This is a genomic window from Streptomyces sp. NPDC093064 (assembly GCF_044754605.1).
Lineage (GTDB): Bacteria > Actinomycetota > Actinomycetes > Streptomycetales > Streptomycetaceae > Streptomyces.
In genome coordinates, this window is record NZ_JBIVPK010000038.1 from 1 (window position 1) to 55,302 (window position 55,302).

54 protein-coding genes, 1 tRNA gene and 3 pseudogenes (1 of these 58 only partly in view) are annotated in these 55,302 nt (G+C 72.1%); 32 read left to right on the forward strand and 26 right to left on the reverse strand.

What is annotated here, in order from left to right; genetic code table 11:
• Positions 1-146 precede the first annotated feature (146 nt).
• Positions 147-1,721 (reverse strand): ABC transporter substrate-binding protein, encoded by a 1,575-nt coding sequence (locus tag ACIQFZ_RS31835; RefSeq protein ID WP_376651816.1) that lies wholly within the window; start codon positions 1,719-1,721, stop codon positions 147-149.
• Positions 1,722-1,873: 152 nt separating this feature from the next.
• Between ACIQFZ_RS31835 and ACIQFZ_RS31840 the strand changes: the two genes are divergently transcribed.
• The 5 genes from ACIQFZ_RS31840 to ACIQFZ_RS31860 all read left to right on the forward strand — a co-directional run bounded on the left by ACIQFZ_RS31840 (position 1,874) and on the right by ACIQFZ_RS31860 (position 6,975).
• A complete protein-coding gene (locus ACIQFZ_RS31840) occupies positions 1,874-2,647 on the forward strand; it encodes an FCD domain-containing protein (RefSeq protein WP_365434848.1) in 774 nt (257 codons plus the stop codon).
• A 220-nt stretch (positions 2,648-2,867) separates the two neighbouring features.
• Positions 2,868-3,827 (forward strand): dihydrodipicolinate synthase family protein, encoded by a 960-nt coding sequence (locus tag ACIQFZ_RS31845; protein WP_376651815.1) that lies wholly within the window; start codon positions 2,868-2,870, stop codon positions 3,825-3,827.
• Positions 3,824-4,768, forward strand: coding sequence for an ROK family protein (locus ACIQFZ_RS31850; RefSeq protein ID WP_402692829.1), 945 nt, complete (start codon positions 3,824-3,826; stop codon positions 4,766-4,768). Before ACIQFZ_RS31845 ends, ACIQFZ_RS31850 begins: the two co-directional genes overlap by 4 nt.
• Entirely contained in the window at positions 4,765-5,448 is a 684-nt protein-coding gene (locus tag ACIQFZ_RS31855; protein ID WP_402692830.1) for an N-acetylmannosamine-6-phosphate 2-epimerase, read from the forward strand. Before ACIQFZ_RS31850 ends, ACIQFZ_RS31855 begins: the two co-directional genes overlap by 4 nt.
• A gap of 60 nt (positions 5,449-5,508) precedes the next feature.
• Positions 5,509-6,975, forward strand: coding sequence for a sialate:H+ symport family MFS transporter (locus ACIQFZ_RS31860; RefSeq protein WP_402692860.1), 1,467 nt, complete (start codon positions 5,509-5,511; stop codon positions 6,973-6,975).
• Between the two features lie 58 nt (positions 6,976-7,033).
• Here the strand turns inward: ACIQFZ_RS31860 and ACIQFZ_RS31865 are convergent, their stop codons facing one another.
• From ACIQFZ_RS31865 to ACIQFZ_RS31880, 4 genes are read right to left on the reverse strand one after another with little or no spacing between them, the layout of a single operon-like run.
• Positions 7,034-7,561, reverse strand: a complete 528-nt coding sequence (locus ACIQFZ_RS31865) for an NUDIX hydrolase family protein (protein WP_365430470.1) — start codon at positions 7,559-7,561, stop codon at positions 7,034-7,036.
• Between the two features lie 34 nt (positions 7,562-7,595).
• Positions 7,596-8,810 (reverse strand): amidohydrolase family protein, encoded by a 1,215-nt coding sequence (locus ACIQFZ_RS31870; RefSeq protein WP_402692831.1) that lies wholly within the window; start codon positions 8,808-8,810, stop codon positions 7,596-7,598.
• Complete coding sequence (locus ACIQFZ_RS31875) at positions 8,810-10,213, reverse strand: glutamine synthetase family protein (protein ID WP_365430458.1); 1,404 nt, start codon at positions 10,211-10,213, stop codon at positions 8,810-8,812. The genes ACIQFZ_RS31870 and ACIQFZ_RS31875 overlap by 1 nt, the downstream gene beginning before the upstream one ends.
• A gap of 49 nt (positions 10,214-10,262) precedes the next feature.
• Positions 10,263-11,075, reverse strand: coding sequence for an SAM-dependent methyltransferase (locus tag ACIQFZ_RS31880; RefSeq protein ID WP_402692832.1), 813 nt, complete (start codon positions 11,073-11,075; stop codon positions 10,263-10,265).
• A 384-nt stretch (positions 11,076-11,459) separates the two neighbouring features.
• On the opposite strand from ACIQFZ_RS31880, the gene ACIQFZ_RS31885 reads away from it, so the two are divergent.
• Positions 11,460-12,344: a Cof-type HAD-IIB family hydrolase gene (locus ACIQFZ_RS31885; RefSeq protein ID WP_365430462.1), complete on the forward strand. Its 885-nt coding sequence runs from the start codon at positions 11,460-11,462 to the stop codon at positions 12,342-12,344.
• Positions 12,345-12,433: 89 nt separating this feature from the next.
• On the opposite strand, the gene ACIQFZ_RS31890 is transcribed toward ACIQFZ_RS31885, so the two are convergent.
• The 3 genes and pseudogenes from ACIQFZ_RS31890 to ACIQFZ_RS31900 form a co-directional block, all read right to left on the reverse strand.
• Positions 12,434-13,177, reverse strand: coding sequence for a DUF3566 domain-containing protein (locus ACIQFZ_RS31890; RefSeq protein ID WP_383059809.1), 744 nt, complete (start codon positions 13,175-13,177; stop codon positions 12,434-12,436).
• A gap of 77 nt (positions 13,178-13,254) precedes the next feature.
• Positions 13,255-13,803, reverse strand: coding sequence for a hypothetical protein (locus ACIQFZ_RS31895; protein WP_402692833.1), 549 nt, complete (start codon positions 13,801-13,803; stop codon positions 13,255-13,257).
• A gap of 191 nt (positions 13,804-13,994) precedes the next feature.
• Positions 13,995-14,369, reverse strand: a pseudogene (locus tag ACIQFZ_RS31900) (Dps family protein); the annotation flags it as partial.
• Between the two features lie 428 nt (positions 14,370-14,797).
• Here ACIQFZ_RS31900 and ACIQFZ_RS31905 point away from each other — a divergent pair.
• The 9 genes and pseudogenes from ACIQFZ_RS31905 to ACIQFZ_RS31945 all read left to right on the forward strand — a co-directional run bounded on the left by ACIQFZ_RS31905 (position 14,798) and on the right by ACIQFZ_RS31945 (position 22,015).
• Positions 14,798-14,983, forward strand: coding sequence for a hypothetical protein (locus ACIQFZ_RS31905; RefSeq protein ID WP_402692834.1), 186 nt, complete (start codon positions 14,798-14,800; stop codon positions 14,981-14,983).
• Positions 14,984-15,181 (forward strand): annotated as a pseudogene (locus ACIQFZ_RS31910) (DNA mismatch repair protein MutT); the annotation flags it as partial.
• The gene (locus tag ACIQFZ_RS31915) at positions 15,178-15,354 is read left to right on the forward strand and encodes a hypothetical protein (RefSeq protein ID WP_327241217.1); all 177 of its coding nucleotides are present in this window, start codon (positions 15,178-15,180) and stop codon (positions 15,352-15,354) included. The pseudogene ACIQFZ_RS31910 and the gene ACIQFZ_RS31915, both read left to right, overlap by 4 nt.
• 260 nt (positions 15,355-15,614) lie before the next feature.
• Positions 15,615-16,103, forward strand: a complete 489-nt coding sequence (locus ACIQFZ_RS31920; RefSeq protein WP_402692835.1) for a hypothetical protein — start codon at positions 15,615-15,617, stop codon at positions 16,101-16,103.
• A 4-nt stretch (positions 16,104-16,107) separates the two neighbouring features.
• Positions 16,108-16,665, forward strand: a complete 558-nt coding sequence (locus tag ACIQFZ_RS31925; protein WP_402692836.1) for a DUF6529 family protein — start codon at positions 16,108-16,110, stop codon at positions 16,663-16,665.
• A 572-nt stretch (positions 16,666-17,237) separates the two neighbouring features.
• Positions 17,238-18,512, forward strand: coding sequence for a cytochrome P450 (locus ACIQFZ_RS31930; protein WP_383059805.1), 1,275 nt, complete (start codon positions 17,238-17,240; stop codon positions 18,510-18,512).
• 657 nt (positions 18,513-19,169) lie between these two features.
• Positions 19,170-19,397, forward strand: a complete 228-nt coding sequence (locus tag ACIQFZ_RS31935; RefSeq protein WP_365430821.1) for a ferredoxin — start codon at positions 19,170-19,172, stop codon at positions 19,395-19,397.
• Positions 19,394-20,764 (forward strand): annotated as a pseudogene (locus ACIQFZ_RS31940) (NAD(P)/FAD-dependent oxidoreductase); the annotation flags it as partial. The gene ACIQFZ_RS31935 and the pseudogene ACIQFZ_RS31940, both read left to right, overlap by 4 nt.
• Positions 20,765-20,893: 129 nt before the next feature.
• Positions 20,894-22,015 carry a cytochrome P450 gene (locus tag ACIQFZ_RS31945; protein WP_383133092.1) on the forward strand — a complete coding sequence of 374 codons (1,122 nt, stop codon included), beginning with the start codon at positions 20,894-20,896 and terminating at the stop codon, positions 22,013-22,015.
• Between the two features lie 227 nt (positions 22,016-22,242).
• Here the strand turns inward: ACIQFZ_RS31945 and ACIQFZ_RS31950 are convergent, their stop codons facing one another.
• From ACIQFZ_RS31950 to ACIQFZ_RS31960, 3 genes are all read right to left on the reverse strand, one after another.
• Positions 22,243-22,800, reverse strand: a complete 558-nt coding sequence (locus ACIQFZ_RS31950; protein ID WP_365430819.1) for a GNAT family protein — start codon at positions 22,798-22,800, stop codon at positions 22,243-22,245.
• 1,309 nt (positions 22,801-24,109) lie between these two features.
• Positions 24,110-24,250, reverse strand: coding sequence for a hypothetical protein (locus tag ACIQFZ_RS31955; RefSeq protein ID WP_376651831.1), 141 nt, complete (start codon positions 24,248-24,250; stop codon positions 24,110-24,112).
• Between the two features lie 36 nt (positions 24,251-24,286).
• Entirely contained in the window at positions 24,287-24,760 is a 474-nt protein-coding gene (locus ACIQFZ_RS31960; protein WP_365779353.1) for a TOBE domain-containing protein, read from the reverse strand.
• Between ACIQFZ_RS31960 and ACIQFZ_RS31965 the strand changes: the two genes are divergently transcribed.
• The gene (locus ACIQFZ_RS31965) at positions 24,746-25,618 is read left to right on the forward strand and encodes an acyltransferase family protein (RefSeq protein WP_402692837.1); all 873 of its coding nucleotides are present in this window, start codon (positions 24,746-24,748) and stop codon (positions 25,616-25,618) included. The genes ACIQFZ_RS31960 and ACIQFZ_RS31965 overlap by 15 nt on opposite strands.
• Before the next feature lie 454 nt (positions 25,619-26,072).
• On the opposite strand, the gene ACIQFZ_RS31970 is transcribed toward ACIQFZ_RS31965, so the two are convergent.
• The 4 genes from ACIQFZ_RS31970 to ACIQFZ_RS31985 all read right to left on the reverse strand — a co-directional run bounded on the left by ACIQFZ_RS31970 (position 26,073) and on the right by ACIQFZ_RS31985 (position 28,324).
• Positions 26,073-26,327, reverse strand: a complete 255-nt coding sequence (locus tag ACIQFZ_RS31970; RefSeq protein ID WP_402692838.1) for a hypothetical protein — start codon at positions 26,325-26,327, stop codon at positions 26,073-26,075.
• Positions 26,328-26,384: 57 nt separating this feature from the next.
• The gene (locus ACIQFZ_RS31975; protein WP_383059800.1) at positions 26,385-27,086 is read right to left on the reverse strand and encodes a hypothetical protein; all 702 of its coding nucleotides are present in this window, start codon (positions 27,084-27,086) and stop codon (positions 26,385-26,387) included.
• Positions 27,083-27,418 carry a ParB/RepB/Spo0J family partition protein gene (locus ACIQFZ_RS31980; protein ID WP_383059798.1) on the reverse strand — a complete coding sequence of 112 codons (336 nt, stop codon included), beginning with the start codon at positions 27,416-27,418 and terminating at the stop codon, positions 27,083-27,085. The genes ACIQFZ_RS31975 and ACIQFZ_RS31980 overlap by 4 nt, the downstream gene beginning before the upstream one ends.
• Before the next feature lie 99 nt (positions 27,419-27,517).
• The gene (locus ACIQFZ_RS31985; protein WP_365433584.1) at positions 27,518-28,324 is read right to left on the reverse strand and encodes a lysophospholipase; all 807 of its coding nucleotides are present in this window, start codon (positions 28,322-28,324) and stop codon (positions 27,518-27,520) included.
• 63 nt (positions 28,325-28,387) lie between these two features.
• Between ACIQFZ_RS31985 and ACIQFZ_RS31990 the strand changes: the two genes are divergently transcribed.
• Complete coding sequence (locus ACIQFZ_RS31990; RefSeq protein WP_365433587.1) at positions 28,388-29,161, forward strand: sulfite exporter TauE/SafE family protein; 774 nt, start codon at positions 28,388-28,390, stop codon at positions 29,159-29,161.
• Between the two features lie 79 nt (positions 29,162-29,240).
• Here the strand turns inward: ACIQFZ_RS31990 and ACIQFZ_RS31995 are convergent, their stop codons facing one another.
• Positions 29,241-29,396: a hypothetical protein gene (locus ACIQFZ_RS31995; protein ID WP_365433589.1), complete on the reverse strand. Its 156-nt coding sequence runs from the start codon at positions 29,394-29,396 to the stop codon at positions 29,241-29,243.
• Between the two features lie 309 nt (positions 29,397-29,705).
• On the opposite strand from ACIQFZ_RS31995, the gene ACIQFZ_RS32000 reads away from it, so the two are divergent.
• Together ACIQFZ_RS32000 and ACIQFZ_RS32005 are read left to right on the forward strand one after the other, a co-directional pair.
• Positions 29,706-30,836 carry a serine/threonine-protein kinase gene (locus ACIQFZ_RS32000; RefSeq protein ID WP_365433592.1) on the forward strand — a complete coding sequence of 377 codons (1,131 nt, stop codon included), beginning with the start codon at positions 29,706-29,708 and terminating at the stop codon, positions 30,834-30,836.
• A 272-nt stretch (positions 30,837-31,108) separates the two neighbouring features.
• Positions 31,109-31,579, forward strand: coding sequence for an RpiB/LacA/LacB family sugar-phosphate isomerase (locus tag ACIQFZ_RS32005; RefSeq protein WP_402692839.1), 471 nt, complete (start codon positions 31,109-31,111; stop codon positions 31,577-31,579).
• Positions 31,580-31,600: 21 nt separating this feature from the next.
• On the opposite strand, the gene ACIQFZ_RS32010 is transcribed toward ACIQFZ_RS32005, so the two are convergent.
• Complete coding sequence (locus tag ACIQFZ_RS32010) at positions 31,601-32,668, reverse strand: galactosyldiacylglycerol synthase (protein ID WP_402692861.1); 1,068 nt, start codon at positions 32,666-32,668, stop codon at positions 31,601-31,603.
• A gap of 297 nt (positions 32,669-32,965) precedes the next feature.
• Between ACIQFZ_RS32010 and ACIQFZ_RS32015 the strand changes: the two genes are divergently transcribed.
• The 4 genes from ACIQFZ_RS32015 (at position 32,966) to ACIQFZ_RS32030 (ending at position 36,818) form a co-directional block, all read left to right on the forward strand.
• Entirely contained in the window at positions 32,966-33,814 is an 849-nt protein-coding gene (locus tag ACIQFZ_RS32015; RefSeq protein ID WP_365419724.1) for an SDR family NAD(P)-dependent oxidoreductase, read from the forward strand.
• Between the two features lie 8 nt (positions 33,815-33,822).
• Positions 33,823-34,842, forward strand: a complete 1,020-nt coding sequence (locus ACIQFZ_RS32020; RefSeq protein ID WP_376651827.1) for a DMT family transporter — start codon at positions 33,823-33,825, stop codon at positions 34,840-34,842.
• A 100-nt stretch (positions 34,843-34,942) separates the two neighbouring features.
• Entirely contained in the window at positions 34,943-35,662 is a 720-nt protein-coding gene (locus ACIQFZ_RS32025) for a polysaccharide deacetylase family protein (protein WP_402692862.1), read from the forward strand.
• Between the two features lie 361 nt (positions 35,663-36,023).
• Positions 36,024-36,818 carry a cobalt-precorrin-6A reductase gene (locus ACIQFZ_RS32030; RefSeq protein ID WP_376651798.1) on the forward strand — a complete coding sequence of 265 codons (795 nt, stop codon included), beginning with the start codon at positions 36,024-36,026 and terminating at the stop codon, positions 36,816-36,818.
• Here ACIQFZ_RS32030 and cobF read toward each other — a convergent pair.
• Both cobF and ACIQFZ_RS32040 read right to left on the reverse strand, forming a co-directional pair.
• Positions 36,769-37,548 (reverse strand): precorrin-6A synthase (deacetylating), encoded by a 780-nt coding sequence (gene cobF, locus ACIQFZ_RS32035; RefSeq protein ID WP_402692840.1) that lies wholly within the window; start codon positions 37,546-37,548, stop codon positions 36,769-36,771. The genes ACIQFZ_RS32030 and cobF overlap by 50 nt on opposite strands.
• 84 nt (positions 37,549-37,632) lie before the next feature.
• Entirely contained in the window at positions 37,633-38,160 is a 528-nt protein-coding gene (locus ACIQFZ_RS32040; protein ID WP_402692841.1) for a DUF309 domain-containing protein, read from the reverse strand.
• A gap of 101 nt (positions 38,161-38,261) precedes the next feature.
• Between ACIQFZ_RS32040 and ACIQFZ_RS32045 the strand changes: the two genes are divergently transcribed.
• A tRNA-Pro gene (locus ACIQFZ_RS32045) sits at positions 38,262-38,335 on the forward strand.
• A 63-nt stretch (positions 38,336-38,398) separates the two neighbouring features.
• Here the strand turns inward: ACIQFZ_RS32045 and ACIQFZ_RS32050 are convergent.
• The 5 genes from ACIQFZ_RS32050 to iolC form a co-directional block, all read right to left on the reverse strand.
• Positions 38,399-39,184 (reverse strand): GntR family transcriptional regulator, encoded by a 786-nt coding sequence (locus ACIQFZ_RS32050; RefSeq protein WP_365419741.1) that lies wholly within the window; start codon positions 39,182-39,184, stop codon positions 38,399-38,401.
• Positions 39,185-39,249: 65 nt separating this feature from the next.
• On the reverse strand, positions 39,250-41,133 hold the full coding sequence (gene iolD, locus ACIQFZ_RS32055; protein WP_402692842.1) for a 3D-(3,5/4)-trihydroxycyclohexane-1,2-dione acylhydrolase (decyclizing): 1,884 nt from the start codon (positions 41,131-41,133) through the stop codon (positions 39,250-39,252).
• A 7-nt stretch (positions 41,134-41,140) separates the two neighbouring features.
• Positions 41,141-42,034: a 5-deoxy-glucuronate isomerase gene (iolB, locus tag ACIQFZ_RS32060; RefSeq protein WP_365419747.1), complete on the reverse strand. Its 894-nt coding sequence runs from the start codon at positions 42,032-42,034 to the stop codon at positions 41,141-41,143.
• 118 nt (positions 42,035-42,152) lie between these two features.
• On the reverse strand, positions 42,153-43,031 hold the full coding sequence (locus ACIQFZ_RS32065) for a deoxyribose-phosphate aldolase (protein ID WP_402692843.1): 879 nt from the start codon (positions 43,029-43,031) through the stop codon (positions 42,153-42,155).
• 13 nt (positions 43,032-43,044) lie between these two features.
• Positions 43,045-44,016, reverse strand: a complete 972-nt coding sequence (gene iolC, locus ACIQFZ_RS32070) for a 5-dehydro-2-deoxygluconokinase (RefSeq protein WP_365774738.1) — start codon at positions 44,014-44,016, stop codon at positions 43,045-43,047.
• A 354-nt stretch (positions 44,017-44,370) separates the two neighbouring features.
• Between iolC and ACIQFZ_RS32075 the strand changes: the two genes are divergently transcribed.
• From ACIQFZ_RS32075 to nhaA, 8 genes are all read left to right on the forward strand, one after another.
• A complete protein-coding gene (locus ACIQFZ_RS32075; RefSeq protein WP_402692844.1) occupies positions 44,371-45,390 on the forward strand; it encodes a sugar ABC transporter substrate-binding protein in 1,020 nt (339 codons plus the stop codon).
• A 5-nt stretch (positions 45,391-45,395) separates the two neighbouring features.
• Positions 45,396-46,466, forward strand: coding sequence for an ABC transporter permease (locus ACIQFZ_RS32080; RefSeq protein ID WP_402692863.1), 1,071 nt, complete (start codon positions 45,396-45,398; stop codon positions 46,464-46,466).
• Between the two features lie 5 nt (positions 46,467-46,471).
• Positions 46,472-47,389, forward strand: coding sequence for an ATP-binding cassette domain-containing protein (locus ACIQFZ_RS32085; RefSeq protein ID WP_365774734.1), 918 nt, complete (start codon positions 46,472-46,474; stop codon positions 47,387-47,389).
• A gap of 4 nt (positions 47,390-47,393) precedes the next feature.
• Entirely contained in the window at positions 47,394-48,296 is a 903-nt protein-coding gene (locus ACIQFZ_RS32090; protein ID WP_402692845.1) for a sugar phosphate isomerase/epimerase family protein, read from the forward strand.
• A 21-nt stretch (positions 48,297-48,317) separates the two neighbouring features.
• Entirely contained in the window at positions 48,318-49,337 is a 1,020-nt protein-coding gene (locus ACIQFZ_RS32095) for a Gfo/Idh/MocA family protein (RefSeq protein ID WP_402692846.1), read from the forward strand.
• A gap of 114 nt (positions 49,338-49,451) precedes the next feature.
• Positions 49,452-50,057, forward strand: a complete 606-nt coding sequence (locus ACIQFZ_RS32100) for a GPP34 family phosphoprotein (RefSeq protein WP_365419764.1) — start codon at positions 49,452-49,454, stop codon at positions 50,055-50,057.
• A gap of 169 nt (positions 50,058-50,226) precedes the next feature.
• Positions 50,227-51,474: a serine hydrolase domain-containing protein gene (locus ACIQFZ_RS32105; protein WP_365419767.1), complete on the forward strand. Its 1,248-nt coding sequence runs from the start codon at positions 50,227-50,229 to the stop codon at positions 51,472-51,474.
• A gap of 63 nt (positions 51,475-51,537) precedes the next feature.
• A complete protein-coding gene (gene nhaA / locus ACIQFZ_RS32110) occupies positions 51,538-53,415 on the forward strand; it encodes a Na+/H+ antiporter NhaA (RefSeq protein WP_365419770.1) in 1,878 nt (625 codons plus the stop codon).
• A 463-nt stretch (positions 53,416-53,878) separates the two neighbouring features.
• Here the strand turns inward: nhaA and ACIQFZ_RS32115 are convergent, their stop codons facing one another.
• Positions 53,879-54,883, reverse strand: a complete 1,005-nt coding sequence (locus ACIQFZ_RS32115; RefSeq protein WP_402692847.1) for a Gfo/Idh/MocA family oxidoreductase — start codon at positions 54,881-54,883, stop codon at positions 53,879-53,881.
• Between the two features lie 62 nt (positions 54,884-54,945).
• On the reverse strand, positions 54,946-55,302 hold the 3' portion of the coding sequence (locus ACIQFZ_RS32120) for an SDR family oxidoreductase (protein WP_402692848.1). Its footprint extends 444 nt past the window's final position; only the last 357 of its 801 coding nucleotides appear in the window; its start codon lies off the right edge, out of view; it ends in the stop codon at positions 54,946-54,948.

Genomic DNA, 55,302 nt, shown 5'->3' on the forward strand with positions numbered 1-55,302 from the left:
CACCCCCTGATTCCCCCCCCGCCCCCGCGGCGCCGGCGGCTCTAAGCCCACCTGGGGGGTGACTTGGGGGGGGGGGGGGCGGGGGGGGGGGGCGGCCGCGGGGGGGGGGGCGGGGGGCCCCCCGCGGCTCCGGGGTCAGACGCGGGTCAGGCGCGGCTGACGTCCAGGAGGGACAGGCCCGTGGTCGGCAGGGGCTTGAAGCCCTTCAGTGCCTTGTCGTTCCAGGCCGTGGGCAGCTTGCGGTGCAGGACGGGGTAGAGGGCGGCCTCCTCCGCGACCAGGTCGACGGCCTGGCCCCACAGGTCCTTGCGCGTGGCCTCGTCGGTGGCCTGGGCGGCCTTGTCCAGCAGGGAGTTGACCTTCTTGTAGGCGGCGGTCCCGCCCCAGCCGTAGCGGCTCTCGGGCCACAGTCCGGAGTAGTACCAGCGCATCAGCAGGTCGACGTCGTTGCCGAAGACGGACGGGTCGCCGGGGGCGAGCAGGACCGTGTAGGAGCCGGCGTCCACCTTGGCGTACTGGGCGGAGGACTGGCCGATGCTCAGCGTGGTCTTCACGCCGATGGCGTCCCAGCTCTCCTTGACCAGCGGGGCCACGTCCTTGACCCAGCCGGTGTCGGTGGTGAGCAGGGTGACCGTGAGGTTCTTGACGCCGGCCTCGCCGAGCAGCTTCCTGGCCCTGGCCGGGTCGTGTCCGTAGACCGTGGCGGCCTGGTGGAAGTCGGGGTGGGTGGGCTGGAGGTAGCTGCGGGCGGCCGAGCCGTTGCCGGCCATGGCCGTGGTGATGAGCTTGTCGGTGTCCAGCGCGTAGTGGAGTGCCTGGCGCACGCGCTTGTCGTCGAAGGGCTTCTGCTTGCAGTTGAACATCAGGAAGAGCAGGCCGAAGGACTGCACGGACTCGACCTTCGCCTTCCTGGCGAGGCGGTCCACGTCCAGGTAGGGCACGTCCTCGATGGCCTGCACCCGGCCCGACTCCATGGCGCTGACCCGGGCGGCGGGGTCGGAGACCAGGCGCCAGACCATCTTCTTGGCCTTGGCCGAATGGCTGCCGTTGTACTTGTCGTACGCCTCGAAGACGATCTTGTCCTCGCGGGTCGCCGAGACCATCCGGTAGGGGCCCGAGCCCACGGGCAGGGCGTCGAAGCCCTTCTGGTCCGCCTCCACCAGCTTCTTCGGAACGATCTTGGTGACCGAGACGCGGCCGGGGAACAGCGCGAAGGGGTACTTCAGCTTGAACTCGACCGTCTTGGCGTCGACCGCCTTGACCGAGTCGAGGAACGGCAGGAACTGCGCCATCAGGGACGCGTTCTTCTCGTCGAGGATCCGCTCGAAGCTGTACACGACGTCCTCGGAGGTGACGTCGGAGCCGTCGTGGAAGGTGGCGCCCTCGCGCAGGGTGGCGCGGTAGGTGGTGGCGTTCACCTTGACGGGCAGCGCGGTGGCCAGGCCGGGCCGGGCCTGGAGCGTGACCGGGTCCAGGTCCACCAGTCCCTCGAAGACGTGCAGGTTGGCCGCGATCGGGGTGGCGCCGGAGGCGATCATCGGGTCGAAGCCGGTCGAGAGCGCGTAGGAGATGCCCGTCTCGATGGTGTCCGTGCCTCCTCCGCCGCTCGCGCCGGTGTTCGAGCCGGTCGAGGCCGGGCCGCTGCAAGCGGAGATCGAGGCGGTCAGGGCCGAGGCGGCCCCGAGGGCGCTCGCGTAGCGCAGGAATCTGCGACGATCCATGCCGACGGGCGTCTTGTACGACACGTGAGGTCCCTCCAGGGGCGGCACAACGCGGGGAAACGGAAGAAGAATTGGGGTTGTGACATCAGACGTCTGATGTCCGACCTTGATAGGCTGTGAAGGTAGCTTCATTGAGCAGAAGGGGTCAAGAGGTGAATTCGTCGCGTCCGCAAGAGGTCCGGGCGGCGGTCAGGCCGTCACTGCGTCAGGAGGTCTCGGAGGCGATCAAGAGCTACATCCTCGACAATCACCTCAAGCCGGGAGACCCGCTGCCGTCGGAGGCGGAACTGTGCACCGCCCTCGGTGCCAGCAGGTCCAGCGTCCGCGAGGCCGTGAAGACCCTGGCGGTGCTGGACATCGTCGAGGTGCGGCGCGGTCATGGCACGTATGTCGGCCGGCTGAGCCTGTCCGCGCTGGTGGAGGGCCTGGCCTTCCGTGGTCTGCTCAGCCCCAAGGACGACTTCCGGATCCTGTCCGAGCTGGTCGAGGTGCGCGAGCTGATCGAACGCGGCATGGCCGCACGCATCATGGCGACGCTCGGGTCCGAGGATCTCGACGCCCTCGACACCCTCGTCGACGAGATGGACCGTCGCGGCGCCCACGACGACCACGGCTTCGCGGAATGCGACCGGGCCTTCCACGAGCGGCTGATGGAACCGCTCCAGAACGAGCTGGTCAGTCAGCTCTCGCTGGCCTTCTGGGACGTCTACGCCATCGTCGCGCCGCAGTTGGAGGGCATCTCCGAGGAGGCCGAGGCGGGCACCATCGCCGACCACCGCGCCATCGTGCGGGCGGCCAGGCAGGGGGATGTCGAGGGGTTCGTGCACGCCCTCTCCGGCCACTACGCGCCGGTGCGCAGGCGGCTGGCGGAGGCTCAGGCGCAGGCGGGCCGGGGCGCGGTGGGCGAGGTCGAGCGCACCGCCTGACCGGTCACCGGAGCGGCCCGCCCGTACCGGCGGGCCCCGGACGTCGTTCCCCTCGTCGGGACTTGCCGCCCGGGTCGGAATCGAGAGTGTGAGCCATCCCCCTCTTGACCGACCCGGGCGGCTGCGTCTTATTGTTCAGACGTCAGACATCTGACGTCCCTTTCGTGGAGTAGCCGGCCGCGATCAGCAGTTCCGTCTTCCAGCCCATGGAGAAGCCCCCATGCCTCTGACCGCATCCCTGCGCGGAGTCGTCCCGCCCGTGTGCACCCCGCTCGACGCCCACGGCGAGGTCGACACGGCCTCCCTGGCCCGGCTGGTCGAGCACCTGCTCGACGGCGGCGTCCACGGGCTCTTCGCCCTCGGCTCGACCAGCGAGGTCGCCTACCTCACCGACGAGCAGCGGGGCACCGCCCTGGAGACGGTGGTCAACGCGGTCGACGGACGGGTACCGGTCCTCGCGGGCGTCATCGACACCACCACCCCCCGCGTCCTCGACCACGCCCGCGAGGCGGCCCGGCTCGGCGCGGACGCGCTGGTGGTCACCGCGCCCTTCTACACCCGCACCCACCCCCGGGAGATCGCCGCCCACTTCCGCCGGATCCGCCAGACGGTGGACCTGCCGCTGTTCGCCTACGACCTGCCGGTCTCCGTGCACAGCAAGCTGTCGACCGCCCTGATCCTCGAACTGGCCGCCGACGGCACCCTGGCCGGCCTCAAGGACAGCAGCGGCGACGAGGGCTCCCTGCGCCGCCTGCTCGTCGCACTCGGCGGACGCCAGGGCCGTGCCGAGGGACCCGTGCCCGCCTTCTCCGTCCTCACCGGCTCCGAACTGACCGTCGACGCGGCGCTGCTGGCCGGCGCCGACGGCGTCGTCCCCGGCCTGGGCAACGTCGACCCCGCCGGCTACGTCCGGCTCTACGAGGCGGCCCGGGCCGGCGACTGGTCGTCGGCCGTCAAGGAGCAGGAGCGGCTCACCGGCCTGTTCGCCATGGTCGACGCGGGCCCCGAGACCGAGATGGGCCGCAGCTCCTCCGCGCTGGGCGCGTTCAAGGCGGCGCTGCGCCTGCTGGGCGTCATCGACTGCGGCGACACCGCCTTCCCGCAGATCCAGCTGGGCGCCGCACCCGTCGCCGAAGTCGACGCGCGGCTGCGCGCCGCCGGGCTCACCCCGGTCCGATGACGCGGACCCCGGCCCCCGGCACCGCTCCCGTCATCGGACTCGACCTGGGCGGCACCAAGATCGCGGCCGCCCTGGTCGGCCCGGACGGCACGGTGCTGCGCCGGCACACCCGCCCGACACCGGCGCGGGCGGGTGCGCGGGCCGTGCTCGACGCGCTCGCCGCCGCGGCCCGCGAGGTGGACGGCGGCGCCCGGGCGATCGGAGTCGCCGCCGCCGGTGTCGTGGACCCGCGCACCGGCACCGTCACCAGCGCCACCGACTCCATCACCGGATGGGCCGGCACCGCGCTGGCCGCGGGCCTGTCCGACCGTACGGGGCTGCCGGTCGCCTGCGACAACGACGTGCGCGCCACGGCCGCCACCGAACTCGCCGAGACCGACGGCCCGTCCGCCTCCCTCGTCTACGTCGCCGTGGGCACCGGAGTCGGCGGCGCTGTCGCGGTGGACGGCCGGATGCTGCACGGCAGCGCCGGCATCGCGGGCCACCTGGGCCATGTGCCGAGCCCCGAGGCCACGGGCCTGCCCTGCACCTGCGGCGGCAGCGGCCACCTCGAGGCGATCGCCTCGGGACCCGCGATCACCGCGCTGTACGAGCGCCTGAGCGGCCGGACGGCCGACCGCCTCCAGACCGTGGCGGAACGCGCCGCCGCGGGCGACGTCGCCGCACGGCAGGCGATCACCACCGGGGCGCGGGCCACGGGAAGCGCCGTCGGGGGCCTGGCCAACGTGCTCGGCCCGGACCGCGTCGTGATCGGCGGCGGCGTACCACGGATCGGCGACCTGTACTGGTCCGCGCTGACCGACGCCTTCCGCGCCGAGCTGATGGCCCCCCTGCGCCGGCTGCGCCCGGTGCCGCCGCGCCTCGGATCCGACGCGGCCGTACTGGGGGCGGCCCTGCTCACCCGCACCCTGCCCCCGCACTCCTCGGAAGGACCTCGATGACCACGACCCCCTCGCCCGTAGCCGCCGTCGCCGGCCGGCTGATCGTCTCCTGCCAGGCTCCCGAGGGCGACCCGATGCGCGACACCGCGACCCTGGTCCGGCTGGCGCGCTCCGCCGAGGCCGGCGGCGCCGCGGCCGTCCGCGTCAACGGTCCCGAGGTGGTGGCCGCCGTCGCCGCCGCCGTCACCCTGCCCGTGATCGGGCTGTGGAAGGACGGCGACACCGGCGTCTACATCACCCCGACCGTGCGCCACGCCCTCGCCGTCGCCGAGGCCGGCGCCCACGTGGTCGCCGCGGACGCCACGGCGCGCCCGCGCCCGGACGGCGGCTCCTTCGCCGACCTCGTGACCGCCGTGCACTCCGCGGGCGCCCTGGTCATGGCGGACGTCGCCACGCTGGAGGAAGGCATGCTCGCCGCCCGGCAGGGCGCCGACTTCGTCTCCACCACCCTGTCGGGATACGCGCCCGGCTCCCCGCGCCAGTCCGGCCCCGACCTGGAACTGGTCGCCGCCCTCGCCCGCGCGACCGGCTCCCCGGTCGTCGCCGAGGGACGGATCGGCACCCCCGAGGAGGCGGCCGAGGCGCTCGCCCGGGGCGCCCACAGCGTGGTCGTCGGCACCGCCATCACCGCCCCGACCGCCCTCACCCACCGCTTCGCGACGCACCTCACACGTCGATAGAGGCGCCTTTACCTTCCGACGGTGCTCGGCGACGAGTCCGTCCGGCATCCTGGAGCAACCGTGCACCTCACCGCGCCATCCAAGCCGCCCTGGTTCCGCCAGGTGGGCCGCAGTCAGTGGAAGTCGTTCTTCGCCGCCTGGATCGGCTACGTCCTCGACGGCTTCGACTTCGTCCTGATCACCCTGGTCCTCACCGAGATCAGCGCCGACTTCCACCTCGACACCGTCCAGGCGGCGAGCCTGGTCTCCGCCGCGTTCATCACGCGGTGGCTCGGCGGCGCGCTCCTCGGTGCGCTCGGTGACCGCTTCGGGCGGAAGCTGTCGATGGTGGTCAGCATCCTGCTGTACTCCCTGGGCACCTTCGCCTGCGGATTCGCCTGGGACTACACCAGCCTGTTCGTCGCCCGGCTCGCCATCGGCATGGGCATGGCCGGCGAATACTCGTCCAGCGCCACCTACGTGATGGAGAGCTGGCCGGTGCACATGCGCAACCGGGCCAGCGGCTTCCTGATCTCCGGCTACTCCGTCGGCACGGTGCTGGCCGCCCAGGTCTACAAGTGGGTCGTGCCGTCGCTCGGCTGGCGCTGGATGTTCTACCTCGGCCTGATCCCCGTCCTGGTCGCGCTGTGGATGCGCCGCGCGCTGCCCGAGGCCGCCGACTGGAAGGCCTCGGTCGCCGAGCGCGAGCAGCGGCCCAACCCCTTCCGCCCGCTGTTCACCACCCGGTCCAGGGCCACCGTCAACGTGGTGCTCGCGGTGGCGGCCACCGTCTCGCTCTTCGCCGTCTTCACCCCGCTCGGCGACGGTCTCGTACCGGTGCTGTCGGTGCTCGCCGGAGTCTGCCTGATCGCCTTCGCCGTGCAGCTGGGCGGCCGCCGCGGCTGGCTGCTGTACGTGTCGATGATCGTCACGATCTTCTTCGCGTTCCTGTACTCCTGGCCCATCCAGGCGCTGCTGCCCACCTATCTGAAGACCGACCTGGGCTACGACGCCGGCCAGGTCACCGACGCGCTCTACTACGCCGGCTTCGGCACGATGGCCGGCTGCTGGCTGGCCGGGTTCATGGGCGACCGGATCGGCACCAGGAAGGCGTACGCCTTCACACTGCTGGCCTCACTGGCCTTCGTCTTCCCGGTCTTCGCGGTGCGCGACAGCCTGCCGCTGCTCGGCGTGCTGCTGTTCGTGCTCCAGGCCACCAGCTTCGGCATCTCCGGCCTGCTGCCCCGGTACATCGGCGGACACTTCCCGACCCACACCCGGGCCGCCGCGCTGGGCTTCACCTACAACGTGGGCGCCCTGGGCGGCGCCGTGGCCCCCGTCCTCGGCGCCCGCCTCGCCTCCGGCATGGACCTGGGCCACGCGCTGGCCGTCCTCACCTTCGCCGGGACGATGATCGTCGTGGTCCTCGTCGGCTTCGACGTGCCGGGCCGGCTGGGCCGGCTCCTCGACCCGGACGGGCCGGCCGACCACCTCGTGACCAAGGAGGACCGCCGCCCGGCCCCGGCGGCCCGTGCGACCGCCGGATAGCCGGCCGTGCCGGGGAGGGCGCCGCCGGTGACACCGGAGGCGCCCTTCGTGGCGCCCGTCAGTACGCGTGACCCACGTGGGCCAGCGCCTGCTTGAGCAGCACCCCGTGCCCGCCCGGCATCTCGCTCTGCAGCGCTGCGGAGGCCGCCTCCTGCGGGCTGAACCACACCAGGTCCAGCGCGTCCTGCCGGGGACGGCAGTCACCGGCGACCGGCACGATGTAGGCCAGCGAAACGGCGTGCTGACGCGGGTCGTGGTACGGCGTGATGCCGGCCGTCGGGAAGTACTCGGCGACGGTGAACGGCTGCAGGGACGCCGGCACGCGGGGCAGCGCCACCGGGCCGAGGTCCTTCTCCAGATGGCGCAGCAGGGCGTCTCGCACGCGCTCGTGGTGCAGCACCCGGCCGGAGACCAGAGTCCGGTTGACCGTTCCGTCCGGTCCGATGCGCAGCAGCACGCCGATGCTGGTCACTTCGCCGCTGTCGTCGACGCGCACCGGCACCGCCTCGACGTACAGGATCGGCATGCGGGCGCGTGCCGACTCCAGCTCGTCCGTGGTCAGCCAACCGGGCGTGGTTTCGGTCATGTCAGACATCGCTTGATCATACTTTCAGTGGTGCTCAACGGGGGAGGTCGGTGGCAGGGAGATCGGTGGGGTCAGCGGGGGCGTCGAGGTCGGTGAGGTCGGTGAATCCGTAGACACGCCGGGCGTTGTCCCGCCCCGCCCAGCGGGCGATCCGCAGCGCGTCCGCCGGGCTCAGCTCGTCGGCGTCCACCCGCTCCCGCAGCAGCCCGGCCAGTCCCAGCCGGAAGGCCACCGCGCCCAGGTGGTGGAACTCGGCCACACCGTAGGCGTCGGAGCTGTAGAGCAGCTTGCGGAACGGCGTGATCTCCAGGGCCTCGGCCAGGACCGCCCGGGCCCGGGCGGGACCCACGTGGTGCAGCGTCAGGCCGACGTCGAGGTACACCCGCTCGAACACGGCGGCCAGATAGGCGGCCTGGCGCTGGTAGGGCCAGCAGTGCAGCAGCAGGACCGGGATCGTGCCGGCGGTCAGGTGCAGCCAGTCGGTCAGAAGGGCGGGGTCCGCGCGGTGCAGGCGGAGGTCGCCGTCGCCGAACCCGGTGTGCAACTGGAGGGGCAGACCGAGGTCGACGGCCGTCCACAGCAGATGCCGTACGAGCACCGGGTCGTCGAGACGGTCGCCCGCGCGCGCGAGCCAGCCGGCCGCCGCCCGAGCGACCTCCTCCCGCGAGGGGCGTGCCGGGTCCAGGTCGAAGCCGGTGCGGTAGGCGGCCACCGACTTCACCGCGACCACGCCCGGCCGCCGCACGGCGTCCTGCGCGGCCGCACGGAAGGCGGCGCCGTACTCGCCGGGCTCGACGCCTCCGGCCGCCACGGCCTCCGCGACGCGCTCCAGCCGTACGACCTCGTACGCCACCGCGCCGCCGCCCGCGGCGCCGGCCAGCTCCAGCGGGGTGGTGCCGGGCTCGGGAGCGAAGCCGGTGTCGACGCAGAACACGGCCGTGCCGCAGGCGCCGAGGAAGCGCCGGTTGACCTCCGCCGCGCCCAACTCGGCCCGGCGGTCCAGGTACGCCTCGGCGGGCGCGTGGCGCGGCAGGTCCAGGACCGGCGCGCAGTGCCGGCGCACGGCCACACCGACCGGGCTGTCGAACGGCGAGATGCCGCTGCCGGGCCACACCTCGCCCTCGGTGAGCAGGGACTCGAAGCCGGTCCGGTCCAGGTCGGCGGTGACGACGCCGTGGCAGTGGTGGTCCACGAGCGGCAGCTCCGCCAGCGCCTCTTGGACCCCTCCGGCCCCGGTCGACGAGCTCATCAGTACGTCCAGCGGTACGCCGCCGCGACCTGCTCGTCGTCCAGCCCCTCGACGGCCGCGATCTCGCCCTGCCGCACGGCGGTGACCGCGTCGGCGAGGACCGGTCCGAGAGCGGTGCGCAGCAGGTCGTCCCCGCGGAACGCGGCGACCGCCTCCGCCAGCGAGACCGGCAGGCGCCGTACGCCACGGGCCGCCGCCTCCGCCTCGCCGAACCGGGCCGGGTCCCCGGTGATCTCCTCGGGCAGGGGCGTGGACGACGCCGTCCCGTCCAGCCCGGCGGCGATCAGGCAGCCCAGCGCCAGGTACGGGTTGGCCGCGAGGTCGACCGGTTTGACCTCCAGGTTGGCCGCCCGCGCGCCCTGCCCCCGGGTCCCGGTGACCACGCGCAGCGCGGCCTCGCGGGTCTCCCGGCCCCAGGCGGTGAACACCCCGGCCCACTGGGAGGGCTTGAGCCTGAGATAGCTGGACGGGCTCGGCGCGGCCACCGCCGTCAGCGCGGGCAGATGGGCGAGGAGACCGGCCGTGAAGGACTCGGCCTCGGCCGTCATGCCGTAGCGGCCGTCGCCCCCGGAATGCAGGTTGGTCCCGTCGCGCCAGGCCGAGAGGTGGACATGGCCGCCGTTGCCCACGCCCCGCGCCAGGACCGCCGGCGCGAAGGAGACCTTCAGCCCGTGCCGCCGGGCCACGGCCCGCACGGTCTGCCGCACCAGCACGCTGCGGTCGGCCGCCGCCACCGGGTCCAGCGCGCCGACGGACACCTCGAACTGCCCGGCCGCGTACTCGGGGTGGAACTGGTCCACGTCCACGCCCTGCTCCGCGAGGGCCGCCAGCAGGTCGGCGGCGCAGTCGCTCAGCTCCACCTGCCGGACGGCCCCGTACGCCGGACCCGACACCGCAGGCTCGAACCCGCCGCCGGACGCGTGTCCTTGGCCCACGGCCCACTCGACCTCGATGGCCGCCTTGAAGGTGAGGCCGTGGTGCCGCTCGGCGTCGGCGGTGATCCTGCGCAGGAACGTACGGCTGCACCCGGGGTGGCGTTCACCCTCCTGCGTGATCCGGTCGACCGGGGCCCAGGCCCAGCCGGGCTGCCCGGACAGGACCACCAGGTGGTCGAGGTCGGGGTAGAGCCGCAGATCGCCGTCGGGGGAGCCGAGGACGTCGGTGGTGACGATCGAGTCGTGCGCCAGGAAGGTGTCGAACACCGGGGACATGCCCACCCCCCAGGCCGCCGCCGAGGGGAGCTTGGCCGTCGGTACCGTCTTGACCCGGGCGATCCCCGCGGTGTCGACGTAGGCCAGGACGACTCCGTGCACGCCTCGCCCGGCGAGTTCGCCGCTGAGCGCGGTGGCCCGTTCGACGTCGCCGGGACGCCCGCCGGGGACGGGGTCGGCAAGGGTGGTCATAGTCCTCCTCGACGGGCTCGGGCGAACCGGCGGCCGGGTACCGCCCGCGTCAGGGTTTCACGGCGACCGCGCCGAACTGCGGTACCGCGGCGGGGGAGTCGCCGTCCGGGCGCCACCACGAGCACGGCACCAGGCCCGGCTCGACCAGATCCAGGCCCTCGAGGAAGGTGGCCACCTCGGAACGGGAGCGGGCGGTGATCGGCGGTGTGGCGTTGGCGTTCCAGAACTCCATCGCCGGGACGTTGCCCTCGCCGCCGAGGTCGGCGTCGTAGGTGGGGTGCGTCAGCACCAGGAAACTGCCCGAGGGGATGGCCGCCATGACACGGCGGACGATGTCGCGCGCCTGGTCGGTGTCCAGCACGAAGTTCAGGATGCCCAGCATCATCACCGCGACGGGCCGGCCGAAGTCGAGGGTCGCGGAGGCACGCTCGACGATGGCCTCCGGGGCGTGCACATCGGCCTCGATGTAGGCGGTGGCGCCCTCGGGGGTGCTGGTCAGCAGCGTGCGGGCGTGCGCGAGGACGACCGGGTCGTTGTCGACGTACACGATCCGCGCGTCCGGGGCGATCCGCTGGGCTGTGTCGTGGGTGTTGTCGACCGTCGGCAGCCCGGTGCCGACGTCGAGGAACTGGCGCACCCCGCGCTCGGCGGTCAGATGGCGGACCGCACGTCCGAGGAACTCGCGGTCGGCGCGGGCCACGTCCCGGATCACCGGGAACATCCCGGCGACGTGCTCGCCGACCTGCTGGTCGACCTCGTAGTTGTCCTTGCCGCCGACCCAGTAGTTCCACACGCGCGCGTTGTGCGCCACCGCGGTGTTCAGCCTCGCCGACCCGTCCGGCGGGGTGTGGCTCTCGCTCACGTCTGCACTCCTGGTTTGTCGCGTGCCGTCTCGTGACGGTCGTGGCCGTGGTCGCGCCCTGCCCGCGGCCGGCCGCGGCCGACGTCGCCATTGTGCCGCCCGGTGATCACCGTGTCCGGGAATCGGCCGAACCCGGCCGGCCGGGGAGACCGCCGGACCCGGGCCCCGGGCGGCCCCGGACCTGGTCGGGACGGAAACCCCTGCCAGGAGGCCCCGGTAGGCTGGCGGGACCGTGGCGCCACCGCGGAGGCACGGCCCGGCCGCCCCGGCCGGCGACGTCCCGGAGTCGGTACGGCGTCGACCACCGCACCCCTCGCGCACGGCAACGGAGCCGGCGCCCCACCACCCCGGACGCGCCCGCCGCGCCCGCCACGGAAAACGGACATGCCCAGCACACCCTCGCCCCTGCTCACCACCCCCGAACCCGCCCCGGAAACCGTCACCGGCCCCGCCGGCATACGGCTGATCGTCACCGACATGGACGGCACGCTCCTGGACGACGCCAAGCGGCTCCCGGCCGGACTGTGGCCGACCCTGGCCGAGCTGCGCCGCCGCGGTGTGCTGTTCAGCCCCGCGAGCGGCCGTCAGTACGCGACGCTGGCCGAGCAGTTCGCCGGCCACGACGAGGGCATGGTGTTCATCGCGGAGAACGGCACGTACGTCGTCCGGGACGGAATGGAGCTGAGCTCAGACCCTCTTGACCCGGCCGTCGCGGCCCGCCTCGTCGGAGCCGTACGGGAACTCGTCGCCCAGGGCGTGGACGTGGGCGCCGTGGTCTGCGGCAAGCGGTCGGCCTATGTGGAGCGGACCGACGAGGCCTTCCTGGCCGAGGTCCGCAAGTACTACGTACGGCACCGGATCGTGCCGGACGCGGCGGCCGTCGACGACGACATCATCAAGGTGGCCCTGTTCGACTTCGGGTCGGCCGAGCGGACCACCGCCCCGGCGCTGGCGCGGTTCGCCGCCACCCACCAGGTCGTCGTCTCGGGCAAGCACTGGGTCGACGTGATGAACCGCACCGCCGACAAGGGCGCCGCGCTGCGCCGGCTCCAGCGGGATCTGAGGATCACGCCCGCCCAGACCCTGGTGTTCGGCGACTACCTCAACGACCTGGAGATGCTGGACGCCGCCGAGTGGTCGTTCGCCATGGCCAACGCCCATCCCGAGGTCATCGGCCGGGCCCGCCACCTGGCCCCCTCCAACAACGACAACGGGGTACTGCGCACCATCGCGCGCCTGCTGCACCTGCCGCCCGGCCTCGGCGGCTGACCGCCGGGTGCCTGTCGGGTGCCCGGAGCCGGGGGAGTCCTGGCCGTCGGCAGAGGGGAGTCCAGGCCGTCAGCCGGGAGCCCGGGCCGTCAGCCGGGAGTGGTCTCCTCGACCCGGGTGTCCGGGTCGTCCCGGTCCCTGCGGTCGCGGTCGTCCTGGTCGTGGCCGTCGTCCGGGCCGGGCCGGCTGTCCTTGTCCTGCCGAGTGTCGTACCGACTGTCCTGCCGAGTGATCCGCCCGCCGCCGACGCGGCCGCGCAGCCGCCGCCACGCGTCGCCGCAGCGGTCGACGAACTCGACGTAGCGCGCTCCGCAGCCGGGCGGCGGAAATCCCAGGCGGTCCTGGAGGCGGTGGAACACCCCGCCGACGTCCGGCAGCAGATCGGGCCGGAAATCGGGCCGGAGATCGGAGGCGGCCGCCGCGTCCTCTGCCAGCGTCAGATGGACACCCCCGGCGTACTTCGAGGACATGTTGTAGAGGACCGCGCCCAGGGTCGCCATGGCCGTACCCAGGACGACCTCCAGGGTGACGACACCGGCGGCGATGACGAGCGTCCAGCCGAAGGAGGGCCAGGCTTCCGGGTCCATCGCGGTGAGCATGGCCCAGACGAGCACCATGGTGACGAGCACGCAGGCACCGAGTCCCAGCAGCACCAGACAACTCGTCGTCATCACCGACCAGGGATCGGCCCGCGATATCCGCATGCGTATCGCGGACCGCCCCGCTCCCGCCGCCTGGGGCCGCACGGGCCGGTCCGCGACCCCGCACTGCTGCGGTGCGGGGTCCTGCCCGGAGGCCTCGGTGCCGCGCTCCTGGCGCTCGGCTGGGCTCATGCCTTGCTCCTCACGGTGGGGCGACCGCCCGCGCGGCGTGCATGACGGCGGCCTGGCCGTGGTGGGCGGTGCGGGAATCAGGCGTTGGCGCCGCCATGGCGTGCGGCCGCCGCGACGATGTGGTGCCGGGTGACACGGCCGATCTCGTGCCAGAACGGCTTCGCCGTCAGGTAGGCGCCCAGCACGGAGAGCACTCCGAGGGAGACATCGACGCTGATCCGGCCCTGCTTGGCCCAGTAGACGTCCTTGAGATCCAGCAGGAGTGCGAACTCGTCGCAGATGAGGGCGGTGCCGCAGCCGTAGGCGGCCGCGACGGCGGGGTGCCCGACCGCGCGTTCGTCACCGCGTACGGCGATCAGGCCCACGCCGGCGAGGGTGGCGATGCCGATGTTGTAGTGGTGCAGGTGCTCGCCACCGGCGGAGATGTTGCCCCAGGGCAGCCAGCCGCCCCGGATGCCGTGCGTGATGACGCGGACGGTGCCGAAGGTGACTCCGAAGGAGATCCACGTGATCAGTAACGACCGTCGCTGCGCGGTCAGATGCCGGTCCGCCGTCTCATGCCATCTGCTGACGAGCAGTGGCCGGTCCGGGTCCCGATCGCGGCGCCGTGCTTCGGTGAGTCTCATTGGATGACCGGCCTCCCACGCCGAACCGGCACCCTCGGACGGCGTTGGGGCCGTCCCGGACACCGCCATTGGTGTGCGGTTTCGACGTTAGGCGCGGCGCTCCCGCCCCGCATGCCCGCCGCCGCGGGACGGGGCCGCTCGGGTGACGGCGGTGCGTACGCCGGCCCGGCCGGCCCGCCGCCGTGCGGTGCTCAGTCGCGCTCGTTCACGTTCTCGGCAGCGAACATCCAGTGCTGCTTCTCCAGTTCGGCCGTGATCGTGATCAGCAGGTCCTGGGTGACCGGGTCGGGCTTCTCCGTCGCGTCGATGCGCTCGCGCAGCCGCTTGATGGCCGCCTCCAGGGACTCGACCATGACCGCGACGACCTCCGTGTCCCTTACCCAGCCGTCCTTGGGGCCGGGCAGCGTGAAGGCCGAGGCGATCGTCTCCGGGCGTCCGTCCGGCGGCAGGCCGAGCGCCGTGGTGCGCTCCGCGACCGTGTCGGCGAACTCGCGGGCCGCCGCCACCACTTCGTCGAGCTGGAGGTGGGTGGACCGGAACCGCGGTCCCACGATGTTCCAGCTCGCCAGAACGGTGCCCCGGACTTCCCTGAGCGTCCCCGTTTTCCTCGTCTGCGCAGGTCAGCAGGTATAGGGGTGTCCGGGCCGTGATGATCATTCACGGGGTTTCACTGTCCTTCCGGACCCATCTGGGACCCATAAGGGCCCCGCCGGCGGGTTGTCCCGGCCCCAGCCGGGCGGTCCTCCAGCTCAGCGCCGGGGGCGAAAGCGCCTCCAGCGCACGGCCCTTGCGACGCAAAGAAGCCCTACCCCGCTGGGGGTAGGGCCTCCGACCGTCTACGCGGCCACCCTACCTGGGCCGCTGAGGACAGGCTAGCGGTTTTGATGCTCGATCGCCTGAAAGTAGCGCTAAACGACCTGGGCATTGGGCCCGTAGCGCGCCGTCAGGCCCTGGCAGCGCGCGTGGTGATCGACCGTCCCTGGGAGGAGTACGCATGAGCGAGGACCTGGCCCCCGCGCTGTCCGGTGTCGACCTGGCCCGGGTGGCGCTGCAGGTCGCTCGGGCTGCAGCGAAGACCCGGCCGGCCGACGCGGCAGGAGGCGGTGCCACCACCCGGCGCGTGAGGCCGTCGCGGCGTAGCGGTGGACGTGATCCGATCCTCGGCCACGTGATCGCCTAAACGGACGAAGAGGTGCGGCAGCAGTTCAATATCTGCTTCACCGCACAAGTGGTGGGCGGGATACTGGCGATCTCCGACGAGTCCACGGACCTACGCTTCGTCGATCCCACCGAGCTGGACTCGCTGCCGATCCACCACACACAACGACTCCGACTCACCCACTTCCTTGAGCACCGGGAGCGTCCCTACCTGGGGTGAGCACTACGACCTGCGCGACAGGGCTGATCATCGCGGTCGTGGTGATGACCGCCGGCGCCCACGACAACCAGGTCGGCACCGCGCTGCTGTCCAAGGATCTGGGGCGTGCCCCGGGCACATCCTCGCCTGACTGGGTGATGGCCCGCGCGGGGCGAGTGTTGGCGTTGGCGTGATCGGAAACTTGGGCCAGTCTCGTCGCGGAAGGGAGGCCCCGAAACATGGTCGTGCACGTTTTCGAATCCCCGCGTGGCGCCCGCGCCCTGACCGCTGCCACTGAGTGCTCCAGCGGTTCGGCCCCGGCCCCGACCGGGAGTCCGAGTCCCATCGACAAGCACAAGGAACTCTGGATGGACACCCACCTCCGGGTCGGGGGGAACGGCCCGGCGTCCTCAGCGCCCGGCAGTGCCGCAGCAAGCGCGACCGGGCAGTAGCGATGGCTGCCGGACCCGGCGACCGCCCGCGCCGCCACACGGTCGCCCGTGTGCTGCTCCAAGTGGTGACCGCAGCCGCCCTGGCGGTGAACGCCTACGTGCACGCCGACCTCGCCCACGCCTTCGATCGTGTCGGGCAGCAGATCAGCCAGGGAGCGCTGTTCCGCCTCGAAGCCGCCGTGGCGTCCCTGGCCGCGCTGCTGGTCCTGCTCCTCGGTCGCCGGCGGCCGGTGTGGGCGTTCGCCTTCCTGGTGTCCGTCTCCGCCCTGGGCGCCGTGCTGCTCTATCGGTACGTGAACGTGGGCGCTCTCGGTCCGCTGCCGAACATGTACGAGCCGGCCTGGTGGCCGAAGAGGACCGCCAGCGCGATCGCCGAGGCTGTCGGCGCCGTGACCTCGCTCGCCGGCTTCCTGATCACCGGCCCGCCGCGCTCTGCGTCCACTCGGGCCGGCGCTCCTCGGGGCGACGAGGGCGACGGCGTGGGCGGCTGATCACATGCCATGCCTCGCCCCGCGCACCGAATCGCGGCAGCTCCTGGGGCTGCTGCTGCCCTTGGCGGTGACCGGCGGCCTCATCTGGTACGGACGGGTACACATCCCGGAGTACCGGCGCAGCCTCTTCGGGGTGCACGGCCACGCCGTCATCCTGCTCAAGGCCCAGCTGGGCAGCGCTCTGCTGGGCCTGGCGCTGATCCAACTGCTCCTCGCGCTGTGGATGTACGGCCGGCTGCCCGGTCTGCGCGCCGCGCCGCGCCCGGTGCCCACCGTGCACCGCCTGATCGGTATGGTCGCTTTCCTGTTCTCTGTCCCGATCGCCCAGCAGTGCATCATCGCCTACGGCGTCAGCCTGACCGGGACCCGCGAGGCGCTGCACTCGCTCGCCGGCTGTTTTCTCTACGGGGCCGTCGTCGCCAAGGTCGTCGTAGTGCGCCACCGCCGTTGGCCGGGCTGGGCGCTCCCGCTCGCCGGTGGCGCGCTCGTCACGGTGATCGCCCTGGTCTGGTACTCGGCGGCGTTCTGGTACCTGGACGGCTACCGGGCGCCCGGCCTGTAGGCGGACGGCGCCGGTTCGGTGCCGTCGTCGGCCGCTATCGGCAGTGGTCACAGCTCGCCAACCCGCCGCCTTTCCGAGGCGCGAGGTGACAGGTTCGCGCGAAAGCCGTTCCGTTCCTTCGGGGCGTTGGTGCCGCCGGTCTTGAGGTGCCCGGCGCCGCCGCACCTCGCGGCCGGGGGCGGCGCCGACCTTCAGCACCGGGGCGACGTTGGCCGGCTGCGGGCCCGGCCCGCAGGCACGCTCCTTATCTCCATACGTGCGGCTGACGCCCTGAAGGTGACATATAGGGCATGTGTGAAAAAATTGCACCTATAACACATGGCGCTGAAGGCAGGCGAGAGGAGTGCGCCATGATCGCCAAGCTGCTCGGCAAGTTGTCCTTCACCCGCAACTACGGTGCGTACGGCGCCCACGACTGGGGCACGCACACCGGCGACGACAGGATGTGACCGCACGGTCGGCGGGCGCCCCCGGGCTCCCGCCGGCTCCCGGCCATGGTGCCGACGACATCGGCCTGACAGGTACGAGAAGTCAGGGGCGATCTCATGGGCCGAGTGAATGAGCCGCCGCGGTTGCCCGAAGGCAGCTTCGCGGCCTGGAGCCGCGACCGGCTGGCACTGGCGCGCCGTGGCGCTGACGAGTGCGGGGACGTCTGGCAGCTGGAGCCGGGTGTCTACGTAGCCGCTACGGCCGGGCCGTGTGAAGCAGTCCTGCACCGCGCGCAGGACTTCCCCAAGCCGTCCTCGCCCCTCTTCCCGTCGTTGAAGCGGTCCAGCGGCGCGCCGACGCCCGCGGAGCGTGTGCACGCTCGCGCCGCCCGCATGCACGGACTGCGTCCGCAGGCCGTTGCGGCCCGGGTCGGTGAGATCGCACCCGGGACCGCTCGATTTGTCGACCAGTGGCCCACGGGCCTGGACGTCGAGATTCTGCCCCTGGTCCGGCCCGTCCTGGCAGAGATCGGCGTGCGCTACCTCTTCTCCGAAGACGCTCCCACGCTGTTGCCCTTCGCGTGGCAGCTCTTCGTGGCCCGGGAGGTGCTCGTGCGCCCCACGCGCTGGGTATGGCCGCGCTGGGTCCCCACACCGGCACGGCGGTTCCGCACACGGCAGCAAGTCGCCTTCACCGACGCTGTGCGGCCCATCGTCCGCCGGCGCCGTTCATCGGGCCGGTTCGGTGACGACGTGCTGGGACAGATGCTCCGGCCCTCCCCTCGCTACGGCCTACTGTCGGAGGAGGCCGTCCTCGACACTCTCCCCGGAATCACCGTCGCCACCTTCGAGACACCTTCCCGGGCAGCCGGATGGATTCTGCTCCACCTGGCCCGGTACCCCCGGGCAGCGGGCCGGGTCGCGGCCGAAGCCGCCTTGCTGCCCGCGGACCCGGCCGCGACGACCAGTACCCACCTCGACAGCCTGCAATACACCCAGGCAGTGGTACGCGAGGTGCTCCGACTGCACCCCCCGAGTTGGCTACTGACCCGGCGCGCCACGCGGCAGACTCAGCTCGCCGACTACACCATCGACGCCGGGTCCACCGTTCTCGTCTGCCCCTACACCGCCCACCGCGACGCACGGGAACACCCCGAGCCGGACCGATTCCGGCCCGAGCGCTGGCTCGACGATTCGGGCTCGCCAGCGAAACCCGGCGTCTTCCTCGCCTTCGGTACCGGGCCGCATGGCTGCGAGGGAGCCGCTCTGGCCATGGCGATGCTGACGCTCCTGACTGCGCAGACCGCCCGCTGCTACCACGTGAGCGAGCCGCCCGGACCGGAACCCGGCTACCGGGTCACCACCTTCGAAGGTCTCGCAACCGCCGGCCTGCGCCTGCGTGCCACCGTGCGCGGCTGAGGGCAGTCCTGTTTTCGGTGGCAGGCCGCCTCGGCCCGCGAACAGCGAATGTTGAGCAAGTTCGAGTGCCGTTCCGCAGACGCTTGGATGACCGGCTCATGGTTCGCTCATCGTGTGTCGCTGGTCGAACTCGTTGGCGAGCATGCCCATCATGACGAGGTCGTGGTGCCGGCCGGCGAAGAAAACGTGTTCCCGCAATTGCTTTAGGAGTTCGATCCGACCTCTGCAGACTCGGCGTCTCGCTGCCGTGCCGCGTACGCTGGTTTTCTACCAAGGTACGCCGCTGTCCAGCGTCGTTGATGTCAACGTTGGATGTCAGGCGTTCGTCTCCCGGGCCATGGGACTCGCCGGTATCGGTGCCGCTGTTACGCTGATTCTGTGACGGTATTCCGGCGCACCGTGCTACACGGTTTTCGTCGAAACGGCAATCCAAAAGAGCGTCGCTTGCGTAACCAAATGCAGCCGCAACTAGGGATACGTCCCTAGTCAGGCGCCGATCGCCTTAGCCGCGATGATCAATTCTTTCCGTGGAGACCCGACGAGCGCGGTGCACCCCCTCGCACTTCGAGGGGTGGGCAGCGGCCGGATCCTCCCTCGTTGCGCGCGGAGTGGCGCTGGCTTGAGGGTCTGTAGCTCCCACTCCCTGTGGAGGTCGGGGTGAAAGTTGTCGTTGATCTTTCCCGATGTAAGGGGTATGCGCAGTGCGCGTTCCTGGCTCCGGACGCGTTCCGGATGCACGGTGAGGAAGCGCTCATGTACGCCCCGAACCCCGACGACGCCCAGCGCGACCAGGTGCTGCGCGCCGCGGCGGCCTGCCCGGTCCAGGCGATCCTGGTCGACCAGTTGGAGGCGCGGCACGCACCGGCGGAGGCGTCGCCGTCATGACCAGTGCCGACAACCTGCGTGCGTTCAAGCGCGATGGCCGCATCGTGGTTGTCGGGGCTTCGCTGGCGGGGCTGCGGGCCGCGGAGGCTCTGCGAGACGAGGGTTTCACCGGATCGTTGACCATGATCGGTGACGAGTTGGGCGAGCCCTACGACCGGCCTCCCCTGTCCAAGCAAGTACTGACCGGCTGGGTGCCGGCCGGGGGCACCACTTTGCCCCGCCGTCGTGGCATCGATGCGGAGTGGCTGCTGGGCATGCCCGCCAGCGGGCTGGACCTCGCGACGAACCACGTGCGTCTCGCCGACGGACGCGAGGTTCCCTTCGACCGGGTGCTGATCTCTACCGGGGTACGGGCCCGGCCGTGGTTCGTCGAGTCCGAGGCGGCCCTGGACGGAGTGTTCGTCGTACGTACGCGCGAGCATGCCGAGAGCCTGCAGCGGGCCCTCGCCGCCGGGCCCTCCCGTGTGCTGGTCATCGGTGCGGGATTCACCGGCTCCGAGATCGCCTCCATCTGCCGCGAGCGGGATATCCCGGTGACCGTCGCCGAACTCGCGCCGGCCCCGCTGGTCGGGGCGCTCGGCGCCATGATCGGCGAGGTTGCGGCCGACATGCAGCGTACTCACGGCGTCGACCTGCGGTGCGGTGTCAAGGTCGCCCGGCTTGAGGGCGATGCGCAGGGACGGTTTCGCCGTGCTCACTTCGACGACGGCAGTACGGTCGACGCTGATGTGGCGGTGGTGGCACTCGGGAGCATCCGCAACACCGAGTGGCTGCGGGAGTCGGGACTGGCGGCGGGCGTGTGGGGAATCACCTGTGACACGGGCTGCCGCGCCCTCGACATCAATGGCCGCGTCACCGACGACGTCTTCGCCGCGGGAGACGTGGCACGTTGCCCGAACCCCATCTACGAATACCGGCTCATCTCACTGGAGCACTGGGCCAACGCCGTGGAGCAGGCAGAGGTCGCAGCACACAACATGGTCAGTGCCCAGGCGGACTGCTGGCCCCACCTGTCCATCCCGCTGTTCTGGTCGATCCAGTTCGGCGTCAACATCAAGTCCGTCGGCGTGCCGACCTTCGCCGACGAGGTGGTCGTCACCCAGGGATCGCTGGACGACCACCGTTTCGTCACCGCATATGGCTATCGGGGCCGGGTCACGGCTGCCGTGAGCTTCAACAACGGTAAGTGGCTGGACCACTACCGACGGCTGATCGAGACGGCCGCACCTTTCCCGCCCCCCTGCCCCACGCCGGACCAGCCGGTCGACATGAAACCGGTGCCCGTCGACTTCCCCGGCCCCGCCCTGCTCGCTCAGGGCGCCACGGTGGTGGTCACAGGCCATGACCCGGGTGAGCGCCGCGTCACGGCCGTGCACCAGCATCGGCAGGAGGAAGGCCAGACGACGACCGGGACGCCCGGCACGCTGCAACGGATCTTCGACTACTCCGCCCGGGCCGACCCCTACCCGCTGTATGCCGAGTTGCGCAAGACGCCGGTGGCTCGGCAGGAGGACGGCAGCTACGTCATCAGTACCTATCGCGAGATCACGGACATACTGAATGACCCGCATCTGAGTTCCGACGTGCGCAATCTGTCGCGTCCGATGCCCCCAGCCGAGGGAGAGGCCACGTCGTCGTTCATCCACATGGACTCGCCCGAGCACGATCGCCTGCGGCGTATGGCGATGCGTCACTTCGGCCCCCCGCACACCCCTGGGCTGGTGACCGGACTTGAAGGCTTCCTGACCGCCACCGTCGGCAGCCTGATCGACGATTTGGCGGGCAAGGAGCAGATCGACGTCGTCGACGATTTCGCCTTCCCGTTCCCCGTAACCGTGATCTGTCACTTGCTCGGCGTGCCACGCGAGGACGAGCCGAGGTTCCACCTCTGGGTGACCGACATCATGAACTCGATCGACTACAACCCCAAGACCGACCCGAAGGAGAAACTGGACAAGGGCGTACAAGCCCGCAAGGACTTGTGCCAGTGCCTCGGCGAGCTGGTGGAACAGCGCCACGGCCGGCCGGGAGACGGCCTGCTGTCACGGCTGGCCAACGACGACGGGCCCGACGGTCGGATGGCCGACGCCGAAATCGTCGCCACCGCCAGACTGCTCCTCATCGCCGGCCATGAGACCATCGTCAACCTCATCACCAACGGCATGCTGACGCTGCTGCGCCACCCGCAGGTGCTGCAGCGACTGCGCGACGAACCGGACCTCGTCGTGCCGCTGGTCGAGGAACTGCTGCGCTACGAGCCCCCCGTGCACATCATTCCCTGGCGGGCGGCGTACAGCGACGTCACCGTCGCCGACACCGTCATCCCCCAGGGCTCGCAGATCATGCTCATGCTGGCCTCAGGCAGCCGCGATCCGAAGCGCTTCCACGATCCGGACCGCTTCGACCCGGATCGCCGTGACAACCAGCACCTGGGGCTCGGCAGCGGCATCCACCTATGTTTCGGCGGCCCGCTGGCCCGGCGGGAAACCCAGATCGCGCTGACCGAGTTGGTACGCCGGCTCGACCGCCCCAGGCTGGTCGCCGACCCGCCGCCGTACCGGCCCAGCCCCGTTCTTCGGGGTCCGATCCATCTGGACATCGAGCAGGGTGACGGTTGACGCGGCAGCCGAGGGCAGTTGCAAGGTCGCGCCGCGGACGGCCCGGCCGACTCTGCATTCGACAACAACCCGCTACCCCCCTCGGTCTCGCAACCCCCGGCCTGCACCTGCGTACCACCGTGCGCGGCTGAGGACAGCCCCGCTTTCGGCGACAGACCGCCTACACCCGCCAACAGCGAACGTCGATGAAGTCCGAGTACCGGTCCGCACACGCCCGGACGACCTGCTCACGGCTCGCTCATCGTGTGTCGCTGGTCGAACTCGTCGGCGAGCATGCCCATCATGACGAGGTCGTGATGCCCGCCGGCGAAGAAAACGTGTTCACGCAAGCGCCCCTCCTCGGTGAAGCCGAGCCGACGAAAAAGTGCCAACGACGCCTCGTTGGGGGCCAAGACCGCCGCCAGACACTTGTGATAGCGCCGCTCGGCGAACATGAAGCGCAGCAACAGCACCACGGCTTCCGCCGCGTAGCCCTTGCGCCGGTGGCCGGCGCCGATCACGACATCGAACTCGAACCAGCCCGGACAACGACCGGTGCGATGTGAGCCGACCGCGCCAACCAGGTCCCCCGTGGCCGTCGTTTCGACCGCCAACCGGAAACGGTCGTCATCGCACTCGGCAACGGCCTGCTCCTTCGCCCAGGCACGATAGCTTTCGGCGGACCGCGGCAGATCCAACCGGCCCACTCGCCGCCCGTCATCGTCCGCGAAGCGCGCGAACGCCGTCCAGTCATCGGGCTCAATAGCGCGTAGGCGCACCCGCCTACCGGTCCAGGACGATGCCATGCCCTATTCGATCACGCTGCACTGCGCGCGAGGCCAACAGGCACGCCGAGGCGGCGCTGTCGGCCCCGTGCCAGATGCGTGCCAGTTGGGGCAGTCAACACCGGACAACAGTGGTCGGTCACGGACAGCGTCCGAGGCCGAAACGGGGTCGATGAGGCACCGGTGAAGGGCATCCTCGTACGTCTGCTGCAGGGCCGCGGACGACTACCTGACCAAGCCGTTCACCGGTGAAGACGATCGCGCGGCCGGCCGCTGGGCCTTCAGACGACGCCGGCGAACGGACTTGGCGAGCGCGGCGTCGCCGCTGTCGTCGGTGTCCACACTGCGGTTGGCCCTGGTGGCGATGAGCCGGCTGGCTCGTTCGGACTTCGACAATCCCGAGCTGATCAGGAGGCCCTGCCTTCATGCGCGCACTGGCTGGAGATCACCCGACCGAGTCGCCTCAATCGAACCGATGTCCACCATGATCGGTACGACAACGGCTTCTTTAGCTGTGCTGGCCATCGGGTGGCAGACCTCGTGGCGACGCATTCCTGGCTGCGGGGTTGCCCCGTCATGCAGCATCCCGCCGTCCAGCGGGCAGCGACTCACCCGCATGGCGCCGCATCGCTCTGGCCTGGCGTTTGAGGACATGGACGGACTTTCCCACCGCCTGGAACATGGCCCACTTGCCAGGGTCGAGCTGCAGAGTTGGCGGTGGTGACCTCGGGTTTCACGGGGTGAGTTGTTTGGCGATCTTCAGGAGTTCGGCTTCGTGGAGGTCCTGATCCGTGGTGCTCACGATGAATGTGTAGGTGCCGTTCGTCCATGTCGCGGTGTTATTGGAGTGACGAACATCGCCGCCGCAACCGACCACTACCGATCACCGACCGACCACGCACTCCAACCACTCGATCTTGAAACATGAGAACACATCAGCTCTGTCCAGGCACGTGCCTCTCATCAGCGGAAACGTCTACGCGCAGGACTTTGCGGCAGCCCTGGGACATCAACACCCCCCGTAGAACTTGATTGCTTCCTTAGGGTGAAAAGAGGAGGAGCGGCGACCCCGTACCCGCCTCGGATCCGGGAGCTGGTCCAACGTCTCGCTGAGCGAGGTGAGTTCCTCGGGCGGGCGGCGCGGATCGGTGATCCCGCAGTGGCGCTGCAGGACACCGATCAGGGAGGATGACACGCGAACGCGACCCTGTTCGTGATCGCTTCGAGAACCTTGATCATCAGAGGTCGCGTTCGCCATCTCCAGCCCGGACGACCCGCCCGTCCCGCCTCAGACACCCGCAATCATCACGTCTCGCCGAGTGAGAACGCATCAGCCCTGGGCGTACCTCGACTTGAATTTCTGCGCGCTCTGCAAGTGGCAGATGACCTTGCCGTCTCTGGCGTAGGCGGGCATCCCGTACCAGAGCTTGGGCGTGAGGTCCGGAGCGGCGGTCGTGATGATGTCGTGCATCTGCCGTCGGCGCCCTGGTGTCCGGGCGGCCCGGAGTCACGGGTAGAGGGCTGCCTCGCCCATGACGCGGACGCCCGTGTTCTCCCCGGGGCGTATCGGCACTGGGCCCGCGATCCGGATGTCGACTGGGGTGTCGTGGCCCTCGACGGCCACGGTGACTATGGCGTCGTGGCCGTAGTAGCGGACGTCGGTGACCGTGCCCCGGGCCGCGTCGTCGGAGTCCGGGGCGGTCAGTTGGAGTTGTTCGGGGCGGAGCAGGATCGTGCCGGCCCGGAGTCCGTTCGAGGGGGCGGTGAGGGGCACGGAACCGAGCGGGGTCAGGGCCGTGCCGTCGTCGTCGACGGTGCCGGGGAGCAGTACGGCTTCACCGACGAAGCGGGCGACCCAGGGGTCGGCGGGACGCCGGTAGAGGTTCTGCGGGGTGTCGCACTGGGCGACCTCGCCGTCGCATACGACGGCGACGAGGTCGGCGGTGGACAGGGCCTCCTGCTGGTCGTGGGTGACGAGCACGGCCGTCGCGTCCGTGACCCGCAGCGCTGCCCGCACGTCCGCCCGCACGCGCTCTTCGACGTCAAGGGCTTCGCCCACGTCCTCCTCGGTGTCGCGGGCTACAACTTCGCCCGTTTCCAACTCACCGACGCCGGGCGCCGCGAGCGCCTACGGCGCCTGTGGCGCAGCATCGCCCGTATCGCCGTACCGAGCATGGTGTGGATCACCTGCGCGGTGGTACTGACCGACTTCTACGAACCGGCCAACGCCCTGCTGCTCAACAGCCTGTTCGGCCAGGCGACCGACCGTTTCGAGTGGGCCTACTGGTTCGTGGAGGCCCTGGTCCACTTCCTGGTGGTCCTCGCCGTCCTCCTGGCCATACCGCTGCTGGACCGGCTGGAGCGACGGTACGCCTTCGGGGTGCCGCTGATTCTCATGGGAATCGGCCTGATCGGCCGCTACGACCTGTTGGGCCTGGAGCCCGTCCGCCCTCATCTGAGCCCCACCGTGGTCTTCTGGCTGTTCGCGCTGGGGTGGGCGGCAGCGCGGGCCTGCACGGCCGGGCAGCGGGCCCTGTTGACGGCGACGCTGCTGCTCACCGTGCCGGGCCTGTTCCAGGACCAGCCGTTGCGCACTGCCATCGTGATCGCCGGTCTGGTGCTGTTGATCTGGGTGCCGACGCTGCCCAGCCTCGCCCCGGTCAACGCGCTCGTGGGTGTCCTGGCGAGCTCTACGCTCTACATCTACCTGACGCACTATCAGGTCTATCCGTACCTCGAGGACGGCTTCCCGCTCACCGCTCTGTTCGCCTCCCTCGCGGTCGGTGTCGGCTATCGGGCGGTCGTGACCCGGATGGCGCGGAGGATCCGGTGGTTGTGACCAGGAGTGAGTGGCCGAGACCTTCGTGAGCGCCACCCAGGCCCGCGTCGTCATCCCCGTCGGCGGCGTGGTCGTCTCCGGCGCCATGCAGGCCACCGCCCTGGCTCACCGGGAACGGCCCCATAAAGGCCAACGGCCCCCAGAAGTTGAGCCAGAACCCCAGTTTGGGCACACTCACCTGATTCACCCAAATGCCACGCGCCTTGTCGTTGCTGGTCGTGGTCCAGCTGTGGCTGAAGGCGACGCGATTGTTCAGGGCGAGGAGGTTTTTCCCGTCTCCCGTTCGGGCGCGCAGGTGGTGCCGGTGCCTCGCCACCGGCACCGTCCTGGGGATCTGGAGGTTCCAGGTCTGCTTCCACGGCCGGAGGCTGGAGGTCCCTGAGGGGCTGGTGCCCACGCCTGCCGGCAGATTGGGCAGCCTTTGGCTTTTGTTCAGTATTTTCATCGGGCCGATCTACCGGAGTGCCGTCGCTTCGCGTGAGCATCGAATGTCTCGGGCCTTGAGTGCCTTCCCGAGTGGTGAGCAAGTGTGCTTTTCGGCCTGGTCAGCCCACAGGGTGGCGCCGTAGCCCAAGCCGTTCAGGGCGTCGGTGCCGCAGGCGTCTTGCTCGTCGACGTGGAACAGCGCGTCCTGGGCAGGCTTGGCTTTCACGCCGAAGTCGGCGGGCTTCATGCGCGACCAGTCGGGGCGGCCGGCGGTGTCGCTCACGGGGTTTCGCTTCACTGGATGGAGGCGGCCCGCCCCGGGCAGGGCGGGTCGTGCGGGTCAGACCGCGGTGGGCTTGGCGGGCTTGGCGGCGGTCTTCTTGGCCGTGGCCGGGCCCTGTCGCTTGGGGGCGTGCGGCCTCGGGTCGGCACGCTCGGCCGTGGCCTTCTTGGCGGGGGCCTTCGGCTTGGGCCCCGGCTTGGGCGCGGCCGGCTTGGCCTGCGTCGTCTTGGCCGGGGCTTTGGTGGTGAGGCTTTCGTGCTCGGCGTCGGGGTTCAGGCGGGCGATCTCGCGGGCCTCGGCGTGTGCCTTGGCCTGCCGCAGGTTCCAGCGGGCTTTGGAGATCGCGTCGGCCACGCGGTCCATCTGGTCCATGCGCTTGCCGACCTCGCCCTCCAGGGCCACGGCGAGCTTCAGCGGGTCGGCCTTGCCTAGCTCCTCCAGCAGGCCGAGGATCCGCTCTATCCGGTCGATCTTGTTGCGGGTCTCGGTGCGCTCGCGCTGCCGCTCCTCGCGCTCCTCGGGCGTCATGTCCTCCACGAGGAGGACGAACGTCTGGCCCTGCTGCTTGAGCGCGTACGCGAAGTGCACCAACTCGTTGTCGCCGGCGAAGGCGCCCTTGGCCCACTTCTTCATCACGGCGGCCTGGTTGCCGGGCGTGAGGGCGGCGATCTGCACGGCGGCCTGCGTGCCGATTGCGCCCGAGTTCACGTGCTGCTGGACCTCTTCGGTGAGGTTCAGTAGGGCCAGGCGCAGCATCACGTACTGCGAGGACTTGCCGAACTCCTTGGCGACGTCCTGGCTTCGGCGCCTTCCTGCTCGTTGAGGAGGCGGCGGAACGCCTTGGCCTCCTCCATCGGAGTCATGTCGGCGCGGTTGATGTTCTCGGCCACCGACCGCTTGAACCGCTCGATCTCGCTCAGGCCGTCGTCGGTGACGATGGCCTTGATCTCGGTGAGCCCGGCGAGCTGGTGGGCGCGCCTGCGGCGCTCGCCCGCGACGATCTCGTAACCGCCGGCGCCGCCGTCGTCTCTGGCGGTACGGAGCGGTGCGATGCGTTCGTCCTCGCTGGTCCCGGCCGGTCCCACCCGCACCGCGCAACCACTCCATGGGGGCGCGAGTGCCCTTGCCGAAAGGGGGCAAACAGCCGCCCCGCCCAGGTCGGACGCCCTCTTCCGACCCGAGACGGGCGCTCAGCGCGCGAGTACGCGGTCCAGGAAGTCCGTCATGTCGGCGAACACCTCCGCCCGGTTCGTCTCCAGGAACACCTCGTGCCGGGCGCCCGGATAGATCCGCTCGGTCAGCGCGCCGCCCAGCCGCTCGATCCCGGCCCGGCTCCCGTCGAGCGGGACCAGCCGGTCGTCGTCGCCGTGCAGCCACAGCACGGGCAGCTCCCCGACGTCGCCTCCCTCGGCGACGGCCTTCAGGGTCCGCGCGAACGCCTCGACCGTCGGCCGCTTCATCGGGCCGTGCCAGACGAGCGGGTCCGCCGCGTACGCCGCACGGACCGCCGGGTCCCGGGAGAGCGCGGCCGGGCTGACCGGCGTGTCGGGGATCTCGTCCAGGGCCAGCAGCCGGCCCGGGAGCTCCCAGGCGCCGATGACCGGCCCGGACAGCACGAGCCCGGCCAACTCCCCGCCGTGGCGCTGGGCGTAGCGGGCGGAGATCAGCCCACCCATGGAGTGGCCGATCAGCGCGAGCGGCAGCCCGGGGTGCGCGGCACGGGCCAGATCCGCCACGGCGCGCACGTCGGTGACAACCTCCTCGAAGTCCTCGACCACCACGCGTTCGCCCGCCGACCTCCCGTGGCCCATGTGGTCGGGGGCGTACACGGCCGCTCCGTGCGCGCCCAGTGCGCGGGCCGGTTCCTCGTAGCGGCCGGAGTGCTCGCCGTACCCGTGCACCACGAGCGCGACGTACCGCGGTCGCGGGTGCGGCCACTCGCGGACGGCGAGGGCGCCCCGGACGCCGGTCAGGACGTGCTCACGGACGTCGGCCATGGCTCCTCCAGGCGAGACGGTCCTTACGCCCCGCGGTTGTCAGGACATAACATCGGTCACCGCATGAACACGATGACGCTCTGGAACATATCCGGGTGGGGATTCGCCGCGCTCGCCTTCGCGGCCCTGCTCGTCGGCTTCTCGAAGACCGCCGTCAGCGGGGCCAACACGGTCAGCCTGGCCGTCTTCGCGGCCGTCCTGCCCGCCCGCGCCTCCACAGGAGTGCTGCTGCCGGTCCTGATCGCCGGCGACGTCCTCGCCGTCCTCACCTACCGGCGGCACGCCCACTGGCCCACGCTGTGGCGACTGTTCCCGGCGGTCGCGGCGGGGGTGGTCGTCGGCACCCTGTTCCTGATGTGGGCCGACGACGGGATCGTACGGACCTCGATCGGGGCGATCCTGCTGCTGATGGCGGGGGTGACGGTGTGGCGGCGCCGCAGCGCCGACCGGGGGGAGGAGCCGGACGCGGTCAGCACCCGTCCGGGCCGCCTCAAGGCCCGCTCCTACGGCGTCCTCGGCGGCTTCACCACCATGGTCGCCAACGCGGGCGGCCCGGTGATGTCGCTGTACCTGCTGTCGGCGGGCTTCCGCAAGTTCGGCTTCCTCGGTACGTCGGCCTTCTTCTTCCTGATCGTCAACGTCTCCAAGGTGCCGTTCAGCGCAGGTCTCGGACTGATCGACGGCCGCTCGCTCCTCCTGGACGCCGTGCTCGTGGTCTTCGTCGTGCCCGGGGCGCTGCTCGGCAAGTGGGCGGTGCACCGCATCAACCAGCGGCTGTTCGAACAGCTGGTGATCGCGGCCACCGTCGTGGGCGGCTTGCAGTTGCTGCTGCGCTAGTAGCCGGTCATCCGGGTCGAGAGGTGTCCGGGGCGCGAGGTGTCCGGGGCGCGAGGCAGTCCGGTCGGGGGTCGTCCGGTCAGGAGGCCGCGCGGCTCAGCGCCGCGCGGAAGCGGTCGTAGCGCTCCACGTCCTCCACGTCGTCGGCGCGCCGCGGCCGTCCCGCGAGCAGGCACCAGACGCTCGCCATGAGCAACGTCGCCAGGGGGATGAGCAGCCATGTAAGAGGGGTCACTGTCCGTCCTCTCCTTCCCGAGTGGATCAGCCGGGTAGGGCGACGATGACATACACGATCAGCTCTACACATTTGTGTGACGAGCGACTCCGCGCTTTTCACTCGGAGGGCCTCGGTCCGAAAGCCGGAAGGTTTCTTGTCCGGACAATCCGCCCGGGAGAGCCGGGGATGGGTCGGGAGCACCCTGAGTGATCGTTAAGATGAGCCGCGGTTGCCGCGATCCGTATGCGCTGCCCGGCTGCTGCCGCGCCTGCTGCGGGGAGCGGCCGTGAGGGCGGGAATTCGGGGATTTTGAGGGCGGGGCTACGGGTGCTGGTGGCGGGGCGGTACCGGCTGCAGACGGTCATCGGGCGCGGCGGAATGGGCGAGGTCTGGAGAGGCCTCGACGAGGTGCTCGGCAGACCGATCGCGGTCAAACTGCTGCTGAACGACGGGTCGGACGCCTCCGCCGAGGCCCGGTTCAGACTGGAGGCGCAGACCTCGGCCCGGCTGAACCATCCGCACGTGGTCGGGACGCTCGACTTCGGTGCCTGGGAGGACCGCTGCTTCCTCGTGATGGAACTGATCGAGGGCGACAGCCTGGCCGGTGAGCTGACCGCCGGCGGCCCGCTCTCACCGGAACGACTGGCCCAGGTGGCCCAGCACTCGGCCGAGGGCCTCGCCGCAGCGCACGCCCAGGGCATCGTGCACCGGGACGTCAAGCCCGGCAACCTGCTCAGCGACCACCAGGGCACCGTCCGCATCGCCGACTTCGGCATAGCCCGCTTCGTCGACGACCCCTCCGGCGCGCTCACCACCACCGGGCAGATCGTCGGCACCGGCCTCTACCTGGCGCCCGAGCGGGCCATCGGGACCCCGGCGAGCGCGGCCTCCGACATGTACTCGCTGGGCTGCGTGCTCTACCACCTGTCCGTCGGCTCCCCGCCCTTCGAGGCGTCGACCGCGACCGCGCTGCTCTACCAGCACGTCGACGCCCCGCCCGTACCGCCGCACCAGCGGGGCGTGGCGCTGCCGCCCGCCTTCGAGGCGTACCTGCTGAGCATGCTGGCCAAACGGCCGGAGGAGCGGCCCACCGCCCGGCAGGCCGCGGACTGGTTCGCAGGCGGCGCCTGGCGGGGCGTTCCCGAGCCGCTTCCTCCGGAGCACTGGAGTGGGGGCGGGGGCGGGGGACGCGGGCACCATCGCGGTCCGAGCCAGCGGGGTACGGCTCCCTCGCACCGTCGCGCCGCCACCACTCCCGCCCCCGCCCCCGCCCGCGCCGGGGTCGCGTCGGGGGCCGCCGGCATGGACGCCGGCTGGAACACCAGCGTGCACCGGGTGCCTCCGCGCCGACCCGGACTGCGTTCCTCGCTGCGCCGCCACCGCCGTGCCGCCGCCGTCGTGGGCGGTGCCGTGCTCTTCGTCTCCGCGCTGCTCGCCGGGATGGCGTGGTTCTCCTAGGCCCTGTCGTCACATTCCCGTCTGCCCCGCGACGCCTGGCACGCACTCTCGCCACACCGGGCGAAAGCCCAAGTACGTCCAGTACGAGGACTTCCGCCCGGCACGCCGAGAGCACGCACCAGACGCCGCGGAGCCGCCCTTCGGGCGACGACGGGAATGTGACGACAGGACCTAGGCGCGCCCACGGGCGGACGCGCCCGCGTGTGCGGTCGCCGGCCGGAGCGGGCGGGCGCCCTTGGAGTCCGGACGGCGCGCTGAGTAGTCTCCGGCACATGCGGATCTCCGTCTCCTCGGACATGGCCGAACCCGTCGCCCGCTCGCTGGTCGCCCTGCTGCGCGAGCGCGGGCACGAGGTGCTGACCCACGGCGCGCTGCGCCCCGGGGACGACCCGCAGTGGGCGGCGTGCTCGGCCGCCGCGGCCTGTGACGTCGCCGAGGGGCGGGCCGACCAGGCCGTCGTGTGCTGCTGGACCGGCACGGGCGCGTCCATCGCCGCGAACAAGGTGCCCGGCGTACGGGCGGCTCTGTGCACCGACGCCTACACGGCGGACGGCGCCCGCCGCTGGAACGACGCCAATGTGCTGGCGCTCGGCCTGCGGCTGACCTCCGAACCGCTGCTCAAGGAGATCCTCGACGCCTGGTTCGCCGCCGCGCCGAGCGAGGACGCCGAGGACCGCGAGAACGTCGCCCGCGTAGGACGCCTGGACCTCCGGCGGGACGTGACCCGGGGCGACCGGCCCTGACAAGCCCCATGAGGGACTGGCCTAGGAAGTCCGGCTCGCCCCCGCGGCCCGTAGGACCAGATCGAGCGGGTCCTCCCGGAAGAGGGCGCGCCCGGCCGCGATCCGTTCCTCACGTGGCGCGCCCGGCGCCGTGAGGCGGGTCAGGGAGCGCAGCAGGGCATCCGGGTCGGCTGCGTGGTCGCAGACGCCGAGGGCCGCCATACGGCGCAGCCCCTCCGCCCCGTGTCCGGGCAGCGGGCGGTGGCCGACGACGGGCAGACCCGCGGCGAGCGCCTGTACGGCGGTCTGCCCGGCCGCGTTGTCCACCAGGGCGGCACACGCGTGCAGCAGTTCCGGCATGTCCGTCACCCAACCGGGGGTGAGGACACCCGGCGTGCCGGACAGGGAGCGGCGCAGCCGTTCGTTGCGTCCGCAGAGCACGACCGGCAGGAAACCGTGCGCGGCGAGCAGCCGGGCCGTGTCGGCCAGCCGGCTGCCGGCTCCCCAGGCGCCGGCGGAGACCAGCACCGCGGGCCGCCCGCCGCCGTGCCGCTCCAGCCGGCGCCGCCACACGGCCGTCCCCGGCCCCGCGGCGAAGAACTCCGGTGCCACGACAGGGCCGGGCGCCTCCGCCGCCCGGCCGGTGCCCCGCCGGACCTCCCGAGCGGTCTCGTCCGTGAGGCACACATGCAGGTCGTTGCCCGGATGCAGCCACTGCCGGTGCGCCGCGAAGTCGACGACGACCACCGCGCTGGGCACCCGCAGCGCGCCGCGCGCCCGGAGGTGGCCGGTGAGCTGGGCGGCCAGATGGAAGACCGGCACGACGACATCGGGCCGCCACTCACCCACCAGGCTCAGCAGACGCCCACCGGCCAGCCGTGCCAGCGGGGTGCCGCTCGGGCGCGGCCGGGGGCCGGGTGCGAGGAACAGGTCGTAGATACCGGTGTAGACCCAGGGGGCCCGACGGACGACGGTCCGGTAGAAGCCGCGCAGGCCGCTTCCCAGACCGCCGGGCAGCAGGGCCAGCACGTCCACGACACGGGCCTCCTTGCCGGCGGCGCGGGCACGGCGGGCCAACTCGGCGGCCACCGTGTCATGGCCCGACCCCATGCTCGCGGTCACCACGAGCAGCCGTTCCGCCTCCGGCCGGGACGTCGGGGCCGGCCGGGCGGGCGCGTGGCGCGTGCCGGGCTCGCGGGCGGCGGGCAGCGGTGGCGGCACGGACGATTCGGACGACACTGGAAGTGAGTAACCCTCACCCACCGCAGTCAAACGAACGGGCACCCTTCCGCCCGTCCCACGTTTCGGGCACAGCCTCCGGGATACTTCACCAGCCCGGAGGCCGTCCCGTACCGCCGGGGCCGCACCGGCGGCCCTCGGTCCGTCCGATCCTCGAGGTGCGTCCCGATGTCCCACGCCCCCTCCCGCGTACGGTCCGGCTCCGGCACGCCGGTCGAGGCCCCGGCGGCGCCGAGCGCCGCGCCCGGCCGGACCGGCGGTGCCGCGGCGCCGGGCGGAGGCGCGCTGGTGACCGGGGCCTCGTCCGGGATCGGTGCGGCCGTGGCACGGCGGCTGGCCGCGGAGGGCGGCTGGCGCCTGGTGCTCAACGGGCGCGACCGCGCACGCCTCGAGGAGGTCGCCCGGGGCACCTCGGCCGTGGCCTTCCCGGCGGACCTGTCCGGCCAGGGCGCCGAGCGGCGGCTGGCGGAGTTCGCGCTCGACAACGTAGGCCGCGTCGACCTGCTGGTGGCGGGCGCGGGCATCGGGTGGGCCGGGCCGTTCAGCACCATGCCGCAGCCCGCCATCGACGAGCTGTTCGACGTCAACGTGCTGGCGACGCTGCGTCTGGTCCGGCTGCTGCTGCCCCAGATGATCAGGCAGGGCACGGGCCGCGTGGTCATCATCGGCTCCCTGGCCGGCACGGTAGGCGTCCGCGACGAGGCCGTCTACTCCGCCGCCAAGGCCGCGCTGGGCGCCTTCGCCGACGCCGTGCGCTACGAGCTGCGCGGCACGGGGGTCGGCATCAGCCATGTGGTGCCCGGGGTGGTCGACACGCCGTTCTTCGACCGCCGCGGAGTGCCCTACCGGCGTTCCTGGCCCCGGCCCGTCCCGGCGAGCCGGGTCGCCGACGCGGTGTGGGAGGCGGTGTCGCGAGGCCGGGACGAGGTGTACGTCCCCGGCTGGACCCGGCTGCCGGGCCGGGTGCGCGGTGCCGCGCCCGCCCTGTACCGCCGCCTTGCCGCACGATTTGGGTGACACACGGGGTGAACGCGCTCACCATCGTCCTCGCACTGTTCGCCGCGTGCGCCAACGCCGCGGCCTCGGTACTGATGAGGCGCGCGGCGACGGAGACGCCGGACGGCGGGGGAGGGGGCGACCGGCGCACCGGCGGTACGGCGGGCGAGACGCCGGACAGGCGCGGGGAGGGCGGCGGCCCGGCTCCCCGGGCGGCGGAGGGCGGCCACGGCCCGGACGCCTCGGGTACGCCGCATGCCGTCAAGGTCAGGCGGCGGCGGTTCTGGCTGGCCGGGGCGGCCATGCTGGCCGTGTCCGCGGTGTTGCAGGCCGCGGCGCTGGCCGTCGGGAGCCTGTCACTCGTCCAGCCCCTGCTGGCGACCGAACTGCTGTTCACGCTGGCGATGGGCAGCATCGTCTTCCGCCGGCGGCCGGCCCGGATCACCTGGCTGTCCTTCCTCGCCCTGGCCGCCGGACTGGCCGTCTTCCTCGGCGCCGCCTCGCCGTCCGCCGGACGCGCCACGGCCGAGGCAGCGCGCTGGATCCCCGTCGGTGTCGCCCTGGTGTGCCTGGTGCTCCTGCTGATCGGCGTGGCGCGGCTGGTCAAGGGCCCGCCCCGGGCCGCCGTGCTCGGTCTGGCCTCGGCCGTGCTGTTCGCGGCGACGGCCGCCCTCCTCAAGGAGGTGACGGGCCTCTATCCGCAGGGCCTGGCCACACTGTTGTCGAACTGGACGCCGTACGCCACGGCGATCACCGGGCTGGCCGCCTTCGGACTGCTCCAGTGCGCCTTCCGGGCGGGCACGCTCGTCGCCTCCCAGCCCGCCCTCACCCTCGGCGACGCCCTGACGAGCATGGCGCTGGGCTGGGCGCTGTTCGGGGAACACATCGCCCTGGGCGTACGCATGGTGCCCGAGGCGATCGGTATCGGTCTGCTCGCGGCCGGGACGATCGGTCTGTCCCGTTCCCCCGCCGTGTCGGGCAAGTGGGACGCGGAACCGGCGGTCGGCGCGTCCTCCGATCCGGGCAGGGCGCAGGCGGAGCACCCGTGAGGACAGGAGCATGGGGAGGAGTCGGCGGGTGGCAGTCAGAGCATCCGTGAGGAGGAGCCGTCAGGTGGCAGGACCAGGCAGCCGTCACGCGCGCACCGCGCTGGCGGCCCTCACGCCGGTGGCCGCCGTCGCGGCCGCCCACATCGTCCCGGCGGCCACCTGGCTGCCCCGCTTCCGGGCCCTGTGCTTCCCCGGCCTCGCCGGGACCGGCCGCCCCGACCACGTCGCACTGACCTTCGACGACGGCCCGGACCCGGCCTCCACGCCGCACTTCCTGGACGAGCTGGACCGGCTCCACGTACGCGCCACGTTCTTCGTCCTGGGCGAGAGAGTGGCCCGATTCCCCGGCCTCACCCGGCACATCGCGGACCGGGGACACGAGCTCGCCGTGCACGGCTGGACCCACAGCCGCCCCTGGCTGCCGGCTCCGGCCCGGGACGTCCGGGAGACCGGGCGGGCGGCCCTCGCCGTGCGCGAGACCACGGGCCTGCGGCCGCGGTGGTACCGCCCGCCCTACGGCATTCTCACCGCGGGCCGCTGGGCCGCCGCCCGGCACGCGGGCCTGTGCCCTGTGTTGTGGACCGCCTGGGGCCGCGACTGGACGGCGGACGCGACCCCTGCCTCCGTCCGCACCACCGTCACCGCGGACCTGCGGGGCGGAGGCACGATCCTCCTGCACGACACCGACCACGCCTGCGCCCCCCACTCCTGGCAGGCAACCCTCGGCGCCCTGCCCGGCCTCCTCCGCGTCTGCCACGACGCCGGCTGGTCGGTGGGCCCCCTGTCCGAACACGACCTGCGCCGAGCCGGGCAGGGCTGAGCCCGCCCACCCGTTGCCCAGGGTTCTCGCGCCGACGATGCCTCGGCCTCTGGGTGCCTTGCGCCCGCTGGCCTGCGGCGGACGGGCCCGCCCGATGCGCGACGGACCGCAGGTCTTGGGACAGGCCACGGCGCCGGGACGGCCTGGCCGATGGCCGTATGGAGATACTCGTCTCCACGGCGCGGCGCTCAGCGTCGGTACGCGGTGCCGCGCGCTGTGCCATGCCGAATCGCGGGTTCGAATCGGGGGTGATGCCACGCGCCGCACGCGCGTGAGGCCCGCCAGTCGGCAGGAGGACATCCCGCCCTCGTCGCCGCACCCTGGTGCCGCCCCCCGTCCGTCACCCCCTACGCTCGATGTCATGTCCTCGCACATCCTGGTTCTCGGTGGTACCGCCGAGGCCCGTGAGCTGGCCGCGGTGCTCGCGGCGCGGGACGGGGTGCGGGTGACCAGTTCGCTGGCGGGGCGGGTGACACGGCCGGGGGCGCTGGACGGGGACGTGCGGGTCGGCGGTTTCGGTGGGGCGGAGGGGCTGGCCTCCTGGCTGCGCGAGCACCGCGTGGACGCCGTCGTCGACGCCACCCACCCCTTCGCCGAGGCGATCACGCGGAACGCGGCGCGGGCCACGGCGGCGACCGGCGTACCCCTGGTGGTCCTGCGCCGACCCGGATGGCGGCCGGGACCCGGGGACCGCTGGCACCCGGTCGTCTCGCTGCACGCCGCGGCGGAGCTGCTGCCGCGGATCGGGCGCCGGGCGTTCCTGACCACGGGACGGCTGGGCCTTGCCGCCTTCGCCCACCTGGCCGAGACGCACTTCGTCGTACGGTCGGTCGAGCCGCCCGAGCCTCCGATGCCCCCGGACACGCGGGTGGTGCTCGCCCGCGGACCGTTCACCGTGGCCGGCGAGAAGGAGCTGCTCACGGCGCACCGCATCGACGTGCTGGTGACCAAGGACAGCGGAGGAGCGGCCACCGCGGCCAAACTCTCGGCCGCGCGGGAACTCGGGCTGCCGGTCGTCGTCGTACGCCGTCCGCCGCTGCCTCCGGAGCTGACCGCCGTACCGGATGTCGCGGCCGTGCTGGAACGCCTCGGCCGAGCCGCCGGGCCTACTCCGTCCGACCCTCGGGGTTGCGGCGCAGCAGATACGTGTCCATGATCCACCCCTTGCGCTCACGGGCCTCGGCCCGCAGCCGCTCGATACGCGGCGCGGCCTCGGCGATCGGGCCGGAGACGAGGATCTCGTCCGGAGTGCCTATGTAGGCGCCCCAGTAGATGTCGATGTCCTGGTCGGCGCAGTGCCGGAAGGCCTGGTGGGCGTCGAGCATCACCACCACGTCGTCCACGCCCTCCGGGAACCCCTCGGCCAGCCGCCGCCCGGTGGTGATCTGCACGGGCCGGGCGACCCGGTTGAGCCCCGTGCAGTGCCGGGCCACCAGGGCCGAGACGCTGCTGATGCCGGGCACCACGTCGTACGCGAAGTCCACCGTGCCCCGCGCCAGCACCTCCTGGAGGACGCCGAGCGTGCTGTCGTACAGCGCCGGATCGCCCCAGACCAGGAACGCGCCGGTCTCGTCCTCGCCCAGTTCCCCCGTGATCAGCCGCTCGTAGATGTCGGCGCGTGCGCTGCGCCAGTCGCCGACGGCGGGGGAGTAGGCGGCACCGCCCGCCGTCCGGTCCCGCTCCGGGTCACGCGCCTCCACCACGCGGTACGTCCCCTCCGGTATGTGCGTGCGAAGCATGTCCCGGCGCAGTTCTACGAGGTCCGACTTCGCCTCGCCCTTGTCGAGGACGAAGAACACGTCCGTGTCGCGCAGCGCCCTGACCGCCTGGAGGGTGAGCTGGTCGGGGTCGCCCGCGCCGATGCCGATCACATGAATCTTTCGCACGCCCCGAGTCTGCCGTACGGCACTGACAACGCGTCCACCGGTGCCACACCGACCGCTACCGGCACCACTCACGCAGCCCGTCGGCTACGCCCCATCCCCGCGCAGCCGAGGCGCCCGTTCCGCCGCGTCCACGGCACCCGCCGCCCCGCTGTCCACGGCGTCCGCCAGTTCCCGCGCCCACGCCACCACCCCGGACGCGTCCATGCCGTACGGAGTCCGCTGCCCGGTGTCCGCCACCCATTCCTCCACGGCACCCGCCCCGCGCCGCAGCAGCCGGGCGCCGCCGCTGACGTTGCCGCGGGCCGCGTGCGTGAGCCCCACCGCGAGCTGGGCCAGCCCCCGCCACAGGGCGCGCTCCGCCGGTGGCCCCGACTTCCAGGCGTCCTCGAAGACCTCGTGGGCGTGGAAGGGCTTGCCCGCGTCCAGCAGTGCCTGAGCCTCGGCGACCGTCGCCGGCGGGGTGCGCACCACGCCCTCGGGCTGCCTCGGTACGCCGTCGGCGCCGTACGGCAGGGGCCGCCCGAGCCCGTCCCGGGGCCGCGCGTTGCGCGCCCGCCCCTCACTGTCCCGGTCCCGCGCGCCCGCCGGCCTGTCGGAGGAAGTGCCGCTCATACGCCGATTGTCCCCGACCCCGTGCCCCTTTTCGGCGCGGCCCCCGAGGTGCGGTAAAGTGACGTTCGCGCGATCACGCGGTTCACCGCACGAACGCGCACCGGGACGTGGCGCAGCTTGGTAGCGCACTTGACTGGGGGTCAAGGGGTCGCAGGTTCAAATCCTGTCGTCCCGACGGTGCGAAAAGAGCCCCGCAGGCAGCAGCCTGCGGGGCTCTTCGCGTGCGTGCGTCGTTCCCTCACGACCTCACCAGCAGCTGGAAGTCGAAGGTGTACCGGGACGCGCGGTACACGTGGGCGCCGTGCTCGACCGCGCGACCGGTGTCGTCGTAGGCCGTGCGCTGCATGGTGAGCAGGGCGGCGCCCTCCCGCTCGTCGAGCAGGGGGGCCTCCTCGGCGGTGGCCGTGCGGGCGCCGATGGTCTGGCGGGCGCTGTGCAGGGTGATGCCCGCCGAGCGCATCACGCGATACAGGCCCGTCGACTCCAGCCGGGCGGTGTCGGGTTCGAGCAGGGCCGCCGGCAGGTGGTTGCACAGGAACGCCACCGGTCGGCCGTGCGTGAACCGCAGCCGTTCCAGCACCGTGACCTCGGCGCCCTCCGCGAGGCCGAGCGCGGCGGCCACGTCGGCGGTCGCGGGCATCCGCTCGTTGCGCAGCACCCTGGTGGTCGGTCCCTGCCCGGCCGTCTCCAGGTCGTCGTAGAGACTGCTCAGCTCCAGGGGGCGCTTGACCCGGCTGTGCACCACCTGGGTGCCCACCCCGCGCCGCCGCACCAGCAGGCCCTTGTCGACCAGGGACTGGATGGCCTGGCGGACCGTGGGGCGGGACAGGCCCAGGCGCGCGGACAGGTCGATCTCGTTGCCCAGGAGGTTCCCCGGGGTGAGGAGCCCGCGCTCGATCGCGGCCTCCAGTTGCTGGGCGAACTGGTGGTACAGCGGCACCGGACTGCCCCGGTCCAGCGCGAAGTCCAGGGAATCGAGCGCGCAGACGGTCCCGGGACGGGACCGGTCACCGGTCGTCGCCACGGCGGCACCCCCTTCGGGTCGGGTCGATTGGGACACGGGCTCGAGCGGCCCCCGCCGGGGCGCGTTCACAGATGACGGCGGCGGGCGGCCACCTCGCGGTCGTAGCGCGTGCGGGCCCGGACGGCGGGCTCACGGGCGGACACCTCGGCCACCGGCACGTCCCACCAGGCCTCGGCCGGGGGAGCGGCCGGGGCGGGACGCTCGACGTCGGTCTCGACGTAGACGCACGTCGGTCGGTCGGACGCACGGGCCGCCCCGAGCGCCCGGCGCAGCTCGCCGACCGTCTTGGCGCGCAGCACCTCCATGCCGAGGCTGGCGGCGTTGGCGGCGAGGTCCACGGGGAGGGGTGCGCCGGTGAAGGAGCCGTCGGCGGCGCGGTAGCGGTAGGCGGTGCCGTAGCGCTCGGCGCCCACCGACTCCGACAGGCCGCCGATGGAGGCGTACCCGTGGTTCTGGACCAGCACCACGTTGACGGGCAGGCCCTCCTGGACGGCGGTGACGATCTCCGTCGGCATCATCAGATAGGTGCCGTCGCCGACCAGCGCCCACACCGGCGTGTCCGGCGCGGCCTGCTGCACGCCGATCGCGGCGGGGATCTCGTAGCCCATGCAGGAGTAGCCGTACTCCAGGTGGTACTGGCGCGGGGAGCGGGTCCGCCACAGTTTGTGCAGGTCACCGGGGAGGGAGCCGGCTGCGTTGATCACCACGTCGTCGTCGCCCACGACCGCGTCCAGCGCGCCCAGCACCTGGCTCTGGGTCGGTACGACGCTGTCGTCGTCGGCGCGGAACGCCGCTTCGACCACCCGCTCCCAGCGCTCCTTGCCGGCGCGGTACTCGGCCTCGTACCCGGCGTCCACACGGTGCCCGGTCAGCGCCTCCGTGAGCGCCGTGAGACCGGTCCGCGCGTCGCAGACGAGGGTGGTGGCCGCCAGCTTGTGGGCGTCGAACGCGGTGACGTTGAGGTTGACGAAACGGACCTCCGGGTTCTGGAAGAGCGTGCCGGAGGCCGTGGTGAAGTCGGTGTAGCGGGTGCCGACGCCGAGGACCAGGTCCGCGGTGCGGGCCAGGTCGTCACTGACGGCCGTGCCGGTGTGGCCGATGCCGCCGAGGTCGGCCGGGTGGTCGTGGCGCAGCGAGCCCTTGCCCGCCTGGGTGGAGGCGACCGGGATGCCGGTGGCGTCGGCGAGCGACTTCAGCGCGTCCTCGGCCCCGCTGTGGTGGACGCCGCCGCCTGCGACGAGCAGCGGGCGGCGGGCGGCCCGCACGGCCCGTACCGCGTCGGCGAGTTCGGCCGGGTCCGGGGCGGGGCGCCGTACCCGCCACACCCGCTCGGCGAAGAACTCCTCGGGCCAGTCGAAGGCCTCCGCCTGCACGTCCTGCGGCAACGCGAGGGTGACGGCCCCGGTCTCGGCCGGGTCGGTGAGTACCCGCATGGCGTTCAGGGCGGAGGGGATCAGGGCCTCGGGGCGGGTGATCCGGTCGAACCAGCGGGAGACCGGGCGCAGGGTGTCGTTGACCGACACGTCCGCCTCGACGGGGTGCTCCAGCTGCTGGAGCAGCGGGTCGGCGGCGTGCGAGGCGAAGTAGTCGCCGGGGAGCAGGAGCACCGGGAGGCGGTTGATGGTGGCCAGGGCCGCACCCGTGGCGAGGTTGGTGGCGCCCGGTCCGATGGACGTCGTGACCGCCTGCGTGGACAGCCGGCCGGACTGCCGGGCGTACCCGACCGCCGCGTGCACCATGGCCTGCTCGTTGCGGCCCTGGTGGTACGGCATGACGTCCTCGCCCGCCTCCATCAGCGCCTGTCCGAGACCGGCCACGTTGCCGTGGCCGAAGATGCCCCAGGTGCCGGCGATCAGCCGGTGCCGTACGCCGTCCCGCTCGGTGTGCTGGGCGGCGAGGAACCGCACCAGCGCCTGGGCGGCGGTGAGGCGGATCGTGGAGTGGCTCATCGTGACCTCACGGGGAAGGGGCGGTGTACAGGGGCAGGCGGGGGTCGACGGGCTGCTCGGGCCAGGTGCCGCGGATCCACGCGTGGTCGGGGTGGTCGCAGATCAGCCAGGCGCGCTCGGCGTCCGGGCCGGCCATGACGTTGAGGTAGTACATGTGGTGGCCGGGCACGGCCATCGACGGTCCGTGCCAGCCGTCCGGGATCAGGACCACGTCACCGCCGCGCACCTCGGCCAGCACGTCCGTCTCCCGGCCGGGACCGGACGGGGAGACCCGCTGGTAGCCGAGGCCGGGGGTGCCGTCGTGGGCGGCGAACTCGAAGTAGTAGACCTCCTCCAGGACCGACTCCTCGCCCGGCCGGTGCTCGTCGTGCTTGTGCGGCGGGAAGGAGGACCAGTTGCCGCCCGGGGTGATCACCTCCACGGCGATCAGCTTGTCGCACTCGAAGACGTCCGCCGCGCCGAAGTTGTTGACCTGCCGGGAGCAGTTCCCGGTGCCGCGCAGCTCCACCGGTACGCCGGACGCCGGACCGTACCGGGCGGGCAGGCGCCGGACGCAGCGGGCGCCGGTGAGCGCGAACCGCCCGCCGCCGGTGGACGAGACGGTCACGCGGGCGTCGCGGGGTACGTACGCGAAGTCGCTCACGCCGCTGAACACGCTCTCGCGGCCGGTCAGTTGGAACGTGTCACTGCCGAAGTCGTCGGCGGCGGCGACCGTGCAGCCGCCGCCGAGCGGCAGCACGATCCACTCGCTGTCGCCGGTGTCGAAGGCGTGCGAGCCGCCGGGCGGCAGTTCCAGGACGCGCAGGCTGGAGTGGCCCCAGCCGGCGGACTCCGGGTTCACGTCCACGACGTAGGGCCCGCCGAGGGCCTTTCCGGCGGGGAGGTGGTAGGGGCTGGTCACGAAATGCCTCCTTTTCGCGGCGGGATCACGGCGAATCACGACGGATCACGGCTGGAGCACGGGCGTCACGGCCGAAGCACGGGCGAGGCCGGGGCGGCCCCGGACTGGACGGACCCCGTCACAGCAGGCTCACGGCCGTGTCGACCGCGCTCTCCACACTGCCCGCGGCCGGGTACAGCAGCGACCGGCCGACGACCATGCCCTGCACGGTGGGGAGCCTGAGGGCCTTGCCCCAGCGTTCGTAGGCGCCCTCCTGGTCGTCGCCGATCTCGCCGCCGAGCAGCACGGCCGGCAGCGTGGAGGTCCGCAGGACCTCGGCCATGTCGTCCGGGTTCTCGGTGACGGGCAGTTTCAGCCAGGTGTAGGCTGAGGTGCCGCCCAGGCCCGACGCTATGGCGATGGAGCGGGTGACGGCCTCGGCGGACAGGTCGTTGGCGACCCTGCCGCCGGCGCGGCGCGCGATGAACGGCTCGACGAAGACCGGCAGACGCAGCTCCGCCATCTCGTCGACGGCCCGCGCGGTGGACTCCATGGTGGTCAGCGAGCCCGGGTCGTCGTAGTCGATGCGCAGCAGCAGCTTGCCCGCGTCGAAGCGGAGCCGGGCGATGTCGCGGGCGCGGTGCCCGGTGAAGCGGTCGTCCATTTCGAAGGAGGCGCCGGACAGGCCGCCGCGGTTCATCGAGCCCATGACGACCTTGCCGTCGAGCACCCCGAGGAGCAGCAGGTCCTCCAGGACGTCGGCGGTGGCGAGCACCCCGTCGACGCCGGGCCGCGACAGCGCGACGCAGAGGCGTTCGAGCAGGTCGCCCCGGTTGGCCATGGCGAGTCTGCGGTCGCCGACGCCGAGCGCGCCGCGCGCGGGGTGGTCGGCGGCCACGATCATCAGCCGACCGTTGTCGCCGATCAGCGGGCGGCGTTCCCGGCGCGCGGCCGCCTCCGCGACGGCCTCGGGGTGCCGGGCACGGACCGCGGTGAGGTCGGGGATGCTGAGGGTCAAGGGGAGGCTCCGTTCAGGCAGTGGCTCGCGCGAGGAGGCCGTCGACCTCCGCACGGGTGGGCATCGCGGAGGAGCAGGCGAGGCGGGAGGCGACGAGGGCGCCGGCCGCGTTGGCGTACCGCATGGTCGTCGTGAGGTCCCAGCCGGACAGCAGGCCGTGGCAGAGCGAGCCGCCGAACGCGTCGCCCGCGCCGAGGCCGTTGACGACCTCGACGGGCACCGGCGGGACCTCGGCCCGAGTGCCGTCCCGGTGCACGGCGAGGACGCCCCTGGGGCCCTGTTTGACGACGGCCAGTTCCACACCGGCCGCCAGCAGTGCCTCGGCGCAGGCCTCGGGTTCGCGCGCGCCGGTGGCGATCTCGCACTCGTCGACGTTGCCGACCGCCACGGTGGCGTGCCGCAGCGCCTCGGCGTAGTAAGGGCGGGCCTGGGCGGGATCCGGCCAGAACATCGGGCGCCAGTCGAGGTCGAAGACGGTGGTGCCCGCCCTGTCGCGCGCGGCCAGGGCGGCGAGCGTGGCGGAGCGGCTCGGCTCCTCGCTCAGGCCGGTGCCGGTGATCCAGAAGATCCGGGCCGCGCGGATGGCGGAGAGGTCCAGCTCGTCGGTGTGGATCTCCAGGTCCGGGGCCTTGGGCCGGCGGTAGAAGTACAGGGGGAAGTCGTCCGGCGGGAAGATCTCGCAGAAGGTCACCGGGGTCGGGTACGCGGCGACCGGCGTGACCCAGCGGTCGTCGACGCCGAAGTCCTTCAGAGCCTCGTGCAGATACGCGCCGAACGGGTCGTCGCCGGTGCGGGTGATCACCGCGGTGGAGCGGCCGAGCCGGGCCGCGGCGACGGCCACGTTGGCCGCGGAACCGCCGAGGAACTTGCCGAAGGTCTCCACGCGGGCCAGGGGTACGCCGGACTGCAGGGGGTAGAGATCGACCCCGATGCGTCCCATGGTGATCAGGTCGAACGACTGGGCGGACTCAACGGGCTCTGCCATGCGCGACGCTCCTCGAGCTGGGCTGGGGTGCGGATCCCAGGGGGCCCCGCGACGGTGGGGACACGGATCCCGGGGCCTGCCGCTTCCCAGATGTAGGACGCGGACGGCCACACTGTCAAGAGTTTGTTCTTACATTCGGACTAGCTCGTGAACGGATGTCTTGACAAAGTATTGACAGTGGGCGCGCCAGGGGATTGGATCCGGTCCCAACGCACCAGCCGCGCAAGCGGCATACGGCCCCGGAACCGACCTTGCCGGCCCTGGGCCCCGGACCTCCCGATGCCCTACCCTCCCCCGAGTTTCCCCGAGTTCTCCCCCCGAGCTCTCCCCGAACCACAGTGAGGTGCAGGAAAGATGGACCGCTCTTCTCGCCGCTCCCGCGGAGTCGCCCCCCTCGTGGCCGTGACCGCGGTGGCGGCTCTGGCCCTCGCCGGCTGTTCCAGCGGCTCGGGCGGAAAGAAGGCCGAGGAGGGCGGAGACGGTGGCGGCACGGCGGGCAAGGCCGGCACGCCCCGGATGACGGTCGCGCTGGTCACCCACCAGGCGCCCGGCGACACCTTCTGGGACATCGTCCGCAAGGGCGCGGAGGCGGCCGCCGCCAAGGACAACATCAAGCTGGTCTACTCCGCCGACCCCAACGCCGGCACGCAGGCCAACCTCGTCCAGAACGCCATCGACCAGAAGGTCGACGGCATCGCCGTCACCCTCGCCAAGCCGGACGCGATGCGGAGCGTGCTGGCCAAGGCCGAGCAGGCCGGCATACCCGTGGTCGGACTCAACTCCGGCCTGAACGACTGGAAGAAGCTCAACCTGCTGGAGTTCTTCGGGCAGGACGAGTCGGTGGCGGGCGAGGCGTTCGGCAAGAAGCTGAACGAGGTCGGCGCCAAGAAGGCCGTCTGCGTGATCCACGAGCAGGGCAATGTCGGCCTGACCCAGCGCTGCGACGGCGTGAAGAAGACCTTCCAGGGCTCGATCGAGAACCTCTACGTCAACGGCGCGGACATGCCGTCGGTGAAGTCGACGATCACCGCCAAGCTCAAGCAGGACGGCTCCGTCGACCACGTCGTCACCCTCGGCGCCCCCGTCGCGATGACCGCCGTGCAGTCGGTCGGTGACGCGGGCCGCAAGGCCCAGGTCGCCACCTTCGACCTCAACAAGGAACTGACCGGCGCCGTCAAGAAGGGCGACATCGAGTTCGCCGTCGACCAGCAGCCCTACCTCCAGGGCTACCTGGCCGTGGACGGCCTGTGGCTGTACAAGAACAACGGCAACTACAGCGGCGGCGGCGAGCAGCCGGTGCTCACCGGACCGGCCTTCGTCGACAAGTCCAACGTCGAGAAGATCGCGGGGTTCGCCGCGAAGGGCACCCGGTGAGCGACATGTCCCAGCAGGCCGCACCGGCGGTGAGCACACCGCCGGCTCCCGGCTCCCAGCAGACCGACGGCCGTACCGTACGGCGCCCGCTGGCGCTGCGGCTGCTGGCCCGCCCGGAGGTCGGGGTCTTCCTCGGCGCCGTCGCCGTGCTCGTGTTCTTCCTCGTCGCCGCGCCCTCGGTCCGCCAGGGCGGCTCCATGGCGACGGTCCTCTACCAGTCGTCGACCATCGGGATCATGGCCCTGCCGGTGGCACTGCTGATGATCGGCGGCGAGTTCGACCTCTCCGCCGGTGTCGGCGTGATCACTTCGGCGCTCACCGCGAGCATGCTCAGCTACCAGCTCACGATGAACGTGTGGGCGGGGGTGATCGTCGCCCTGGCGGTGTCCCTGGGCATCGGCGCTTTCAACGGCTGGATGCTGGTGAAGACCGGCCTGCCGAGCTTCCTGGTCACCCTCGGCACCTTCCTGATCCTCCAGGGCGTCAACCTCGCCGTCACCAAACTGGTCACCGGCAACGTCGCCACCGACGACATCAGCGACATGGACGGCTTCGACCAGGCCAAGGCCGTCTTCGCCTCGTCCTTCGACGTCGGCGGTGTCGAGGTGAAGATCACCGTGGTGTGGTGGCTGGTCTTCGCCGCACTGGCCACCTGGGTCCTGCTGCGCACAAAGTACGGCAACTGGATCTTCGCGGTCGGCGGCAACAAGGACAGCGCCCGCGCGGTCGGCGTGCCCGTCACCTTCACCAAGATCAGCCTGTTCATGCTGGTCGGCTTCGGCGCCTGGTTCGCGGGCATGCACCAGCTCTTCTCGTTCAACACCGTGCAGTCCGGCGAGGGCGTCGGCCAGGAGCTCATCTACATCGCCGCCGCCGTGATCGGCGGCTGCCTGCTCACCGGCGGCTACGGCTCCGCCATCGGCCCCGTCTTCGGCGCCTTCATGTTCGGGATGGTGAACCAGGGCATCGTCTACGCGGGCTGGAACCCCGACTGGTTCAAGGCCTTCCTCGGCGTGATGCTGCTCGGAGCCGTCCTCATCAATCTGTGGGTCCGGCGCACGGCGACCCGGAGGTGACCGACATGACGACCGACAAGGCGGCGACCCACGGAGCCGTCCTCCCCGACACCCCGCCCGCGCACGACGGACCCGTCGTCGAACTGCGCGGCGCCGGCAAGTCCTACGGCAACATCCGCGCCCTGCACGGCGTCGACCTCGCCGTCCACCCGGGGCACGTGACCTGCGTGCTCGGCGACAACGGCGCCGGCAAGTCCACCCTCATCAAGATCATCTCCGGGCTGCACCGGCACACCGAGGGCGAGTTCCTCGTCGACGGCGAACCGGTGCGCTTCTCCAGCCCGCGCGACGCCCTCGCCAAGGGCATCGCCACCGTCTACCAGGACCTCGCGACCGTCCCGCTCATGCCGGTGTGGCGGAACTTCTTCCTCGGCTCGGAGATGACCAAGGGCCCCTGGCCCGTCCGCCGCCTCGACATCGCCCGGATGAAGCGGACCGCGGACGAGGAACTGCGCAACATGGGCATCGTCCTGGACGACCTGGAACAGCCCATCGGCACCCTCTCCGGCGGCCAGCGCCAGTGCGTGGCCATCGCCCGCGCCGTCCACTTCGGCGCCCGCGTCCTCATCCTGGACGAGCCCACCGCCGCGCTCGGCGTCAAGCAGTCCGGTGTGGTCCTCAAGTACATCGCCGCCGCCCGCGACCGCGGCCTCGGCGTCATCTTCATCACCCACAACCCCCACCACGCCTACATGGTCGGCGACCACTTCAGCGTGCTGCGCCTGGGCACCCTCGAACTCAGCGCCGGCCGCAGCGACGTCGGCCTGGAGGAGCTGACCCACCACATGGCCGGCGGCACCGAACTCGCCGCCCTCAAGCACGAGCTGTCGCAGGTCCGCGGTGTCGACACCGAGGAGCTCCCGGAGGCGGAGGACCTCGCCGCACCCACCGCGCCCGCACCGGCACCCACCGAAGGGAACTGATGACATGGCCCCCGTGCTGGACCGCATCCGGGTCGGCTCCGCCCCCGACTCCTGGGGTGTCTGGTTCCCCGACGACCCCGCGCAGGTGCCCTGGGAACGCTTCCTCGACGAGGTCGCCGAGGCCGGCTACTCCTGGATCGAACTCGGCCCCTACGGCTATCTGCCGACCGACCCGGCCCGGCTCACCGACGAGGTGGCCAAGCGCGACCTCAAGGTCTCGGCGGGCACCGTCTTCACCGGCCTGCACCGCGGCCCGTCGGTGTGGGACTCCACCTGGGAACACGTGAGCCAGGTCGCCGAACTCACCCGGGCCATGGGCGCACGCCACCTCGTCGTCATCCCCTCCTTCTGGCGCGACGACAAGACCGCCGAGATCCTGGAGCAGCCGGAGCTGACCTGTGAGCAGTGGACGCACCTGGCCCGGGGCATGGAACGGCTCGGCCGGCAGGTCAGGGAGACGTACGGCCTCGACATCGTCGTCCATCCGCACGCCGACACCCACATCGACACCGAGGCCCACGTCGAGCGCTTCCTCGACTCCACCGACTCCGATCTCGTCAACCTCTGCCTGGACACCGGGCACTACGCCTACTGCGGCGGCGACAGCGTCAAGCTGATCGAGACCTACGGCGAGCGCATCGGCTACCTGCACCTCAAGCAGGTCGACCCGGAGATCCTTGCCGAGGTGGTGGCGAACGAGGTCCCCTTCGGGCCGGCGGTCCAGCGGGGCGTCATGTGCGAGCCGCCGGCCGGAGTACCGGAGCTGGAACCGGTCCTGACGGCCGCGCAGGGACTCGGCGTGGACCTCTTCGCGATCGTCGAGCAGGACATGTACCCGTGCGAGCCGGACAGGCCGCTGCCCATCGCGGTGCGCACACGCAGGTTCCTCAAGTCCTGCGGTGCCTGACCCCGCCGAGGAAGGACGACGATGGCCCGGTCATCGACGCTGAACGTCGCCGTCATCGGCGTGGGCCGGATGGGCGCCGACCATGTCCGCCGGATCCAGGAGGTCGTCAGCGGGGCCCGGGTGAGCGCCGTCGTGGACGCCGACGCGGAACGCGCCTCGGCGGTCGCGGCCCGCGCCGGCGGCTGCGCCGCGTACAGCGACCCGGCCGCCGCGCTGGCCGCGGCCGACGTCGACGCGGTGCTCGTGGCCTCTTCGAGCCCGGCCCACGAGGCGGCGCTGCTCGACGCTCTCGCCCACGACCTGCCCGTCCTGTGCGAGAAGCCCCTCACCCCGGACCCGGCCTCCGCCCTGCGCGTGCTCGAAGCCGAGCAGCGGCTCGGCCGGCGGCGCATCCAGGTGGGCTTCATGCGGCGCTACGACCCGGAATACGTCCGGCTCGAACAGCTCCTGCGGACCGGCCGACTGGGCCGCCCGCTGCTGCTGCACCACCGCCACCGCAACGTGGCCGCCCCGCCCGGATGGGCCAGCGAGCTGCTCATCACCGACTCGCTCGTGCACGAGATGGACGTGACCCGCTGGCTGCTCGGCCAGGAGATCACCGCGGTGACGGTCCTGCGCCCCACACCGTCCCGCGACGCTCCTGAGGGCATCCAGGACCCGCAGTTCGTCGTCCTGGAGACGGACGGCGGCGTCATCGCCGACGCGGAGATCTTCGTCAACTGCGGCTTCGGCTACCAGGTCCAGGCCGAGGCCGTCTGCGAGCGCGGCACGGCCCGCGTCGGCGACGGCCACGCCATGGTCACCCAGACGGCGGGCCGCTGGGGCGGCACCATCGCCCAGGACTACCTCGAACGCTTCGAAGACGCCTACGACCGCGAGCTGCGGGCCTGGATCGACTCCGTCCGCCACGGCACGGCCACGGGTCCCACCGCCTGGGACGGCTACGCCGCGGCCGCGGTCTGCGCGGCGGGCGTCCGGTCCCTGACCGAGGGCGGCCGGGTCGAGGTGGAGCTGCCGGAACGCCCGGCACTGTACGGATGACAGCCGCCGCGCGCCTCGCCCGCCGCGCTACAGTCGGGGCGTACGGGAAGCACGAAACGTCGCGTTCCGCGCGCCGGTGGCGCAGTGGCGGGCAACTCCTCGACGGGGAGCGTAATGAGCACAGCGCGTGACCTGATGATCGTCGCCCTGGACCTGGAACCCAGCCGGTCCCTGGAGCGCGGGGACCTCTCCCTGGCGCTGGCCGGCGCCGAGGCGTACGACCTGCTGCAGGCAGAGGTGCTGGAGCTGGACGGCGACCGGATCGTGCCGCGGCCGCTGCCGGAGCTCGACGACCGGCTGCTGGACGAGGCCGCCTCCTCGCTGGTGCGCCAGGTGCCGCACGAAACCCTGGAGGACTGGCTCTGGCGGCGCGGGCGCGGCCTGGCCCGGGCCTATCTGACCGCCCTGGAACAGGAGGGCCAGGTCACCTGGGAACGCAGCCGCTGGCTGCCCTTCCGGGGCGGCCGCTCGGTCCTCAGCGACACCGAGGCACGGAGCCGCGCGGGCTACCGCTGGGCGGCCGACGAGCCGGTGCTGCTCACCCTCGCCGCGGCCGTCGGCATCCGCGACGAGATGACCGCGGCGGAGCCGGGCGTCACCGACGACGCGGTCCTCACCGTCCTCGCCGCCGTCCACGACGCGGTGATGGAACTGGAGGCCGTCCGCCAGCGCAAGGCCATCGAGGACGCGGCCTTCGCCAACGTGTGGCGGGGCGCGTAGCCGCCGCCGACAGGCGGTGCCGCGGGGGCGCTCCTAAGCTGAGGGACGGCGCGGGTCAACCGTCCGCGCGATTCCGTCGGCGCCCGCCGACGGAATCGCGCGGCGTCCCCTCGTCCCCTGCTCGTCCGGGACGGCCGCGGGCTCGTTCCCACGCGCTTGGAGCCGGCGCATGACCCACGTATGTCAACGACTGCGACGGGGTGTCGCCACCGCGACCGCCGTCGGAATCCTCGTGGTGCCGCTCGCCGGCGGGACCGCCTTCGCCGGACCCCACGTCCGCCCCGGCACCGTCACCGTCACCTCGCCTCCGGGGCTGTCCCCGACCGGGGTGCGGACACTGAGTCCCGACGTGGTCCGGCAACTCGACCAGGCCGTGCTGCGCGTCATGCGGCAGGCGGGCGTGCCCGGGGTGACCGTGGGGCTGTGGACACCGGACCAGGGGCAGTACGTCAAGTCCTTCGGCGTCGCCGACAAGAGCACCGGGCGGAAGATGTCGCCCGACCTGTACATGCGGATCGGCAGCGAGACCAAGACCTTCACCGTGACGGCGCTGCTGCATCTGGTGGACCGGCACAAGGTGGGCCTGGACGACCCCGTCGGCAAGTACGTCGCCGGCGTGCCGAACGGGGACAGGATCACCCTGCGGCAGCTCGCCGGCATGCGCAGCGGACTGTCCGACTACACGGCCGACGCGGGCTTCCGCAAGGCGCTGACCGCGGATCCGCGCCGGCCCTTCACCCCGAAGCAGCTGCTCGCGTACGCCTTCAAGCACCCCGTGCTCTTCCCGCCGGGCCGGAAGTTCGACTACAGCAACACCAACCTCATCCTGCTGGGCCTGGTCGTCCAGAAGGCGAGCGGCCGACAACTCGCGGACTACGTCGGCACCCATGTGCTGCGGCCGGCCGGACTCGACCAGACCTTCTTCCCGGCCGGGGCGCAGTTCCCCCGGCCGCACGCGCAGGGCTACACGAACCAGACGGCCAACGGCGAGGTGCGGGACGCGGCCGACTGGAATCCCTCCTGGGGCTGGGCGGCCGGAGCGATGGTCTCCAACCTCGACGACCTGCGCGTATGGGCGCGCACCGTCGCCACGGGCGTCCTGCCCGACGGCACCAGGCTCATCAGCCCCGCCTCCCAGAGGCAGCGGCTCACCACACCCCCGACCTCGGTCCCTGGCGCCGGATACGGCCTCGGCATCTTCGACGTGCGGGGCTGGATAGGCCACAACGGCTCACTGCCGGGCTACGAGTCCCTCACGGTCCACCTTCCCTCGGCGCGGACGACCCTCGTCCTCCTGCTGAACAGCGACATCGACGACAAGGGGACCGAGCCCAGCACCCTGCTCGGCGAGGCGATCACGAAGATCGTCACCCCGGGGCACGTCATCGACCTGCCGACCCGGGCAGCCGCCCGGTGACCGGCCGCTCCATGGACTGACGACGTGTCCCGGGCTTTGACCGCACCTCCGGAACAGCCGCCCATGAGCGGGCAGACCGCCTGCGGCGCCGGCGCGCGCGGACCGCTGCGCACCTTCCTGCGCACCGAGACCGGCAGCGCCGCCGTGCTGCTCGCCGCCGCGGTCGCCGCGCTGGTGTGGGCCAACGTCTCGCCCGGAACCTACGAGTCGTTCTGGCGCACCCACGTGTCGTTCATGGTCGGCTCGACCGGGGTCTCCCTGGGACTGCGGGAGTGGATCAACAGCGGGCTGATGGCGCTGTTCTTCTTCGTCGTCGGCCTGGAGGCCCGCCGGGAGTTCGACATCGGGGAGCTGAGAGAGCGCAGGCGGCTCGCGCTCTCGGCGATCGCCGGGATCAGCGGCATGGCCGTACCCGTGGCGATCTACCTGGCCCTCAACGCGGGCCACGCCACCGCACGGGGGTGGGGCGCGGCCATGTCCACCGACACGGCGTTCGCGCTCGGCATCCTCGCCGTCTTCGGCTCCCGGCTGCCCGGCGGTCTGCGCGTCTTCCTGCTCGGCGTCACGGTCGCCGACGACTTCCTCGCCCTCGCCGTCATCGCCTTCGCCTACAGCGGGACCCTCTACGTGCCCGCGCTGCTCACCGCGTTCGGCGTCCTCGCCGTGCTGATCGCACTGCGCCTGGCCGGCGTACGGATCTCCGTCGTGTACGCGCTCGTCGCCCTGGTCCTGTGGGGTGCGCTGCTGCGCTCCGGCGTCGACCCGGTGGTCAGCGGACTGGTCATGGGCCTGCTCACCTACGCCCACCCGGCCCAGCGGCACGCCCTGGAACGCGCCAGCCGGCTCTTCCGGCGCTTCCGCGAGCAGCCCACCCCCGAGCTGGAACGCACCCTGCGCCGGGGCCTGGCCACCGCGCTGTCGCCCAACGAGCGGCTTCAGCGCATGCTCCACCCCTGGACCAGCTATCTGATCGTGCCGCTGTTCGCGCTGGCCAACGCCGGCCTCCCGCTCGGCGCGGCCCGGCTCGCGGACGCGTTCACCTCACCCGTCACCGTCGGCATCCTGCTCGGCTACGTCGTCGGCAAGCCGATCGGCATCGTCGGCTCCACCTGGCTCGCCGTGCGGCTGAGCCGCGGCCGGCTGCGCCCGCCGATCGGCTGGGGCGCCATCACCGCGGGCGGCGGCCTGGCCGGGGTGGGCTTCACAGTGTCCCTGCTGATCGCCACCCTGGCCTTCCGCGGGACCCGGCTGGAGGAGGCGAAGATCGGCATCCTGGCGACCGTCCTGTGCTCCTTCGCCGTCACCTGGCTGGTGACCGGAGTCCTCTCCCTGCTGTCCCCGCGCCGCCGGGCCCGCGCGCTGCTGGGCCGGGGCCGGGTCATCGTCGATCTCGGCGAGCCCGTCGACCCCGAGCGCGACCACGTCCGCGGGCCGCTGGACGCCCCGGTGACCCTGGTCGAGTACGGCGATTACGAGTGCCCGTACTGCGGACTCGCCGAGCCGGTCGTGCGGGAGCTGCTCGCCGACTTCGGCGACGACGTGCGCTACGTCTGGCGGCACCTGCCGCTGACCGACGTCCACCCGAACGCGCAGCTCGCCGCCGAGGCCGCGGAGGGCGCCGCCCGCCAGGGCCGCTTCTGGGACCTGCACGACGTCCTGATCAGCCACCAGGGCGACCTGAGCCCCAAGGACCTCCTGCGCTACGCCGAGCAGATCGGCCTCGACGTGGACCGCCTCCGCCGGGACCTGCGGGAGCGGACGGGCGCGCAGCGGGTGGCCGACGACGTGGAGTCGGCCGACCTCAGCGCCGTCTCCGGCACCCCGACCTTCTTCGTCAACGGCCGCCGCCACCACGGCGCCTACGACATCGCCACCCTCACGACAACAGTCCGCACAGCCCGCGAACGCGCCACACTCGCGGGGGCGGGCCCGCAGCCCTGACGACGCGGCCCGCAACGCTCCGCATGGCCGGTCATGCGGACCCGCCGGATCGGTCACGTGGCCGACGGCCGATCACGTGGGTCGCGCGGCGATCCGGCCCGGCGGCCCCTCACATGGGACGGCAGGGCCGGTCGCATGGCCGCGAGGTCGGCCGCACGGCCCGCATGGTTCGTCGTGCGGGCCCGCCGGATCGGCCGCGTGGCCCGTCAGCCCGGCCGTACGGTCCGCGTGGGCCCGCCGGAGGCATGCGGGTTCGCAGGGGAGGTCGGGTGGATGGACGCGTGGAGTGCCGGAGCGGGCCATCGGGACCTTCCTGGCTGGCCACGCGGACCCGTAGAGGCTGGTTGTGTGGCCTGTGGCGTGGGGCTTGCAGGCCCGCCGGGTCGGTCGGGGCCGGACCGGCGGACCCGCGCGGCCGGTCGTGGGTCCGTAGGGGCCGCGTTGCCGGTCTTGCGTCGGTGGGTCAGGTGGTTCGTACCTCGTCGATGCGTACCGGGCGGTGTTCGTGGAGGGACAGGGTGCAGGCCTCGGCGATCCAGCCTGCCTCCAGGGCGTCGGCGACCGTGCACGGGGAGGGGAGTCGGCCGGCCACGACCTCGGTGAACGCGGTGAGTTCGGCGCGGTAGGCGGCGGTGAAGCGGTCCATGAAGAAGTCGTGCGGGGTGCCGGCGGGGAAGGTCGCGCCGGGTTCGACGGAGCGCAGCGGCAGCTTGTCGTCCAGGCCGACGGCGATCGAGTCCTCGAAGCCGTGCAGCTCCATGCGGACGTCGTAACCGCTGGCGTTGTGGCGGCTGTTGGAGACCACCGCGATCGTGCCGTCGTCCAGGGTGAGCACCGCCCCGGTGGTGTCGGCGTCGCCCGCCTCCCTGATGTAGTCGGCGCCCCGGTTGCCGCCGACGGCGTACACCTCGGTCACCTCCCGCCCGGTCACCCAGCGGATGATGTCGAAGTCGTGCACCGAGCAGTCCCGGAAGATCCCGCCGGAGGCGGCGATGTACGCGGCCGGCGGCGGCGCCGGGTCGAGCGTGGTGGACCGCACGGTGTGCAGCCTGCCCAGCTCGCCCGCCTGAACCGCGGCGCGGGCGGCGGCGAATCCGGCGTCGAAGCGGCGGTTGTAGCCGATCTGTACGGGCACACCGCTGCCCTGGACCGCCTTGAGGACCTCGACGCCTTCCGCCATGGTGCGGGCCACCGGCTTCTCGCAGAAGACGGGGACGTCGGCGTCGACGGCGGCGAGGATCAGCGCCGGGTGGGCGTCGGTCGCGGCGGCCACGACGACGCCGTCCACCCCGGCGGCCAGCACCGCCTCGGCCGAGTCGGCCACCTCGGCCCCGAACCGCTCGGCGGCGGCCTTGGCGGCGTCCGTGAACGGGTCGGCGAGGACGAGCGACTCGACCGTGTCGAGTCCGGAGAGGGTCTCGGCGTGGAAGGCGCCGATCCGGCCGAGGCCGAGGATTCCGATACGCATGGGGGCTGATGCTCCTTGGGTGCGTGGGTGGTGCGTGGTCGCGCGCGTGGTGCGGCAGTACGTCAGTCCAGTCCGCCGAGCACGTTCTGGTCCCAGTCGATCACGGAACCGGTGACCACCCCGGACCGCTCGGACAGCAGCAGGACCACGAAGTCGGCGATCTCGTCGGGCCGGCCGAGCCTGCCCATCGGCAGCCGCTCCCCGGCCCGCTCCCGCCAGTCTTCACCGGCGCCGTGGAAGGCGCGCTGGGTGGCGTCCTCGCCCTCGGTCGCGGTCCAGCCGATGTTCAGGCCGTTGATCCGCACCCGGTCGAAGCGGTGGGCGTGCGCGGCGTTGCGGGTGAGCCCGGCCAGGCCGGCCTTGGCGGCGACGTACGGCGCCAGGAACGGCTGCCCGCCGTGCGCAGAGGACGTGATGAT

What these genes read in the sequence shown, in the direction of transcription:
- ACIQFZ_RS31890 (WP_383059809.1), bottom strand. Translation starts at nt 13,177, where the DNA reads ATGAGCCCAGCCGAGCGCCAGGAGCGCGGCACCGAGGCCTCCGGGCAG.
- nhaA (WP_365419770.1), top strand. Translation starts at nt 51,538, where the DNA reads ATGAGCGGGCAGACCGCCTGCGGCGCCGGCGCGCGCGGACCGCTGCGC.
- ACIQFZ_RS32105 (WP_365419767.1), top strand. Translation starts at nt 50,227, where the DNA reads ATGACCCACGTATGTCAACGACTGCGACGGGGTGTCGCCACCGCGACC.
- ACIQFZ_RS32090 (WP_402692845.1), top strand. Translation starts at nt 47,394, where the DNA reads ATGGCCCCCGTGCTGGACCGCATCCGGGTCGGCTCCGCCCCCGACTCC.
- ACIQFZ_RS31875 (WP_365430458.1), bottom strand. Translation starts at nt 10,213, where the DNA reads ATGACCACCCTTGCCGACCCCGTCCCCGGCGGGCGTCCCGGCGACGTC.
- ACIQFZ_RS32095 (WP_402692846.1), top strand. Translation starts at nt 48,318, where the DNA reads ATGGCCCGGTCATCGACGCTGAACGTCGCCGTCATCGGCGTGGGCCGG.
- ACIQFZ_RS32030 (WP_376651798.1), top strand. Translation starts at nt 36,024, where the DNA reads ATGTCCTCGCACATCCTGGTTCTCGGTGGTACCGCCGAGGCCCGTGAG.
- ACIQFZ_RS31925 (WP_402692836.1), top strand. Translation starts at nt 16,108, where the DNA reads ATGCCATGCCTCGCCCCGCGCACCGAATCGCGGCAGCTCCTGGGGCTG.
- ACIQFZ_RS32075 (WP_402692844.1), top strand. Translation starts at nt 44,371, where the DNA reads ATGGACCGCTCTTCTCGCCGCTCCCGCGGAGTCGCCCCCCTCGTGGCC.
- ACIQFZ_RS31855 (WP_402692830.1), top strand. Translation starts at nt 4,765, where the DNA reads ATGACCACGACCCCCTCGCCCGTAGCCGCCGTCGCCGGCCGGCTGATC.
- iolC (WP_365774738.1), bottom strand. Translation starts at nt 44,016, where the DNA reads ATGGCAGAGCCCGTTGAGTCCGCCCAGTCGTTCGACCTGATCACCATG.
- ACIQFZ_RS31835 (WP_376651816.1), bottom strand. Translation starts at nt 1,721, where the DNA reads ATGGATCGTCGCAGATTCCTGCGCTACGCGAGCGCCCTCGGGGCCGCC.
- ACIQFZ_RS31885 (WP_365430462.1), top strand. Translation starts at nt 11,460, where the DNA reads ATGCCCAGCACACCCTCGCCCCTGCTCACCACCCCCGAACCCGCCCCG.
- ACIQFZ_RS31905 (WP_402692834.1), top strand. Translation starts at nt 14,798, where the DNA reads ATGAGCGAGGACCTGGCCCCCGCGCTGTCCGGTGTCGACCTGGCCCGG.
- ACIQFZ_RS31895 (WP_402692833.1), bottom strand. Translation starts at nt 13,803, where the DNA reads ATGAGACTCACCGAAGCACGGCGCCGCGATCGGGACCCGGACCGGCCA.
- ACIQFZ_RS32005 (WP_402692839.1), top strand. Translation starts at nt 31,109, where the DNA reads ATGCGGATCTCCGTCTCCTCGGACATGGCCGAACCCGTCGCCCGCTCG.
- ACIQFZ_RS32115 (WP_402692847.1), bottom strand. Translation starts at nt 54,883, where the DNA reads ATGCGTATCGGAATCCTCGGCCTCGGCCGGATCGGCGCCTTCCACGCC.
- ACIQFZ_RS32085 (WP_365774734.1), top strand. Translation starts at nt 46,472, where the DNA reads ATGACGACCGACAAGGCGGCGACCCACGGAGCCGTCCTCCCCGACACC.
- ACIQFZ_RS32015 (WP_365419724.1), top strand. Translation starts at nt 32,966, where the DNA reads ATGTCCCACGCCCCCTCCCGCGTACGGTCCGGCTCCGGCACGCCGGTC.
- ACIQFZ_RS31920 (WP_402692835.1), top strand. Translation starts at nt 15,615, where the DNA reads ATGGCTGCCGGACCCGGCGACCGCCCGCGCCGCCACACGGTCGCCCGT.
- ACIQFZ_RS31865 (WP_365430470.1), bottom strand. Translation starts at nt 7,561, where the DNA reads ATGACCGAAACCACGCCCGGTTGGCTGACCACGGACGAGCTGGAGTCG.
- ACIQFZ_RS31850 (WP_402692829.1), top strand. Translation starts at nt 3,824, where the DNA reads ATGACGCGGACCCCGGCCCCCGGCACCGCTCCCGTCATCGGACTCGAC.
- ACIQFZ_RS32010 (WP_402692861.1), bottom strand. Translation starts at nt 32,668, where the DNA reads ATGGGGTCGGGCCATGACACGGTGGCCGCCGAGTTGGCCCGCCGTGCC.
- iolD (WP_402692842.1), bottom strand. Translation starts at nt 41,133, where the DNA reads ATGAGCCACTCCACGATCCGCCTCACCGCCGCCCAGGCGCTGGTGCGG.
- ACIQFZ_RS31955 (WP_376651831.1), bottom strand. Translation starts at nt 24,250, where the DNA reads ATGCACGACATCATCACGACCGCCGCTCCGGACCTCACGCCCAAGCTC.
- ACIQFZ_RS31990 (WP_365433587.1), top strand. Translation starts at nt 28,388, where the DNA reads ATGAACACGATGACGCTCTGGAACATATCCGGGTGGGGATTCGCCGCG.
- ACIQFZ_RS31845 (WP_376651815.1), top strand. Translation starts at nt 2,868, where the DNA reads ATGCCTCTGACCGCATCCCTGCGCGGAGTCGTCCCGCCCGTGTGCACC.
- ACIQFZ_RS32040 (WP_402692841.1), bottom strand. Translation starts at nt 38,160, where the DNA reads ATGAGCGGCACTTCCTCCGACAGGCCGGCGGGCGCGCGGGACCGGGAC.
- ACIQFZ_RS31985 (WP_365433584.1), bottom strand. Translation starts at nt 28,324, where the DNA reads ATGGCCGACGTCCGTGAGCACGTCCTGACCGGCGTCCGGGGCGCCCTC.
- ACIQFZ_RS31870 (WP_402692831.1), bottom strand. Translation starts at nt 8,810, where the DNA reads ATGAGCTCGTCGACCGGGGCCGGAGGGGTCCAAGAGGCGCTGGCGGAG.
- ACIQFZ_RS32100 (WP_365419764.1), top strand. Translation starts at nt 49,452, where the DNA reads ATGAGCACAGCGCGTGACCTGATGATCGTCGCCCTGGACCTGGAACCC.
- ACIQFZ_RS31950 (WP_365430819.1), bottom strand. Translation starts at nt 22,800, where the DNA reads ATGGCATCGTCCTGGACCGGTAGGCGGGTGCGCCTACGCGCTATTGAG.
- ACIQFZ_RS32080 (WP_402692863.1), top strand. Translation starts at nt 45,396, where the DNA reads ATGTCCCAGCAGGCCGCACCGGCGGTGAGCACACCGCCGGCTCCCGGC.